The 56751-nt window shown below is 63.8% G+C and carries 53 protein-coding genes and 1 riboswitch (1 of these 54 only partly in view); of the genes, 23 read left to right on the top strand and 30 right to left on the bottom strand.

Annotation, left to right across the window (positions count from 1 at the left end; all coding sequences use genetic code 11):
• Positions 1 to 1738, bottom strand: the 5' portion of a protein-coding gene (locus ACFVSI_RS17375; RefSeq protein WP_387826306.1) for an ATP-dependent DNA helicase UvrD2. 395 nt of this gene lie to the left of the window's left edge; 1738 of the gene's 2133 nt are visible here — the first part of the coding sequence; the start codon lies at positions 1736 to 1738; its stop codon lies beyond the left edge, outside the window.
• Positions 1735 to 2721 (bottom strand): NAD(+) diphosphatase, encoded by a 987-nt coding sequence (gene nudC, locus ACFVSI_RS17370; protein ID WP_387826303.1) that lies wholly within the window; start codon positions 2719 to 2721, stop codon positions 1735 to 1737. Before nudC ends, ACFVSI_RS17375 begins: the two co-directional genes overlap by 4 nt.
• Positions 2722 to 2903: 182 nt before the next feature.
• Between nudC and ACFVSI_RS17365 the strand changes: the two genes are divergently transcribed.
• Positions 2904 to 4115: a macrolide 2'-phosphotransferase gene (locus ACFVSI_RS17365; protein ID WP_387826300.1), complete on the top strand. Its 1212-nt coding sequence runs from the start codon at positions 2904 to 2906 to the stop codon at positions 4113 to 4115.
• Positions 4116 to 4137: 22 nt separating this feature from the next.
• Here ACFVSI_RS17365 and ACFVSI_RS17360 read toward each other — a convergent pair whose 3' ends face one another.
• The 3 genes from ACFVSI_RS17360 to ACFVSI_RS17350 are packed head-to-tail and all read right to left on the bottom strand — an operon-like array spanning position 4138 to position 11395.
• Entirely contained in the window at positions 4138 to 7656 is a 3519-nt protein-coding gene (locus tag ACFVSI_RS17360) for an ATP-dependent helicase (protein WP_387826297.1), read from the bottom strand.
• A complete protein-coding gene (locus tag ACFVSI_RS17355) occupies positions 7653 to 10982 on the bottom strand; it encodes an ATP-dependent helicase (protein ID WP_387826294.1) in 3330 nt (1109 codons plus the stop codon). Before ACFVSI_RS17355 ends, ACFVSI_RS17360 begins: the two co-directional genes overlap by 4 nt.
• Positions 10979 to 11395 (bottom strand): MGMT family protein, encoded by a 417-nt coding sequence (locus ACFVSI_RS17350; protein WP_387826291.1) that lies wholly within the window; start codon positions 11393 to 11395, stop codon positions 10979 to 10981. Before ACFVSI_RS17350 ends, ACFVSI_RS17355 begins: the two co-directional genes overlap by 4 nt.
• A gap of 66 nt (positions 11396 to 11461) precedes the next feature.
• Between ACFVSI_RS17350 and ACFVSI_RS17345 the strand changes: the two genes are divergently transcribed.
• The 4 genes from ACFVSI_RS17345 to ACFVSI_RS17330 all read left to right on the top strand — a co-directional run bounded on the left by ACFVSI_RS17345 (position 11462) and on the right by ACFVSI_RS17330 (position 14948).
• Entirely contained in the window at positions 11462 to 12172 is a 711-nt protein-coding gene (locus ACFVSI_RS17345; RefSeq protein ID WP_144659742.1) for a 3'-5' exonuclease, read from the top strand.
• A gap of 314 nt (positions 12173 to 12486) precedes the next feature.
• A complete protein-coding gene (locus ACFVSI_RS17340; protein ID WP_387826288.1) occupies positions 12487 to 13437 on the top strand; it encodes a transporter substrate-binding domain-containing protein in 951 nt (316 codons plus the stop codon).
• A gap of 12 nt (positions 13438 to 13449) precedes the next feature.
• On the top strand, positions 13450 to 14214 hold the full coding sequence (locus ACFVSI_RS17335; RefSeq protein WP_262275475.1) for an amino acid ABC transporter permease: 765 nt from the start codon (positions 13450 to 13452) through the stop codon (positions 14212 to 14214).
• On the top strand, positions 14211 to 14948 hold the full coding sequence (locus ACFVSI_RS17330; protein WP_262275476.1) for an amino acid ABC transporter ATP-binding protein: 738 nt from the start codon (positions 14211 to 14213) through the stop codon (positions 14946 to 14948). Before ACFVSI_RS17335 ends, ACFVSI_RS17330 begins: the two co-directional genes overlap by 4 nt.
• 105 nt (positions 14949 to 15053) lie before the next feature.
• On the opposite strand, the gene ACFVSI_RS17325 is transcribed toward ACFVSI_RS17330, so the two are convergent.
• The 10 genes from ACFVSI_RS17325 to hemE form a co-directional block, all read right to left on the bottom strand.
• Entirely contained in the window at positions 15054 to 16334 is a 1281-nt protein-coding gene (locus ACFVSI_RS17325) for a glycoside hydrolase family 3 N-terminal domain-containing protein (protein WP_262275477.1), read from the bottom strand.
• A 120-nt stretch (positions 16335 to 16454) separates the two neighbouring features.
• The gene (gene hemL, locus ACFVSI_RS17320) at positions 16455 to 17768 is read right to left on the bottom strand and encodes a glutamate-1-semialdehyde 2,1-aminomutase (RefSeq protein ID WP_144659739.1); all 1314 of its coding nucleotides are present in this window, start codon (positions 17766 to 17768) and stop codon (positions 16455 to 16457) included.
• 58 nt (positions 17769 to 17826) lie between these two features.
• A complete protein-coding gene (locus tag ACFVSI_RS17315; RefSeq protein WP_387826282.1) occupies positions 17827 to 18903 on the bottom strand; it encodes an LLM class flavin-dependent oxidoreductase in 1077 nt (358 codons plus the stop codon).
• A complete protein-coding gene (gene hemB / locus ACFVSI_RS17310; protein WP_387826279.1) occupies positions 18903 to 19883 on the bottom strand; it encodes a porphobilinogen synthase in 981 nt (326 codons plus the stop codon). Before hemB ends, ACFVSI_RS17315 begins: the two co-directional genes overlap by 1 nt.
• The gene (locus ACFVSI_RS17305; RefSeq protein ID WP_387826276.1) at positions 19880 to 20785 is read right to left on the bottom strand and encodes a uroporphyrinogen-III synthase; all 906 of its coding nucleotides are present in this window, start codon (positions 20783 to 20785) and stop codon (positions 19880 to 19882) included. Before ACFVSI_RS17305 ends, hemB begins: the two co-directional genes overlap by 4 nt.
• 4 nt (positions 20786 to 20789) lie before the next feature.
• Positions 20790 to 21773 (bottom strand): hydroxymethylbilane synthase, encoded by a 984-nt coding sequence (hemC, locus tag ACFVSI_RS17300; protein WP_387826274.1) that lies wholly within the window; start codon positions 21771 to 21773, stop codon positions 20790 to 20792.
• Positions 21770 to 22993: a ferrochelatase gene (locus ACFVSI_RS17295; protein WP_387826271.1), complete on the bottom strand. Its 1224-nt coding sequence runs from the start codon at positions 22991 to 22993 to the stop codon at positions 21770 to 21772. The genes hemC and ACFVSI_RS17295 overlap by 4 nt, the downstream gene beginning before the upstream one ends.
• Positions 22990 to 23691 (bottom strand): hydrogen peroxide-dependent heme synthase, encoded by a 702-nt coding sequence (gene hemQ / locus ACFVSI_RS17290; RefSeq protein WP_144659734.1) that lies wholly within the window; start codon positions 23689 to 23691, stop codon positions 22990 to 22992. Before hemQ ends, ACFVSI_RS17295 begins: the two co-directional genes overlap by 4 nt.
• 72 nt (positions 23692 to 23763) lie before the next feature.
• A complete protein-coding gene (gene hemG, locus ACFVSI_RS17285) occupies positions 23764 to 25212 on the bottom strand; it encodes a protoporphyrinogen oxidase (protein ID WP_387826268.1) in 1449 nt (482 codons plus the stop codon).
• A gap of 6 nt (positions 25213 to 25218) precedes the next feature.
• Positions 25219 to 26334 (bottom strand): uroporphyrinogen decarboxylase, encoded by a 1116-nt coding sequence (gene hemE / locus ACFVSI_RS17280; RefSeq protein WP_387826265.1) that lies wholly within the window; start codon positions 26332 to 26334, stop codon positions 25219 to 25221.
• A gap of 158 nt (positions 26335 to 26492) precedes the next feature.
• Between hemE and ACFVSI_RS17275 the strand changes: the two genes are divergently transcribed.
• Positions 26493 to 27815 carry a glutamyl-tRNA reductase gene (locus tag ACFVSI_RS17275; protein ID WP_387826262.1) on the top strand — a complete coding sequence of 441 codons (1323 nt, stop codon included), beginning with the start codon at positions 26493 to 26495 and terminating at the stop codon, positions 27813 to 27815.
• Between the two features lie 12 nt (positions 27816 to 27827).
• Here the strand turns inward: ACFVSI_RS17275 and ACFVSI_RS17270 are convergent, their stop codons facing one another.
• Together ACFVSI_RS17270 and moeB are read right to left on the bottom strand one after the other, a co-directional pair.
• Positions 27828 to 28817 (bottom strand): SDR family NAD(P)-dependent oxidoreductase, encoded by a 990-nt coding sequence (locus tag ACFVSI_RS17270; protein WP_387826259.1) that lies wholly within the window; start codon positions 28815 to 28817, stop codon positions 27828 to 27830.
• A 39-nt stretch (positions 28818 to 28856) separates the two neighbouring features.
• Positions 28857 to 30059 (bottom strand): molybdopterin-synthase adenylyltransferase MoeB, encoded by a 1203-nt coding sequence (gene moeB / locus ACFVSI_RS17265; RefSeq protein WP_387826256.1) that lies wholly within the window; start codon positions 30057 to 30059, stop codon positions 28857 to 28859.
• A gap of 6 nt (positions 30060 to 30065) precedes the next feature.
• On the opposite strand from moeB, the gene ACFVSI_RS17260 reads away from it, so the two are divergent.
• From ACFVSI_RS17260 to ACFVSI_RS17250, 3 genes are read left to right on the top strand one after another with little or no spacing between them, the layout of a single operon-like run.
• On the top strand, positions 30066 to 30800 hold the full coding sequence (locus tag ACFVSI_RS17260; RefSeq protein ID WP_144659728.1) for a TetR/AcrR family transcriptional regulator: 735 nt from the start codon (positions 30066 to 30068) through the stop codon (positions 30798 to 30800).
• A 50-nt stretch (positions 30801 to 30850) separates the two neighbouring features.
• On the top strand, positions 30851 to 31075 hold the full coding sequence (locus tag ACFVSI_RS17255) for a DUF3107 domain-containing protein (RefSeq protein WP_144659727.1): 225 nt from the start codon (positions 30851 to 30853) through the stop codon (positions 31073 to 31075).
• Positions 31076 to 31109: 34 nt separating this feature from the next.
• On the top strand, positions 31110 to 31412 hold the full coding sequence (locus tag ACFVSI_RS17250; RefSeq protein WP_387826253.1) for a hypothetical protein: 303 nt from the start codon (positions 31110 to 31112) through the stop codon (positions 31410 to 31412).
• A 58-nt stretch (positions 31413 to 31470) separates the two neighbouring features.
• Here ACFVSI_RS17250 and ACFVSI_RS17245 read toward each other — a convergent pair whose 3' ends face one another.
• From ACFVSI_RS17245 to thiO, 3 genes are all read right to left on the bottom strand, one after another.
• Positions 31471 to 32268: a thiazole synthase gene (locus tag ACFVSI_RS17245; RefSeq protein WP_387826250.1), complete on the bottom strand. Its 798-nt coding sequence runs from the start codon at positions 32266 to 32268 to the stop codon at positions 31471 to 31473.
• Positions 32269 to 32271: 3 nt separating this feature from the next.
• Complete coding sequence (thiS, locus tag ACFVSI_RS17240) at positions 32272 to 32508, bottom strand: sulfur carrier protein ThiS (protein ID WP_387826247.1); 237 nt, start codon at positions 32506 to 32508, stop codon at positions 32272 to 32274.
• Between the two features lie 34 nt (positions 32509 to 32542).
• Positions 32543 to 33787, bottom strand: coding sequence for a glycine oxidase ThiO (gene thiO, locus ACFVSI_RS17235; RefSeq protein ID WP_387826244.1), 1245 nt, complete (start codon positions 33785 to 33787; stop codon positions 32543 to 32545).
• Positions 33778 to 33899, bottom strand: a riboswitch (TPP riboswitch). (Overlaps the previous gene by 10 nt.)
• A 27-nt stretch (positions 33900 to 33926) precedes the next feature.
• Here thiO and thiE point away from each other — a divergent pair.
• From thiE to ACFVSI_RS17210, 5 genes are all read left to right on the top strand, one after another.
• Positions 33927 to 34610: a thiamine phosphate synthase gene (gene thiE, locus ACFVSI_RS17230; protein ID WP_387826241.1), complete on the top strand. Its 684-nt coding sequence runs from the start codon at positions 33927 to 33929 to the stop codon at positions 34608 to 34610.
• Positions 34611 to 34700: 90 nt separating this feature from the next.
• Positions 34701 to 35651 carry a TM2 domain-containing protein gene (locus ACFVSI_RS17225; protein WP_387826238.1) on the top strand — a complete coding sequence of 317 codons (951 nt, stop codon included), beginning with the start codon at positions 34701 to 34703 and terminating at the stop codon, positions 35649 to 35651.
• Positions 35652 to 35768: 117 nt separating this feature from the next.
• Complete coding sequence (locus tag ACFVSI_RS17220; RefSeq protein ID WP_387826235.1) at positions 35769 to 37244, top strand: RNB domain-containing ribonuclease; 1476 nt, start codon at positions 35769 to 35771, stop codon at positions 37242 to 37244.
• Between the two features lie 275 nt (positions 37245 to 37519).
• Positions 37520 to 39211 carry a DEAD/DEAH box helicase gene (locus ACFVSI_RS17215; protein WP_387826232.1) on the top strand — a complete coding sequence of 564 codons (1692 nt, stop codon included), beginning with the start codon at positions 37520 to 37522 and terminating at the stop codon, positions 39209 to 39211.
• Between the two features lie 8 nt (positions 39212 to 39219).
• Positions 39220 to 40104 carry a DNA-methyltransferase gene (locus ACFVSI_RS17210; RefSeq protein ID WP_387826228.1) on the top strand — a complete coding sequence of 295 codons (885 nt, stop codon included), beginning with the start codon at positions 39220 to 39222 and terminating at the stop codon, positions 40102 to 40104.
• A gap of 49 nt (positions 40105 to 40153) precedes the next feature.
• Here the strand turns inward: ACFVSI_RS17210 and ACFVSI_RS17205 are convergent, their stop codons facing one another.
• Together ACFVSI_RS17205 and ACFVSI_RS17200 are read right to left on the bottom strand one after the other, a co-directional pair.
• A complete protein-coding gene (locus ACFVSI_RS17205; RefSeq protein WP_387826225.1) occupies positions 40154 to 40762 on the bottom strand; it encodes a MarC family protein in 609 nt (202 codons plus the stop codon).
• Between the two features lie 31 nt (positions 40763 to 40793).
• Entirely contained in the window at positions 40794 to 41639 is an 846-nt protein-coding gene (locus tag ACFVSI_RS17200; RefSeq protein WP_387826223.1) for a PHP domain-containing protein, read from the bottom strand.
• Between the two features lie 80 nt (positions 41640 to 41719).
• Between ACFVSI_RS17200 and ACFVSI_RS17195 the strand changes: the two genes are divergently transcribed.
• Positions 41720 to 43303, top strand: a complete 1584-nt coding sequence (locus ACFVSI_RS17195) for an aminopeptidase P family protein (RefSeq protein WP_387826339.1) — start codon at positions 41720 to 41722, stop codon at positions 43301 to 43303.
• A gap of 80 nt (positions 43304 to 43383) precedes the next feature.
• On the opposite strand, the gene ACFVSI_RS17190 is transcribed toward ACFVSI_RS17195, so the two are convergent.
• Positions 43384 to 44187 (bottom strand): general stress protein, encoded by an 804-nt coding sequence (locus tag ACFVSI_RS17190; protein WP_387826220.1) that lies wholly within the window; start codon positions 44185 to 44187, stop codon positions 43384 to 43386.
• 76 nt (positions 44188 to 44263) lie between these two features.
• Here ACFVSI_RS17190 and ACFVSI_RS17185 point away from each other — a divergent pair, with 76 nt between their 5' ends.
• The 3 genes from ACFVSI_RS17185 to ACFVSI_RS17175 are packed head-to-tail and all read left to right on the top strand — an operon-like array spanning position 44264 to position 47392.
• Entirely contained in the window at positions 44264 to 45547 is a 1284-nt protein-coding gene (locus tag ACFVSI_RS17185) for a magnesium transporter MgtE N-terminal domain-containing protein (protein ID WP_144659714.1), read from the top strand.
• Positions 45528 to 46259, top strand: a complete 732-nt coding sequence (locus tag ACFVSI_RS17180; protein WP_387826216.1) for a DUF1003 domain-containing protein — start codon at positions 45528 to 45530, stop codon at positions 46257 to 46259. Before ACFVSI_RS17185 ends, ACFVSI_RS17180 begins: the two co-directional genes overlap by 20 nt.
• A gap of 5 nt (positions 46260 to 46264) precedes the next feature.
• Positions 46265 to 47392: an Mrp/NBP35 family ATP-binding protein gene (locus ACFVSI_RS17175; protein WP_387826213.1), complete on the top strand. Its 1128-nt coding sequence runs from the start codon at positions 46265 to 46267 to the stop codon at positions 47390 to 47392.
• Positions 47393 to 47436: 44 nt separating this feature from the next.
• Here ACFVSI_RS17175 and ACFVSI_RS17170 read toward each other — a convergent pair whose 3' ends face one another.
• The 3 genes from ACFVSI_RS17170 to sigE are packed head-to-tail and all read right to left on the bottom strand — an operon-like array spanning position 47437 to position 49412.
• The gene (locus tag ACFVSI_RS17170) at positions 47437 to 47835 is read right to left on the bottom strand and encodes a Sec-independent protein translocase TatB (protein ID WP_387826210.1); all 399 of its coding nucleotides are present in this window, start codon (positions 47833 to 47835) and stop codon (positions 47437 to 47439) included.
• A gap of 31 nt (positions 47836 to 47866) precedes the next feature.
• Positions 47867 to 48781, bottom strand: a complete 915-nt coding sequence (locus ACFVSI_RS17165; protein ID WP_387826207.1) for a hypothetical protein — start codon at positions 48779 to 48781, stop codon at positions 47867 to 47869.
• A 7-nt stretch (positions 48782 to 48788) separates the two neighbouring features.
• Positions 48789 to 49412 carry an RNA polymerase sigma factor SigE gene (gene sigE / locus ACFVSI_RS17160; RefSeq protein ID WP_387826205.1) on the bottom strand — a complete coding sequence of 208 codons (624 nt, stop codon included), beginning with the start codon at positions 49410 to 49412 and terminating at the stop codon, positions 48789 to 48791.
• A 236-nt stretch (positions 49413 to 49648) separates the two neighbouring features.
• On the opposite strand from sigE, the gene ACFVSI_RS17155 reads away from it, so the two are divergent.
• Positions 49649 to 50281, top strand: coding sequence for an O-methyltransferase (locus ACFVSI_RS17155; RefSeq protein WP_262275502.1), 633 nt, complete (start codon positions 49649 to 49651; stop codon positions 50279 to 50281).
• A 70-nt stretch (positions 50282 to 50351) separates the two neighbouring features.
• Here ACFVSI_RS17155 and ACFVSI_RS17150 read toward each other — a convergent pair whose 3' ends face one another.
• The 4 genes from ACFVSI_RS17150 to ACFVSI_RS17135 form a co-directional block, all read right to left on the bottom strand.
• Positions 50352 to 50519 (bottom strand): DUF3117 domain-containing protein, encoded by a 168-nt coding sequence (locus tag ACFVSI_RS17150; protein ID WP_064721643.1) that lies wholly within the window; start codon positions 50517 to 50519, stop codon positions 50352 to 50354.
• Positions 50520 to 50746: 227 nt separating this feature from the next.
• Entirely contained in the window at positions 50747 to 51922 is a 1176-nt protein-coding gene (locus tag ACFVSI_RS17145; RefSeq protein WP_387826203.1) for a hypothetical protein, read from the bottom strand.
• Between the two features lie 77 nt (positions 51923 to 51999).
• The gene (locus ACFVSI_RS17140; RefSeq protein ID WP_387826200.1) at positions 52000 to 52341 is read right to left on the bottom strand and encodes a DivIVA domain-containing protein; all 342 of its coding nucleotides are present in this window, start codon (positions 52339 to 52341) and stop codon (positions 52000 to 52002) included.
• Positions 52342 to 52360: 19 nt separating this feature from the next.
• Entirely contained in the window at positions 52361 to 53197 is an 837-nt protein-coding gene (locus ACFVSI_RS17135; protein ID WP_387826197.1) for a TIGR00730 family Rossman fold protein, read from the bottom strand.
• A gap of 163 nt (positions 53198 to 53360) precedes the next feature.
• Here ACFVSI_RS17135 and ACFVSI_RS17130 point away from each other — a divergent pair, with 163 nt between their 5' ends.
• The 4 genes from ACFVSI_RS17130 to ACFVSI_RS17115 all read left to right on the top strand — a co-directional run bounded on the left by ACFVSI_RS17130 (position 53361) and on the right by ACFVSI_RS17115 (position 56706).
• Positions 53361 to 54116: an amino acid ABC transporter ATP-binding protein gene (locus ACFVSI_RS17130; protein WP_144659707.1), complete on the top strand. Its 756-nt coding sequence runs from the start codon at positions 53361 to 53363 to the stop codon at positions 54114 to 54116.
• 54 nt (positions 54117 to 54170) lie between these two features.
• Positions 54171 to 55049 carry a glutamate ABC transporter substrate-binding protein gene (locus ACFVSI_RS17125; RefSeq protein ID WP_387826193.1) on the top strand — a complete coding sequence of 293 codons (879 nt, stop codon included), beginning with the start codon at positions 54171 to 54173 and terminating at the stop codon, positions 55047 to 55049.
• A 92-nt stretch (positions 55050 to 55141) separates the two neighbouring features.
• Positions 55142 to 55792 carry an amino acid ABC transporter permease gene (locus ACFVSI_RS17120; RefSeq protein WP_262275505.1) on the top strand — a complete coding sequence of 217 codons (651 nt, stop codon included), beginning with the start codon at positions 55142 to 55144 and terminating at the stop codon, positions 55790 to 55792.
• Complete coding sequence (locus tag ACFVSI_RS17115) at positions 55789 to 56706, top strand: amino acid ABC transporter permease (protein WP_262275506.1); 918 nt, start codon at positions 55789 to 55791, stop codon at positions 56704 to 56706. Before ACFVSI_RS17120 ends, ACFVSI_RS17115 begins: the two co-directional genes overlap by 4 nt.
• The last annotated feature ends 45 nt before the right edge of the window (positions 56707 to 56751 follow it).

Raw genomic sequence — 56751 nt, 5'->3', positions numbered from 1 at the left:
ACCGGGAAGGCTTTCGGTTGGCCCTCCCGCCAGGCGTGCGCGCTGTGGACCAGGACAAGCTCAGATGTTCACGCGCCCGGGTAATACCTACGTAGAGGAGCCTGCGTTCCTCGTCCACGTCTTCAGGTGAGTCCGCAAAAGAAATTGGCATCAGGCCTTCGCTGAGGCCTACCAGGAACACGGCATCCCATTCCAGGCCTTTTGCCGAGTGCAGGGAAGCGAGCGTGACACCCTGAACAGTGGGGGCATGTTGCGCCACCGACCGCTCCTGGAGTTCGTTGACGAATTCTGCCAACGTGAAGGACTCACCTCGACTGACGGAGAGTTCGTCGGCCAAAGCTACCAGTGCTGCCAACGATTCCCACCGCTCGCGCAGAGCTCCCCCGTTGTGCGGGGCGGCATCGGTGTATCCCAGGGAGGCGACGATGTCCCGGACGATCTGCCCCAGCGGCTCTTGGGGCCCCTCGGCGACGGCGCGGGTGGCCGCGCGAAGCTGCAGGATGGCGTCACGGACTTCCTTACGGGCGAAGAACCGCTCACCGCCACGGAGCTGATAACCGATGCCGGCCGAAGCCAGCGCCTGCTCATAGGCCTCGGACTGACCGTTGGTACGGAACAAAATTGCGATCTCACTGGCCTGGACGCCGGAGTCGAGCAGCTCCTGGATCCGGCCCGCCACCACAGCGGCCTCGGCTTCGTCGTCAGGGCATTCCATGAACCGCGGCTCAGGACCGGAGGGGCGTTGGGCCACGAGCTTGAGGGGTGGTGCCCATGCAGCATCGGCAACGGGGCCACCGCTTCGCCGGGACCCCAGGAGCTCGTTGGCCAGCTTCACCACCTGTGGCGTGGACCGGTAGTCGCGGATGAGTTTGACCACGTTCGCTTCGGGGAATTGGGCCTTGAAACCCAGCAAATGCTTGGGAGAAGCGCCAGTGAAAGAGTAAATGGTCTGGCTCGCGTCCCCCACCACGCACAATTCGTCGCGGCCGCCGAGCCACAAATCCAGGAGCCGTTGCTGAAGCGGCGAAACGTCCTGGTATTCATCCACCACGAAATGCCGGTACTGTTCACGAACGGTCGCCGCCACTTTCGGGTCTTCCTGGAGAATTCCCACGGTGATGAGCAGAACGTCCTCGAAGTCGATGACGTTGCGGTCGGTCTTGATGTCCTCATAGGCCTGAAACACCCGGGAAACAGCGGTAAGGTCGAAACCCCCGGGCGTGCCACGCCCCTGGGCATTTTCCAGGTAATTGGCAGGCGTCAACATCGACACCTTGGCCCACTCGATCTCTGCCGCCAGGTCCCTGATGGAGGCCCGGTCCGTGCTGAGCCGAAGACGGCGCGACGCCTCAGCGATCATATTGGCTTTGTGGTCCAGGAGATTCGGCAGGGTACCGCCGATGGCTTGAGGCCAGAAAAACTGCAATTGACGCAGGGCGGCCGCATGGAAGGTGCGGGCCTGCACGTTGGGCACGCCAAGGTCGCGGAGCCTGCTGCGCATCTCGGCAGCAGCGCGCGCGGTGAAGGTCACTGCCAGCAGCCGCTGGGGGCTGTAGACCCCGGAGTGGACCCCGTACGCAATGCGATGGGTGATGGCACGCGTCTTTCCCGTACCCGCACCGGCAAGCACGCACATGGGGCCGGTCAGGGTGCTCGCCACCTCGCGTTGCTCGTCATCCAAGCCGCCGAGGATGCGGTCCTCAAGCGAGCTCTCCTCGTTGAAGAACCTCTCTGTCACGGCTGGAGGTCTTCGATGACGCCGCCGTACCAGTGCTCGATCAAAGAGCGTGCAATCGAAAGCCGCGTGGAAATGGTGATCTCTCCATTGAGCACGGCTTCCTGCAGCTCGTCGCGGCTAAACCATCGCGCGCGGGTGACTTCCACGCCGTCGGGCCTGGCAACGGTGTCCTCCGTAGTGGCGGTGAACCCCAGCATGAGTGAGGCAGGAAACGGCCACGACTGGGAGCCAAGGTACTGGCAGGCCGTGACACGCACACCCACTTCTTCCCCGATTTCACGAACCACAGCTTGTTCCAGTGATTCACCGGGCTCAACAAATCCGGCCAGAGTTGAGTAGTTCTTGGCGTCAACCGGACCCCCACCGCCCAAAAGAACGCGACCATCCGGGCCTACTACGGTGACGATAATGGCGGGATCGGTCCGGGGGTAGTGTTCCGAGTTGTCCCTGGGGCAGCGGCGGACCCAACCGCCCGCCTCGACGTCCGTGGGACTGCCACACTGCGGGCAATGCGTGTGGGTGCCATGCCAATTGGAAATAGCACTGGCTTCGATGAACAACGCGGTGTCCATGGCGTCCAGGCTGGCAGCGACCTCCCGGAAGCCGGCCCACTGGGCGTCCGAAGGAATCGTAGCTGTACCTGCAGCAGGGGGCTCAGAGGTAGTGAACAGCAGGACCTGGGTGCCTTCAGGCAACGAGGACGATGCCAGGGTGGTCCCCAAGTAAATGGCGGCAGCACCGGCGTCGGACTCTTTAAGGGCCGTCCAAAGGGCGGTAGCATCGCCGAACCAGAGACCGTCGGCAGTCACCAACGCCTTGCGCTGGGAAATCACCATGGCCTTGGCCGTCCCGGAGTTAATGGCATCTTCCACCATGCCCGGCTCCATACGGACAACCGAACCGCGATCCACCATGGCAGGGCGGACGGGAAGAACAGTGTCCATCAGGTGGTTGGCAAGCGCCGGCGACTCGGTATGACTCATGTATCTACCGTACTGACTCGCACCGACAAAAAACATTTGAAAGGGTCCCCGCTTGTGGACGGAGGGGCTCCGGGAGAGAGCACGCGCCCGTTTTGCTCACTTCCGCTGCGTATTTACTGCAGATCTGGAGACTCGCCGCACTGCATCATGGCCACAGGCCGCACTCAATCTACCGTGGAGAGGTGAGAAGAACACCGCTCGAACTGGCCGCTATAGCAACTGCGGCGGTGCCTGGTTTGGCGCCGACGGCTACAGCCTATTCCCCCGACGACGACGCCGACTTCGACTCAGCGTCGCTGCTGGACGGCGAGGGTAAACGCTGGCGCGTCCGTTCGCCGCGCCATCCTGAGGCGAGCACGCGGTTGGAGACCGAGTTCATGGTGCTCCGGGCTTTCGCTCCAGCCATCCGCGCTGAGCTGCCCTTTCACGTGCCCACCATTGCCGGCACCGTCCGACAAAGTGCTCTCACGACTTTCGTCTATGCCCACCTTCAGGGATCCGTGCTGTCCATCGAAGAGCTTTCCGCCAGCAGCCCGGCGTTGGCCAAGGAAATCGGCGCAGCATTGGCCGCGATCCATGATCTGCCCCTGACCCTCGTCACCAATGCCGACCTTCCCAGCTACTCGGCCAACGAGTTCCGGCAGCGCAAGCTCAACGAACTGGATCAGGCTGCGACTACGGGCAAAATTCCTGCCACGCTGCTGCGCCGATGGGAACACGCCTTGGAGGACGTTGCCCTGTGGCGGTTCAATACCTCGGTGGTCCACGGCGATCTCCATGAGGACAACCTGATGGTCCAGGACGACTCCGTGACCGCTGTAACCGGCTGGACCGATCTGCGGATCGGTGATCCGGCCGACGATTTCGCCTGGCTCGTCGCTTCCAACGAAACGTCCTTCGTGGAATCGGTACTTACGCATTACACCGACGCCCGCCGTGAAACCCCGGACGCCCATTTGCTCAGGCGAGCGGCACTGCTGGCAGAATTCGCGCTGGCCCAGTACCTGGTCAAGGCCATGGCAGCGGGACATCAGAGCATGACAGCCGAAGCCGAATCCATGCTTCAAGCCCTGGCCAACGATATCGAGGAGCAGGTGCGCCGCGATGAAGAAGCCGAGGCCGCGATGAAGGAGCTCGCAGAGCATCAGGCCGCAACCGCGGCCGAGCACCGGCCTGCGGTGAGCGTCGTGCCAATTCCCGACGCCGGTCCAGCCGTTTCCGTGGCAGCGATACCCGCCGCTGAACCAGCTACCCCGGACGCCGAGAATCCGGAGAAGCCGGAGGATTCCGCCTCGAGGAACCGCGATGATTCGGCTAGCGTGCACGACGACACCTCAACGGCGGCCATCAGTGTGGTCGCCGTGACGCCTCTCCACGCAGGGGAACGCTCGTAGGTGCCCGTTGCCGTTCAGGGCATCAGCTCTCCTTCAGCGCATTGGCGACAATCTTCTCCAGGTCCTCGGCGCTGCCGAGATCATGCGGGCGAACCACGGCATCCTCTGCCACGTAGTAGAAGGCTGCACTGACGTCTTCGAGGGGCACGTCCTTGAGCCGTGACCACGCCAGCCGGTAAACGGCAAGCTGCACGGCACGCGTGGCCAGTTGCCTACCGGCCGGACGTCGCCCTGTCTTCCAGTCGATGAGCTGCCAGCGGCCATCGGCGTCGCGGAACACCGCATCGATCCGGCCACGGACCACAACATCGCCAATGCGGGTCTCCACCGGCACTTCAACGAAAGCCGGGGCGCGCTGAGCCCACTCGGATTGCTTGAACGCGGCCACCATGTCGTCGAGGCCGTAGGCCGCGTCAATGTGGGAGTCCGAGCCGGGTGCTTCGTCGAGGTCCAACATCCCGGTGGTGCCGAAGTACTCCTCCACCCATGCGTGGAACGCCGTCCCCTTCCTCGCGGAGATCCCCGGTTCCCTGGGAACGGGCCTGCGGAGCTGGGACAGGACAGCGGCTGGGTCGTCTCCAAGATCAACGAAAAGCGAGGCGGAGATATGGCTTGGCAAATGGACGTCGTGGAGGGTCTTCCGCACCCTTTGCCGTTCCAGCAGCAAGTCAGCCTCTTGTGACCATCGCCCAGCCATACCGTTCAGGGGGGCCGGTACATGGGAGGACTCAAGGGTTTGCAATCCGGCAGCTCCCATATACGTCCTGACCATTGCTGCTGCCTGATCCATGGCCCCGCGACGACCAGGCGTCAGCCTAAGCCGGGCTCCGGTCCGCGGGTCCGAAGGCCCTTCAAGGGGATCGTAGGGGAATTGGGCTACCTCGAGGACACTCGTCAGAGGGTTGGTATCAGGTAAGGATTCCTCAGCCACCGACTCTGGGTGCACCACGGCGCTGGCGAGCCCGCCGCTGTGTCCTTCGAGGTGCTGACCCGCGTCCGCAAGAGGCGCCAGCTCCGACAGGAACAGCGACATATCGGCCATACCAGAGCGGGAGCCATTCCACGCCGCGCTGGAGGCCCACAAAACGAACTTTGCCCTTGTGTAGGCCACGTAGGCGAGCCGGCGTTCCTCCGCTTCACCGTGGTGCTGGACCTCTGACTTGAAGTCCTTCTCTGCGTCCAGCCAGCCCTTTTGGTCGGGGTGGTCCAGATCCCACTGAGGAAGGTCGGCGCGATCGCCGCGCAGAGGCCATGGCAAGGCCGCGGCCCCGGTGCTCCAGCGGGAATCCCTGTTGCTGGGGAAGGAACCGGCGTTGAGACCGGGGACAAAGACAACGTCCCATTCCAAGCCTTTGGAAGCGTGCACGGTCAGCAATTGCACGGCCTCACGGTTGGTCTCCGCCGGAGCGATGTCCAGTCCGCCTTCCTCGGAAGCTGCTGCTTCAAGCCAGGACAGGAACGCGAGAAGGTCAATCCGCTGGGAGGTTTGAAGGAATCCCGCAGCAGCATCCTGGAATGCATCCAGATTGCGACGCGCCTGGTGGATGCTGATCCCGGGCTTGGCAGCAACTTCAATGTCAAGCAGCATGGCACGCTCCACCTCGCCCAGCAGCGTAGTGAGGTCGTCACCGATGAAGCTCCGCAGGGAACGCAGTTCTGCGGCCAAACTGTTCAGCCTCTCCAGGGCGGTGTGGCTGATGCTCCGGCCATGCCCGGACGTCCAGCCCGGCTTGGGCAGGTAATCCAGGGCCTCCACCAAACTCGCGGCATCGGTGATGTCGCTTTCGACCACCACCGCCGCGGGCTCCTCGTTGGCTTCGAAGGAATCGCCCTGGGAGTCCGGAGCCGTCCGTCGGCGCGCCAGGAACCTCGACCAATCGCTGAAGGCCATCAGGTCCGCCGGCCCGATCCGCCAGCGCGCGCCGGAGAGCAACCTCATCAGGGCATCGGAGCGTCCCGGATCGGCCAGCACCCGCAGGGTAGCCACGAGGTCCACCACCTCGGGGGTGTCCAGCAAACCACCGAGCCCGACAATCTCGTAAGCGATTCCCTGCAGTTCGAATTCCCGCCGGAGACACTCCATCTGAGCCCTTCGGCGGCATAGAACGGCCATGGTTGGCTTCACGGGAGCGCCGTCTTGTTCTTCCTCGAACACTGTCCGCTGGTATCGCCGGACATCCCGGACGATCGCTGCGGCTTCGTCCTCGTCCGTTCCGAAACGGCCAATCACCACACTGCCGTCCACAGCGGCCGGGCTGGGTACCAGCGGCGGGACGGAGACGTTCCCCGGTTCCCCCTTCTCCCCCGGCGCCCCGTCGGTCGCAGCTGCTTTGTTCAAGGGCGCGGCAATCGTGTTGGCGGCCTGAAGGATGTTACGTCCGTTCCGCCACGCCGTGGTCAGGTACGAGGTAGGGGCCACCGAGTACGAGGCCGGACCGGGGTCGCCGTCTGCGCGGACAACCGGGAACTCCTGCACGAAATGGAAGAGCTGCCCGGCGGAGGCACCGCGGAATCCATAAATGGATTGGTTCGGGTCTCCGACGGCGGTGACGGCATGGCCTTGCCCGTAAAGCCTCGAAAACAGAACCAGCTGGGCATGGGAGGTGTCCTGGAACTCGTCCAGAAGCACAACCTTGTAGCGCGCGCGTTCAGTGGCAGCAGCCAGGGGAATGTCCTGCGCAATCCGGGCAGCCAGGGCCACAAGGTCACCGAAGTCCAGGACGCCGCGCTGGCGCTTGGCTTCCTGGTACCGGACCACCATGTCCGCCACACTGGCGCGGGTCCGCAGCATGGCGGACAGATCTCCCGCCGCCTGGGTGGGATTCTTCTTGGCCCCCGCCGTATAGGGAAGCTGTTCAAAGCCCTGGACCCGTTCAAGTACCCATTCACGCACCAGCGCTGGATCCTGGAGATGTTCGGCGCACTCCCCCGCAAGCTGGATAACACCATTGACCAAAGTGGACTTCGCCGCGGTGAAGTGCTCGTAGTCGCCGTCGTAGGCCTCCACCACCTCGCTGGCCAACTGCCAGGACTGCGCGCCACCCAGCAATACGACGTCGCGCTCGATCCCCAACCGCAGGCCGTGGTCGGACACGATTCCGCTGGCATAGGAATGGTAGGTGGACACCCTGGGCTCCAGGTCATCGGCACCAAGCAGTCCCTCCGGGAATCCGTTCCTGCCGTCATCCTCCGCGGCCACGCGCTGCAGCGTTGCAAGCTTGCTCCGGATGCGGCTGGCCAGCTCTCCTGCGGCCTTGCGCGTGAACGTTACGCCCAGCACTTCTTCCGGGCGAACCCAGCCGTTGGCCACAAGCCACACCACTCGGTCGGCCATCGTGGCAGTCTTGCCCGAACCGGCTCCCGCAATGACCAGACGCGGCGTCAAAGGAGATGCAATGATGTCGGACTGTTCTGCGGTGGGACGGTTTTTCTCGCCAAGGATGCCTGCCAGTTCCGAGGGGCTGAAGCGGGGCTCCGGGAGATCCACAGCAACGACCGAAGAAGAAACGCCTCCAAGTCCGTCAAGAACTTCGGTACTCATTCGGTGACCTGCTTTCCTCGGGCGCACAACGGGCAAATGTCCGGTAGCCGGCAACCATGCCCGCCGTGGCTTCCCTTGCCGGGGTCGTGCCTTGCTTCGAACGTTGCCCCGGCCATCAACGCGGCAGCCTCATTGACGAGACCTTCTGCCCAGTTGTCGTCCGGGTCCAAGGGATCCTGCTGCTGAACTGCGGGACTCTTGGTCTTGGTTCCTAGCTGGGCCAACACGGCACCGCCAGGGACAAGGGCTGTGCCGGGCTGAGCGCCTGCATCTTGCCCCGCGGGCAAGGCTTCCCTGAACGCCCCCTTCAAGACCGCGGACTGATAAGCCCCCAGTTGGGGATGGTTGGCGACCTCCGCCTTGCCAGGCTGCCTCTTGCCGGTTTTGAGGTCGACAATGACCAGTCTTCCCTGGGCGTCGATCTCCAAGCGGTCCACCTGTCCGCGCAGGACGGCATGGCGACGAGGAGTTTCGGAATCAGCGTCTCCGGTGCCTGTTTCCAGATGCACGTCGGGAAGTTCGACGTCAAAGTCATGCTCGACCGCCAACAGGCTCCTTCCCTCGCTGCGCATGATGAGGACATACTGGGCCAGCTTTCGGACCATCAGCTCAGCGCGCTGGTAGTCCAACTTGCCCTCCCAGTTGTCCTTCATGCCCAACGTGGGCCAGCGGCGAACCAGCTCGGCCAGGTACTCTGCACCGGAGGCTTCAGGCAGGTCCTGTGCGATGCTGTGGACGAGCGTGCCCAGGCTTCGCGCGAAGTCGGTGGCGGCCTCGCCTCCGGCGGCCTGGACAAACCAGTCCAATGGGGATTTGTGGACAGCTTCGACTTTGGACGGTGAAACCGACACTGTGCCTCCCGGGGGCACCACTGGCTCGGTGGAACTCAGAGGGGCCAGCCCCCACCACGAATCCGGGCTTGCACCCGGTACCGGAGGCTCCGTGCTGGCAAGCCTGGCCAGGATCCTGGCAGCCTCATGGGTGGTTTGGAGATCCTGGCCGGAAGACTCATCCAATTGGACATGCTGACGCAGTTCCGCCACAAGGGCGCGCAGAGTCATGGGGCGGTCCACAGGGGTATAGCCTCGCTTGTATTCCCCCTGCTCCAGGGGAGCGACGTAGTCCAGGAACGCTGATGGTTGCTCATCCTCGGAGGAGACAGCCGTGCAGACCAGGACCTCGCGGGCGCGGGATACCGCGGTGGAGAAACTCCGGAGTTCGTCGTAGCGGATGTCCCGGAGCCGGCTGAGCGGGCCGCGGCCCAGGGCGTACTCCACGCCGTGTTCGACGGCGTCCGCATACACTGTGCTGCCCAGCAGTTCACCGCGAAGGCGGGTATTCGGCCAGACGCCTTCCTGAAGGCCAGCGACAATCACCACCGGCCATTCGCGTCCGGCAGCGCTGGCCGGAGTCATGATTTCCACGCAGTCCTCAAGCTGCGCGCGGGCTGCCAAGGTGTCCATGGGCAGCTCCTGGTTCAACAGATACTCCAGGAACTGCTCGGGGCCGGAGCCTGGGAGCTGGTCCACGTACCGTTCCGCAGTGTGGAACAGCGCCATCATGGCATCAAGGTCCCGATCGGCGCGGGCCCCGGCGGCACCGCCCTCCAGAGCTGCTTCAGCCCATCGCGAAGACAAACCCGTTGCCTGCCACAATGCCCAGAGGACGGACTCGGCATTGGCCCCGGGCTCCGCCGCGGCTGCAGCGCCCGCCGCAATCATGCGGGCAAGCCTGCGGGCCGCACTCCCCTCTATTCCCAGCGAGGCCAATGCCCCGGGCTCCAGCAGCGCCTCGACCAGCAGTGAGTCGCTGGACCGGCCGCCACCACCGAGGAGCTCCTCACGCCGCAGCGACTGCCGGAGTCGTCGCAGCTCGATGGCGCTGGCCCCGCCGATACGTGAGGTCAGGAGGGAGACTGCCGTCTCGGGAGTCAGCTTGGCCCGATCCAGAACAACGGCAAACGCTTCAAGGAGGGGACGGACGGCGACTTCGTCGCGAACCGCGGAGTCTGCCACGGGAACGCGTACTGGTATGCCCTGTCCACCGAGATAGCGTTGCAGCTGCGAGATTTGCCCGCCGTTGCGGACGATCACCGCGATGTCGCTGAACTCGCGGCCTTCCCGCAGCTGGGCTTCGAGAATCCGCTGGGCCACATAGCGCAGTTCATGGACGGCAGAAGGCAGTACGTGCCCTTCCACCCGCCCTGGGGCCGCCGGCGTCGGGCGGGCATCGGCGGAGTGCACAGGCTGTTCCATTTGCCGGGCAAGCTGACCTCCGGAACGCTGGGAGATGCGCGCCGCTACCCGTGTCCAGGCTTCTGCGATTGCAGGAGCGTGGCGGTGCGTGATGGACAAGGGACGTTCCAGGACCACGCGCTCCGGACCGCCCAGCAGGGACGGCAACTCCGCAACGAGATCGGGCCGTGCGCCACGGAAGCCCTGCACGACGGTATCCGGCGAGTAGGTCACCACGGCGTCCTTGCCCTCAGCGACGTCAGCCAAGAGTTCGAACACCGCTGGATTGGATTCCTGGGCATCATCCACCAGGAAAAGCTGGATTCGCTTCCGTTCTTCCGCCAGGAAAGCCGGGGACTCCTGGAAGATCTGCCGCGCGGTTGTGATGATTCCGGCGGGGTCGAAGGCCTCCGGCATACGCAGGTCAAGGACGTCCCTGTATTCGCTGTAAAGCTCGGCGGCAGCCATCCAGTCCGGCCTGCCGCACTCATAGGCCAGGCCAACCAGATCATCGGCTGTGCGTCCGGATTCGATGATGCGGTCGAACAGCTGGCGGATCTCATGGCGGAAACCGCGGGTGGAAAGGGCTGCGGCAAGATCGTCCGGCCACGGCAACTGGAAGCCCGGACGGGCGTGGCCCTCCAGCAGCTCCTTGATGATGAGGTCCTGCTCCGGACCGGACAGCAGCTTCGGCGGCCGCGCGAGCGGCAGGACACCTTCGGCTTTGGCGCGCCGGATGATATCGAAAGCGTACGACGCCCAGGTGCGGGCCGGCGTCGTACTGAGACTGCGGTCCAAGCGCCCTGTAAAGGTGTCCCGCAAGGCCGCGGCGGCATGGCGCCCCGGGGCCAGGATGAGTATCTGTTCAGGGTTCAGGCCGTCGCGGACACGGCGGACAGCAGACTCCACGAGGACGGTGGATTTGCCGGTTCCCGGGCCTCCGGGGACGAGGATCGGTCCACTCCCCTGTGGCAGCGAGACCACGGCGTGCTGATCGGACGACAGGGCGGGTGCCGCGTAGTGGGTTTCCCGCGGCGGCAGCAGCCGAAGGGCTGCGGATGCTTGGCGTATTTTGGCAGGAGTCGCGGTCACACAGTCATTTCATCATTGGGCACCGACAATATATGGAGTTGACGCTCCAACTGGTCGGAGATCACATCAAGTCGGTCAAAATCATCGTCCGTGGGGGCCCACCGGGCCAGGGCAAGATCCACGCGCCAGCGGCCTTCTCCGGTCAGTATGAAGGCCTGGTACGCGCCATGCAGCGGAGTGGATTCTTCCAGGTAGTGCCGCAGCGCATCGGCCTCGTGGCCTGGAGGCGCTTCACCGCTGGCCCGCAGGACCCGCCACCACGCCACGGCGCTCCCATAGTGGCTCATGACGGCGCCAACCTGCCTGGGCCCGCCCGCGCCGAGGAGCTCTGCAACGTCACCGTAGGACACTGCCGAGGCAGGCGGAACGAGATCCACGACGGCCAGGACCGCCGTTACGTACTCCATCCGCATGTGTTCAGCCTAACGTCAGGAGTGTCGTACCCAATAGTGTCGGAGCCAGCCGGTAGCGTGAAAAGCATGAGCTCCTGGAACACCCTCTCCCGCGCCGCATTCGATCTCGAGACCACCGGGAAGAACTCCCGCTCCGCTCGGATTGTCACCGCTTCCATCACCGTGGTGGATGCCCAAGGGGAACTCATCGCAGAGCACGAATGGTTGGCCGATCCAGGCGTCGAGATCCCCGCGGAAGCCAGCGAGGTCCACGGAATCACCACGGAAAAGGCGAGGGCTGAAGGGCGGCCGGCCGCGGAGGTAACGCGCGAGGTCGCGGGGGTACTGCAGGAATTGTTCGACGCCGGAACTCCGGTTATCGCTTTCAACGCCAGTTACGATTTCACGGTGTTGGCGGCAGAGTCCGCCCGCCACGGCGTCCCCCAGCTGAGCCGCTTCCCCGTTCTGGATCCCTACGTCATGAACAAGCAGGTCGACCGGTACCGCAAGGGCAAGCGGACACTGACCGCCCTGTGCGAGGAGTACGGCGTCGATCTGACCAACGCGCACACCTCTGCCGCGGATGCCCTTGCGACCCTCCGGGTCCTGGACGCCATGGCAGGCAAGTTCCCCAAGCTCCAGATGCCCGCCTCCACGCTCCACCAGCTCCAAGTAGACTGGGCAGCGTCGCAGGCCGCCGACTTCCAGCAGTATCTGCGCCGAAGCAAGCCTACGGCCGTCATCGAAGGTGAATGGCCGGTCCTTCCTCCCGTGGACGCAAGCCGCGGCGGCTTCTAGGTACCATCCGGGAAGAACCCCTGCGACGCAAGTCACAAGATTTTCGGGAACTCCGATTGTCCGCGCCTTCAGGCGGGGATTCCATCACAGACGCGACCACCGGAACCCTGCACCCAATGAATGCCTTTCAGGGGAAGATACTTCGGAAAAATCGAGTGTGAGCAACCATTTATTCGATTCACCGGGAGCCAGTGGGCTGGTGACATAATTAAGTTTGGCGGGTTGAAGTCTGCTAGGACAGCCAACCGTTGTAGTGCTGCCGTTTCCCCGCCCACCGCGAAACGTCTCCGTGACCCGATGAAAGTGATTTCTTCATGAAATTCAAAGCCCCTAAGTGGCTGTCTGTTGCCCCTGTGGCCGCAGCCTTGGTGATTTCCCTGGCAGCCTGCGGCGGAGGAAGCTCCCAGCCCAGCGGAACACCCACTGACGCACTCGCCGGAAGCGACCAGAAGTCGCTGGACAGCTTCACCACCGCTGACGTCACTCCCCTGGACAAGATCGACAAGTCCAAGCTGGGCCTCATCACCGACGGCACAATCCGCGTCGGCACCCTGTCCGATGCCCCGCCGAACATCTTCATCGATCCTTCCGGCAAGTTCACCGGCTACGACAACGAGCTCCTGCGCGCCATCGGTGACAAGCTGGGCCTCAAGGTCGAGTTCGCTTCCACTGACTTCTCCGCGTTGCTGTCCCAGGTGGGCAACAAGCAGTTCGACGTCGGATCCTCCTCGATCTCCACCACCGACGCCCGTCGCAAGACGGTTGGCTTCACCAACGGCTACGACTTCGGCTACATGGCCGTAGTGACCAAGAGCGATTCCAAGATCACTGGCTTCGGCGACATCAAGGAAGGCCTCCGCATCGGCGTCGTCCAGGGTACGGTCCAGGATGACTACATGACGAACACCCTCAAGATTGAGCCCGTACGTTTCCCCGATTACAACACCGTCTACGGCAACGTAAAGAACGGCCAGATCGACGCTTGGGTTGCCCCGTCCCAGCAGGCCGAAGGCCAGGTCAAGGAAGGCGACAACACCAAGATCGCCGAGAAGGTTGTCAACACCCAGAACTTCACCGCCTACGCCGTGAACAAGGACAACAAGCCGCTGATCGACGCCCTGAACTCCGGTCTGGACGCTGTCATCGCTGACGGCACGTGGGCCAAGCTCACCGCCGAGTGGTACAAGGACCGTCCGACGGCTGCCGAGCAGACTCCCCAGGGGTGGAAGCCGGGCAGCAAGGCCGTCCAGCTCCCGGCCAAGTAACCAAGGCGTTCCATGGATATCCTCAATCAATTAGCCGATACCTTCTTTGACTGGGAGGCGATGGGCCAAGTCATCCCCAAGATGTTCGCGGTCGGCCTGCCCAACACGATCGTCCTGGCTGTGGTCTCCGGCATCATTGGGACCGCCCTCGGCATGCTGCTTGCCCTGATGGGGATTTCCCGGAACGCGGCAGCACGGTGGGTAGCCCGAATCTACACGGACATTCTCCGCGGGCTCCCTCCCGTGCTGACCATCCTGGTGATCGGTTTCGGTTTCGGCCCGATCATTCGTGAACTCACGGGCTCCACGAGTCCGTACCCCATGGCCATCGCAGCGCTGTCCTTGATGTCCGGTGCATACATTGGCGAGATCTTCCGGTCCGGTATCCAGAGCGTGGACAAGGGCCAGCTCGAGGCCACCCGCGCGCTGGGGTTCAGCTATGCCTCGTCCATGCGGCTCGTAGTGGTGCCCCAGGGCATCCGCCGTGTGCTGCCGGCCTTGGTCAACCAGTTCATTGCATTGATCAAGGAATCATCCCTGGTCTTCATGCTCGGCCTGCTGGCGACTGAGCGCGAAATCTTCCAGATCGGCAAGGACGCAGCGGCCAACAGCGGCAACCTGTCACCGTACGTCGCAGCAGCCATCTTCTACCTGGCAATGACGATCCCGCTCACGCACTTCGTGAACTTCATTGACGCCCGCATGCGCGCCGGCCGCCCTGAGAAGAAGGAACCGGATGAAGCAGCAGCAGTGGTAGGAAAAGGAGCCCAAGCATGAGTGAATTCGCTTCAGGTTCGCTGACCGCCAAGAACATCCACTTGTCGTTCGGCAGCAACCATGTGTTGCGCGGCATCGACCTGCACGTCGAAAAGGGCACCACGGCATCGGTCATCGGTCCCTCGGGCTCGGGCAAGTCGACCCTTCTGCGCGTGATGAACCGGCTCATCGAACCGGACCAGGGCGACATCCTGCTCGACGGCAAGTCCGTACTGAAGGACAACCCTGACGAACTCCGCCGCCGCATCGGCATGGTGTTCCAGCAGTTCAACCTGTTCCCACACAAGACCGTGGCCGACAACATTTCTTTGGCGTTGCGCAAGCTCCGCGGCATGTCCAAGGATCAAGCCCGCGAAGAGGCCTTGGCGCAGCTCGACCTGGTGGGCCTGAAGCACAAGGCCGATTCGCGTCCGGCAAACCTCTCCGGAGGGCAGCAGCAACGTGTCGCCATCGCCCGGGCGCTGGCCATGAAGCCCGAGGTCATGTTCTTCGATGAAGCAACCTCGGCCCTGGACCCTGAACTGGTCAAGGGCGTTCTCGCCCTCATGACCGATCTTGCCCAGGGCGGCATGACCATGGTGGTGGTAACCCACGAAATGGGCTTCTCCCGCAACGTCTCAGACGTCGTAACCTTCATGGACGCAGGCGTGGTGGTTGAATCCGGTCCCCCGGAGCAGCTGTTCACCAACCCGCAGACGGAACGCCTTCAGGGCTTCCTCTCGGACGTTCTCTAGGCAGTACCGGGCCTCATTCGGACGCGGTCCAAGGCTGCAAAGAAGCCCCGCCCTTCCAGGACGGCCATGTGAATGGCCACCGTGGGAGGCGGGGCTTTCTCGCGTCTACTGTCCGTTCTTGACCCGCAGCACCGTGAGGGCCGCGGCATCGACCTTGGCACGGAAGACCGGATCTGCCAAGGCCTTCTTCACCACTGCCTGGTGCATCGCGGGAATACTGGTGGCATCAGCGCAGACCAGCATGGTTCCCCCGGCAGTGAAGAAGTTCACTGCACGGTCGGCATCGGACCACGCCTCCAATTGCGCGGCGCTGCAGACGTCATCGGAGAGGATAATGCCGGTGAATCCGGCATCTCCCCGCAGCATGGTGTCCATGATCGCGGGGGAAAAGGGGGCAATGTTGGCCGGATCGATTTTGTCGTAGTAGGCATTGGAGACCATGACCCACTGTGCCCCCGACGTGATGGCCGCTTTGAAGGGCTCCAGTGCGGGATCCGTCCGGGTGGTGGCGGTATCGCGCACGTGACTGGTGACATCGGTGTTGGGCACCACGCGCCCCAACCCCGGGAAGTGCTTGACCACCGGGGCCACGCCGGCATCCTTCATCCCTGCGGCGAAGGCATTCCCAAGTTCCGAGACCGTATCGGGTGCAAAGCCGTACTCACGTTGGAAGTGGCCGATGGGGCCGTTGGAAGGCGCAAACTGCGGACTGGTCACAGTATCAAGCACCGGCGCAAGGTTGACGTTTACGCCGACGCTGCGGAGTTCCTTGCCCCAAACGGCGGCGTCCGAACGGAGTTTGGCAGCTCCGGATGATGCCTGGACCAGCGCGGCGGGGATCGTGGAGAACCCAGGTCCGGACAGAACCTGGACAAGTCCTCCTTCTTGGTCTGTGGCGACGAACAGCGGCACACCACCGGTTGTGGCAGGCGAAACCGTCCCGGTCAACGACGAAACAACCGTCGCAGTAGTAGTCGTTCCCGCCTTGCTTCGGCCGCTGAGATACACATTTCCGATGTGGTACTTCTTCAGCGCCTCCATGGTGGCCGGCTCGGCGCCGGTCGCTTTTGCCGCCACCATGAACAGCTGCCCAACGCGCTGCTCAAGACTCAGGGCGGCGAGCTGTTGCCCGGCCGCGGACGCATTGGAGGAGGCGGGTGCAGGTGCAGGTACCGAAGGTGTCGAAGGCGCGGTAGCGGAAGGAGGGGTGCTCGCAGGCGCGGCGGACGCAGTGGGCTGCGACGGCGACGCTGCCGGCGATGTTCCTTCCGCAGAGGACGGGCCGCCGGATGCCGTCCCGGCAGAACACCCTGACGCCATGGCGATCAAGGCTCCAGCGGCGGCGATGCTCACGCTGAGGGATGCAATGGTGTTGGACTTGCGCATGGTAAACCGTGTGTTCGTTGGGGGTTGGGTTTCCATCTACGAGCCTACCCTGATCAAAGACAACAATGCCCAGGACAGCGACACCGGGCAGTGTCGCCGTCCTGGGCAGAAGACAATACGCTAGGCCGAAGCCGCGGCCTTGGCAGCAGCCGGGAGGGCTTCGATGATGCGGTTCATCGCAGCGTCGTCGTGGGCCGCCGAAAGGAACCAGGCCTCGAAGACAGACGGGGGCAGGTAGACACCGGAATCCAGCATGGAGTGGAAGAACGGCGCGTAGCGGAAGCTTTCCTGCCCCTGGGCGTCGTCGTAGTTGTGCACCCCGTTGGCCGACGTCCCGAAAGCAACCGAGAACAGGTTCCCTGCCCGCTGGATGGAGTGGTCCACTCCTTCGGCATCCAGGGCGGAGGAGAGTGCGGCCGAGAGCTCCAGCGAACGGGCATCCACGTAGGCGTAAACGTCGGGCGTTGCGTTGCTCAGCGTGGCGACGCCCGCGGCCATGGCCACCGGGTTTCCGGACAGGGTACCTGCCTGGTAAACCGGACCAACGGGAGCGAGGTAGTCCATGACGTCGGCGCGGCCGCCGAGTGCCGCCGTCGGCATTCCGCCGCCGATGACCTTGCCGAAGGTGAGCAGGTCCGGAGCCCAGCCTTCCTGGCGGCCCGTCAGGCCCCAGTAGCCCGCGTAGCCCGTACGGAAGCCGGTGAGGACCTCGTCGAGGATCAGGAGGGCGCCGTGTTCTTTGGTGATGCGGGACAGTCCGGCGTTGAAGCCCTCCCCCGGGGTGACGACGCCCATGTTGGCAGGGGCTGCTTCGGTGATGACGGCAGCGATGTTCTTGCCGTGGGCAGCGAAGGCGGCCTCAACGGCGTCGAGGTCGTTGTAGGGCAGCACCAAGGTCTCGGCCGCGGTAGCTTCCGTGACCCCGGCAGAACCCGGCAACGCCAGGGTGGCGACGCCGGAGCCTGCAGCGGCAAGCAACCCGTCCAGGTGGCCGTGATAGCAGCCCGCGAATTTGATGATCAGGTTGCGGCCGGTGTACCCACGGGCCAGGCGCACAGCTGTCATGGTTGCCTCAGTGCCCGTGGACACCATGCGCAAGCGTTCGACGGCGGAGACACGTTCCTTGACGATCTCCGCCAGGTTTGCCTCGTCCGGTGTGGAGGCGCCGAAGGACAGGCCGCGGTCCACGGCTGCGTGCACGGCCTCGAGCACGGCCGGGTGGGCGTGGCCGAGGAGCGCCGGACCCCAGGAACACACGAGGTCCACGTATTCCTGACCGTCAGCGTCCGTAAGGTAGGCGCCCTTGGCCGAAACCATGAATTTCGGGTTTCCTCCCACGGAACCGAAGGCACGCACCGGCGAGTTCACGCCGCCGGGCATCAGGGACCGTGCGCGGTCGAAAAGCTGATCGGACACAGGGGTGTTTGACGTCATGGTACCTATTCTTTCAGTGTTTCCCGGGCGGGCCTGCCGCCTGGCAGTATGGGGGCAGTCAGGCCGCAGCCAGCAGCTCGGCAACCCGCGGAGCCACCTCGGTGCCGTAAAGCTCGATGCAACGCATCATGGATTGGTGGGGCAAGGTGCCGTTGCTGTACTTGAGGTCGAAGCGGTCCACTCCAAGGTTCCGTTTGAGCAGCGCGATCTTCTGTGCGACAGTCTCCGGCGAGCCAACGTAGAGGGCACCTTCAGGACCGCACATGGCATCGAATTCACCTCGGTTTCCCGGACCCCAGCCACGTTCGGCGCCGATCCTGTTCCGTTGTTCAAGCCAGTGCGGGAAGAGTTCCTCGCGGGCGGCCTCGTCGGTCTCGGCGATGAAGCCCGGCGAGTGCGTTGCTATCTGGCGCATCGGGTGACCGTACTTGGCCATCGCGTCGCGGTAGAGGTTGACCAAGGGAGCGAAGCGGCGGGGTTCTCCCCCGATGATCGCGAAGATGATGGGGTAACCGTATTCAGCGCAGCGCAGCACTGATTCCGGCGTACCACCCACTCCGATCCACGCAGGAAGCAGGTGGTGCTGCAGCTTCGGATACACCTGCAGGCCGCTGACGTTCGGCCGCGTCCGTCCTTCCCAATGCACCGGCTTTTGCGCCCGCACCTTGTCGAAAAGCTCCAGCTTCTCTTCGAAGAGAACCTCGTAATCCGCCAGGTCCAGGCCGAACAGTGGGAAGGACTCGATGAACGATCCCCGCCCTAGCATCACTTCGGCCCGGCCATTGGAGATCGCGTCGACAGTGGCGAACCGCTGGAACACACGGATGGGGTCATCGGAACTCAGGACAGTCACGGCCGAGCCAAGACGGATCCGGGAGGTCACAGCGGCCGCGGCCGCCAGGAAGACCTCCGGCGCGGACACCGCAAAGTCGCGGCGGTGGTGCTCTCCCACGCCGAAAGCATGGATTCCGACGGCGTCAGCCAGCTTCGCTTCCTCCAGCAGCTCACGCAGGACTTGCGCATGCTCCTTGGGATTCCCTTCGGCGTCGAGCCCGGCGTCGCCGAAGGTGTTCAGCCCGAGGAGGATCTGGTCGGCGGGAACGGGCGCCGTGGGATCGGAGGGAACGGATGTCATCAGGACTCCTTCAGCCAGCCTGCCAGTTCGGAGGCCCAGTAGGTCAAGACGGTATCGGCTCCGGCACGCTTGATACCGAGCACCGATTCGGTGATGGCACCGCGCCTGTCGATCCAACCGTTGGCGGCAGCCGCTTCGATCATGGCGTACTCACCCGAGATTTGGTAGGCGGACACCGGTACAGGGCTCATTGCAGCAACGTCGGCCAGGATGTCGAGGTAGCTCATGGCCGGTTTGACCATCACCATGTCCGCACCCTCCTCGAGGTCCAATTCAACCTCAAGGATGGCCTCACGGCGGTTGGCGGCATCCATCTGGTAGGTCCGCCGGTCGCCCTTGAGCTGCGAATCGACGGCCTCGCGGAATGGGCCGTAGAACGCTGAAGCGTACTTGGCGGCGTACGCCAGGACCGCGGTGTTCTTGTGGCCGGATTCCTCCAAGGCCTGGCGGATAACGGCAATCTGCCCGTCCATCATGCCCGAGGGCCCCAGCACGTGGGCACCCGCATCAGCTTGTGCCACGGCCATTTGCGCGTAAATCTCCAAGGTTGCGTCGTTGTCGACGTAGCCCTCGGCGTCAAGCACTCCGCAGTGGCCGTGATCGGTGAACTCGTCGAGGCAAACGTCGCCCATGATGACAAGCTCGTCGCCAACTTCGGCCTTGACGTCCCGGATGGCCTTGTTGAGGACGCCGTCCGGGTCAAGGGACGCGGTGCCGCGGGCATCGCGCACCGCCGGGACGCCGAAGAGCATGATGCCACCCACACCCAGCTCGACAGCTTCGGCGGCTGCCCGTTTCAAGGAGTCGGTGGTGTGCTGGACGACACCGGGCATCGAGCTGATGGGGCTCGGTTCCGTGAGGCCCTCACGGATGAACGCCGGGAGGATCAGGTCAGCGGGGGCCAGCCTGTTTTCAGCGGTGAGCCTGCGCATGGCGGGAGTGGTGCGCAAGCGGCGGGGACGGTGGTTTGGAAAGCTCATTGCGGGTTCCCTTCGTTGGCGAAAACAGTTTCCAGGGCGGCCACAATGCCGTCCGGTGTTGGTTCCTGGGCCGTGGCTGCCACGGTGATGCCGAGGCGGGAGGCTTCCGCTGCCGTCGGTCCTCCAATGGCGATGAAGCGGCTCCTGCCCAGGGTCGGGAAGATGGCCGCCAGCCGCCGCGCGGCACTGGGTGAGGCGGCCACGACGGCGTCGACTGTTCCGGCGTCGAACGCCTTTTTGACGTCGGCAGGGTCGAGGACGATTGGAGTATCGTCACCGGAGTTCACGACGGCGGCCGGCACCTCCGCGCCGAGTCGCATTTCCTCAGGGGCCGGGAAATCGACGGTGTGGTAGGCAACGACTGCGGTCACGTCCGCGCCCTTTGCGGACAAACCGTCCCTCAGGCCGGGCGCTGCGATATCGGCCTGCGGCAGGAACACCCGCGCAGGTGCTTGCTCCCAGACCTCCACCAAGCCTTCGGCGGACTGGGCACCGGACGGTACCAAGTCAACGGCGAGGCCAAGGGTTTCGAGGACGCGGCGGGACGACGTTCCAATGGTGGCCACCTTGGTTCCGACGGACAGCAAGTCCGGCAGGGAGACACCACGTTCGGCGGCTTTCTCCACAAGGACCCTTACCGTGGTGACGCTGCTGATGACCAGCCAGTCAAAGCCGCCGGCTGAGAGCCGGTCCAGTCCGGCATCGATGGCGGCTTGGTCCTGGGCCTTTTCAAAATCGATCAAAGGCAGGACCAGAGGCTCCGCCCCCAAGCCGCTGAGGAGGGCGGCCAACGGTCGGGCGCGGTCGGCGCTCCTGGTGATCAGGATCCGCCGACCGGCCAAGCTAGTGGGCTTGGCCTGCCCGGCACTGGCCTGCCGGGCAATCGCCTGCCCGAGATTCACTTGCTCAGGATGCTGCAAGGTCCGCGATCTCCGCGGCGCCGGCAGCCAACAGAAGTTCGGCAACTTCAATGCCCAGCAGCGTAGCTCCCACTTCGGTCAAGCCGTCGGTGGCTTTCTTTTCTCGGACGGTTTTGGTGCCATCGACTGCGCACACCGCGGCCTCCAGGTGCAGCATGCTGCCCTTCCGGAAGGCGTAGGCCCCAACAGGGGCCGCGCACCCGGCTTCGAGCCGGGCCAGGACCGCACGTTCAGCCGTGACGGCAAGGCGCGTGTCGTCGTCGTTCAGTGCTGCAAGCGCCTGTGCCAGCACGCCGTTCGAACCCTGCGCAGGTGCGTCCTCTGTACGGCACTCAATGGCCAAGGCGCCCTGTCCCGGCGCCGGCAGCATTACATCCGTGCCGAAGTATTCGCTGACTGTGTCCCGTCGATCGATTCTTTCCAGGCCGGCGGCGGCGAGCACCACGGCATCGAGGTCGCACGACTTGCCGGGGACAACCTCATCCGTCGCATTTCCAGGAAGCCCGGGGACGCGGCCGAGGCGGGTATCGACGTTGCCGCGGATGTCCAGAACCTCGATGTCCGGGCGGGCCGCCCGCAGTTGTGCTGCACGCCGGGGTGAACCGGTGCCGACTTTGGCGCCCGCAGGCAGCTCGGCCAGCGTCATGCCGTCACGGGCGCACAGAACGTCCCGAACGTCCACCCGGGTGGGAGTGGCGGCGATGGACAGGCCAAGCGCTGCTCCGGTGGGCAGGTCCTTGAGGGAGTGCACGGCAACATCGCAGGTATCGGCCAGCAACGCATCTCGCAGCGCTGCAACAAACACACCGGTGCCGCCCATTTGCGAAAGGGATCCGGTTTTGACGTCGCCCTCGGTCTTGATGTGCACCAGCTCCACGGGGAAGCCACCCACCGCGGCCAGCTTGTCTGCTGTTTGCTGGGTCTGCGTCAGGGCAAGCTTGCTCGCCCGGGTTCCGATGCGGACAGTCACTTGGCTGCCTCCGAAGCAGGGTAGGCATCGTGGCGGGTTCCGATTGTGGTGCCAACTTCCGCGATGACCGGCTTGGCGCCCCGGAAGTTCTCACAGCAGTTCGGGCGGCAGACGTCGTACCACGGGCCGAGGTCCGTGACGTGGGGGCGGTCCGCGATGTTGTTATCGACCGTCCGCTCACAGATAAGGTCCACGAGTCCGGCAACGAAAGCCGCGTGCGTCCCCGGCGTCGGGACGCGGGTTGCTGCGATGTCGAGGTTCTTGCAGGTTTCCAGTGCCTCGGTGTCGAGGTCCCAGGCAACTTCCATGTGGTCGCTGACGAATCCGAGGGGAACAATGACCACGCCGCGAACGCCCTGCGGAGCGATCTCTTCAAGGTGGTCGTTGATGTCCGGTTCCAGCCACGGAATGTGGGGCGCACCCGACCGCGACTGGTACACCAGGTCCCACGCGACGTTCGGCGCTACGACGTCCATGATGGCCTGGGCGTTGGCAAGGTGCTGGGCAGCGTAGGCGGAGCCTTCGGCGAATTCGCGGGGCTCGTCTTCCGAACGGCCTGCGGCTTCAGCGTCCCGTGTCGGGATGGAGTGCGTGGCGAACAGGACCCGGATCTTGGAGTCCGGGTCAGCTTCACCTGCGGCGGCAAGCTTGCCCCGGATTTCCTCCAGGCCGGCGGCAGTGCCCTCGAGGAACGGCTGGACCACGCCCGGGTGGTCGAAGTACTGGCGGATCTTGTCCACCTGCAACTTGCCGTCCAAACCGGTTTCGGTCAGCGCGATGCCGATGTCCTCGCGGTACTGGCGGCAGCTGGAGTAGCAGGAGTAGATGCTGGTGGTGAGCATCAGGATGCGGCGGTGGCCGGCGTCGTAAGCGTCCTGCAGGACCGGGGCGATGTAAGGGTCCCAGTTGCGGTTGCCCCACAGCACCGGCAGGTCGATGCCGCGCGTGGCAAGTTCGGCCTCGATGGCGGCTTTCAGTTCGCGGTTCTGCTGGTTGATGGGGCTGATGCCGCCAAAAGCGCGGTAGTGGTGCGAGACCTCTTCGAGGCGCTCGTCCGGGATTCCACGACCACGGGTGACGTTGCGCAGGAAGGGGATCACGTCTTCCTGGCCTTCAGGACCACCGAAGGACGCCAGCAGCACGGCATCGTAGTTTTGGGGCTCCTGGCGGCCGCGCTCGGTCACTTCATTCAGTTCGGTGGAGACAATCGGTGCGCTCACGCGAGGACCTCGGCAATCTCGGCCGCGGTGACACGGCGGCCGGTGTAGAACGGAATTTCTTCACGGACGTGGTTGCGGGCGTCGGTGGCGCGAAGGTGGCGCATGAGATCCACGAGGTCCACCAGCTCCGGAGCTTCCAGTCCGAGGATCCATTCCCAGTCGCCCAATGCGAAGGAGGAGACGGTGTTGGAGATGACCTGCGGGAACTCGCGGCCCAGCATGCCGTGCTCGCGGAGCATGGCGCCACGCTCTTCGGCGGGCAGGATGTACCACTCGTAGGAGCGGACGAAGGGGTAGACGCAGAGCCAGGTGCTGGGTTCGACGCCGCGGGCGTACGCCGGAACGTGACTCTTGGCGAACTCCGCTTCGCGGTGCACACCCATGGCTGACCAAACGATTTCAGTTCCGGCGAAGAGCTTGCTCCGGCGGATGGAGCGGACCGCTGCCTGCAGGTCCTCAGGCTTGGCTCCATGGAGCCACACCATGATGTCGGCGTCGGAGCGCATTGCCGAGACATCGTAGCTGCCGCGCAGGACCACTCCGTCAGCGGCAAGCTTTTCTACCAGGGCTTCGAATTCCTGGGCAGCATCGCCGCTGCGCAGGACGTCGGCCGAGCGCTTGAAAACAGTCCAGAGCGTAAAGAACTGCTCTTCGGTTTCAGCAGTTTTAGTGACAGATTCGACAGAAGTGTGGCTCATGGTTCAAGTTTGCCCCGTGCCGGCCCCTAAGTCGAAACGGATCAGTTCTACATGGCGTAGAAGTGACGTAAATCACGGAATCGTTGCTTCGTCGCCGCTTCCCTGGGCGAGTTGACGCCGGGTGTCCGCGACGACGGCAGCCAAGCCGTTTCCGGCCAACCAGCCTCCCACCACCACCAAGCCCTCGGCAGCGGCGCACACCTTCCTGACCTCGGCTACGCGCTGTTTGTGACCGACCGCCGCGAACGGCAAGGCTCCCGCCCACCGCACCACATCCCAATCGACAACGTCACTGCCGGACACCGGCACCGTCAGCAGCTTTGACGCATCCTCCAACGCCGCGGCCAGGAGTGCGTCGTCGTCCAGGACCACATCCGCTCCGCCGCCGGCTTCTTCGCGACGGCCATAGGAAAGGCGCACCACATGCGTGCCCGGGCCGGCCTCCTCGGCCAGCCAGTCCCATTTGGCCGTTGCGTGGGTCAATGCCTTGGCTGTGATTCCGGGCGTTTGCGGCGCCACCAGGATTCCGGTTCCGCGTGGCCGGCTGTCCAACTCAGGCAGGTCCACAACGAGGGTCACCAGGCTCACCAAGGGACCCGGCGCGGGGCGCAAGGCAGCCAGCGCGGGCAAGGACTTCTCCAGCAGCCCGACGGCAGCCGGACCGTCCAGCGCGACCACCAGCCGGTCGGCGTCGTACGTGGAATTACCGGCGGTGACCCGCCAGCCGTCGCGGGTCTTCACCACGTCATCGGCGCGTTTTTCCGTCAACAGCTTTACGCCACGGTCACGGAGATCCGCTACCAGCGCGGTGACCAGTGTGTTCATGCCACCGTTCAGACCGGCGACGGCGGAACCCGCCTTCGCCGGTCCGGCGCCGGCTTTCCGCTGGGCTGCCACGGCACCGGCAAGCGATCCGTGCTTGCGGATGCCGGTCCGCAGTCCGGGGGCCACCATGTCCACATCCAGCAGGCCGGGATCAGCGGAATGGACGCCACCGACCACCGGCGAAACAAGCCGGTCCAGCACGTTCTTCCCCATCCGCGCACGGACCAACGACGAGACACTCGTGACCTCGGAGGAGGTTCCTACGGATGCCGGCAGCCACCGGTCAAGGGAGGCCCGCAATGCCCCCGTGAAACCGAGTGAACGCCTCACTTCGGGATCCCACGGGTTGGCGGGGATGCCCAGGACACCGGTTTTGGGCAGTTCCTGCGGCCCGTCGGGCAGCTGGACCCATGCACCGCCGGGGTGGGGAGCGACGATCTGCTCCCCCAAGCCGAGTTCAACTGCGAGGTCGGCTACGGCCGGTGACCGCGTGGCAAAAGACTCCGCGCCGCTGTCCAGGCGCAAACCGGCAACCACATGGCTCCCAACGCACCCTCCCCACGATCCTGTTGCTTCCAGCACGGTGACTCCAGCCCCCGCCATGGCCAATTCCCGCGCGGCCAGAAGACCAGAGATGCCACCGCCCACCACCACTGCGGTGGTTGTTGGCTTGTGCGTTGCATGTCCGCCGCGCATGCGCCCCTACTTGGCGGGGATCGAGTGGATGAGTTCCACAACGCGCGTGAGCACTGTGGGATCGGTTTCCGGAGGTACTCCGTGGCCGAGGTTCAGTACGTGGCCGGGGGCGGCAGTGCCGGCGGCGATGACTTCGCGGACATGCGCCTCCAGCACTTCCCACGGGGCCGAAAGCAGCGCGGGGTCGATATTGCCCTGCAACGGCACCGTGCCGCCCAGGCGCCGGTTGGCTTCATCCAGCGGCAAGCGGTAGTCGACGCCGACGACGTCCACCCCGACGTCGCGCATGGCAACCAGGAGCTCGGACGTTCCGGTGCCGAAGTGGACCAGCGGAGCGCCAAGTCCACGGACGTGGTCCAGGGCGCGGGTTGAGGCAGGTGCCACGTACTTGGTGTAGTCGGCCAGGCCGAGGGAACCTGCCCACGAATCAAAGAGCTGGCCGGCGGATGCGCCGGCTTCGAGCTGGGCCTGCAGGAACAACCCCGAGGCGTCGGCAGCCCAGTTGGCCAAGGCGGTCCAGGTTTCGGGATCGGCGTGCATCATGGTCCGCGGGCCGAGGTGGTCGCGGGAAGGCTTGCCCTCCACCATGTAGGCGGCCAGCGTGAACGGCGCACCGGCGAATCCGATCAACGGGGTGCTGCCAAGCTCGGCAACCGTGAGCCGGACTGCCTCGCGGATGGGTTCGAGGGCCTCCCACGTCAGCGTCGGGAGTGCCGCCACGTCCTCGGCAGTGCGCACCGGCTTGTCCAACACAGGACCGACACCCGGAACGATGTCTACGCCGACACCTGCCAGCTTGAGGGGAATAACAATGTCCGAGAAGAAGATGGCGGCATCGACGTCGTGGCGGCGTACGGGCTGAAGCGTGATTTCAGAGGCCAGCTCTGGGCGCAAGCACGAGTCCAGCATCGCAACGCCCTCGCGGACTTTCAGGTACTCGGGAAGCGAGCGGCCAGCCTGGCGCATGAACCACACGGGCCGGCGGGACGGTGTGCCGCCGCGGTAAGCGGTAATCAGCGGTGAGTCCGAAGTGCGGCCGTCCTTCAGCGGGTGGTTGGCGTCGAGGCTACCCGCCGGGGAGTTGGAGGCCGTACTCTGGGATGCTGCCGAGCTAGAAGTCATGCCTTTGATTGTGCCGAAAATCCGGGACAAAAGATAACGACAAGCTGTCACGTACCGCCCACCCGTGGACCCTGTGGCGCGGATCACCGGACTCCGTGGGGAGACCCACGGTGCCATATTGTTCTACCGGGCTACGAAAAAGCTATGATTGGGGTGCTGTGGTTCTTTTCTCATTGGTGGCTACACACGCCGACATCGACCTCGAAACCGTCGCTCAGTTGAGCAACGGTTCTTCCGGGCTTGCCTCTTCGGCCCTCACCGAATCCCCCGTGGTGTCCGGTGCGGTGGTTCTCGCCACCTGCAACCGCTACGAGGTTTACGGCGAAACGGCCAACGGTGATGACCTTGAAGCAGCCCGTTCGGCCCTTGTTTCACGGATCAGCGAGCTGAGCGGCCTCAACGAACAGCTTGTCTCCCGCTCCTTCGCTACGCACACCGGCCCCGACGTCACCCGCCACCTCTTTGCAGTCAGCTCCGGCCTCGACTCTGCCGTGGTAGGCGAGCGTGAAATCGCCGGACAGGTGCGCCGCGCACTTATTACCGCCCAGCAGGAAGGGACCGCCAGCTCCGGCCTCGTCCGTCTCTTCCAGGCCGCGTCGAAAACGGCGAAGGACGTTGGCGCCCAAACAGCGCTCGGCTCACGCGGGCTGTCCATCGTCTCAGTTGCCCTGGATCTCGCGACGGACCTTGCCGAGAACGAGGACTGGTCCACCAAGAAAGTCGTGGTCTTCGGCACAGGTGCTTATGCCGGTGCCACCATGTCCCTCCTGCGGGAACGTGGTTGCACCGACATCTCCGTCTACTCTTCCTCGGGCCGCGCGGAGGCTTTCGTCGCCACCCGCGGCGGCAACGCGCTCGACGCCGACACCCTCCCCACCGCTGTGGCCGAAGCTGATGTCATGATCGGCTGCAGTGGCTCAGACAACCGGGTGGAAGCCGCGGACCTTGAACGCGTCCGGGCCAACTCGGGCAAGCCGTTGATCGCCATCGACCTCGCCCTGACCCACGACTTCGATCCCGCCGTAGGAGAACTCGACGGCGTGGAACTGCTGACCCTCGAGTCGGTCCGTCTCGCTGCTCCCCAGGAACAGGCCGAGTCCCTGTCCCAGGCCAGCGCGATTGTCACCGGAGCCGCCGCCTCTTTCGAGTCCGAACGTGAAGCCCGTTCCGTAGATACGGCCATCGTGGCCCTGCGCCGCCACACGATGAACGTCCTCGACGCCGAGATGGAGAAGGTCCGCGCCCGTCATGGCTGCACGGCCGCCGCCGAGGAGGTGGAGTTCGCGCTTCGCCGCATGGTCAAGCAACTGCTCCACATCCCCACCGTCCGGGCCCGCGAGCTTGCCGCCAATGGCCAGCAGGACGACTACGTCGCCGCCCTCGAGGCCCTGTATGGGATCCAGCTGGAGCAACCCCAGGCAGCTGCCGCGGCCCCGGAATGCCCCGTGGACCACGACCAGCTCCGCTCCGAAAGCGCCTAGGCTCTTCCTCGCCTAAGCGAAGGCGTTCACTCCTGTCAGCTGTGCCGACAGCGCCCACAGCCTGGCCGCGTCCTCTTTGTCCACCGCATGGGCGTCCACTCCCTGGTAACGCGCCAGCGGTGACTCTTTGTCCGTCGGCTTGGCTATGTCGCAATCCTCGCAGTAGACGCCGCCCTTGCCCTTGACAGCCTCCGAGGTGGCCGCCCACACAGACGTCGCAGCACCCTGCTCCGGAGTCTTGAATCCTTCGCGGACGTTGCCCTCGGAGTCCATCCACCCCGCGGCCACCATTTCCTCCTTGGGCAGATGCCGCTGCAGCTCCGTCATGATCCCGCCCGGATGGACGGCGAAGGCCCGCACGCCCGATTTCCTGCCCAGGTGGTCGAGCTCCACGGCAAAGAGGGCGTTGGCGGTCTTTGCCTGGCCATAGGCCTTCCACTTGTCATACCCGGTGGCGAAGTTGATGTCATCGAAGCGGATGTGCGAAAGCTTGTGTCCTGTCGATGACAACGAAATGACCCGCGCGTTTTTCGCGGCCCGCAACGCTGGCCACAACGTGTTGACCAGCGTGTAATGCCCCAGATGGTTTGTGGCGAACTGGGCTTCCCATCCTGGTCCAACGCGTTGTTCAGGGCTGGCCATGATGGCGGCGTTGTTGATCAGGATGTCCAGTGTGTCGTGATCCTCGAGGTAACGCACCGCGAACTCTTTCACGCTCTCCTGGTCGGCCAGGTCCAACTGTTCCACCCGGACGGATTCGGACAGACCGGCATCCGCAAGGACGGAACGGGCGTGCTCAAGCCTGCGCGCAGGTACCGTCACTTCTGCCCCTGCCGACACCAAGGCCCGCACGGTCTCCAGCCCCAAACCGGAGTAGCCACCAGTGACGATCGCCGTCTTGCCCCGCAGGTTGATGCCGTCAATGACCTCCATGGCTGTGGAGCCGTGCCCGAACCCGGAGCCGATGGGGCGTTGTTCTGTTTCAGTCCATTCTTCGCTCATGCTTGAGCTTCCCAGACAAGCCTGAAAACAGGCAATGAATCAGTAAACGGGCTTACCTGGCTCCACCTGCCGCACCCAGGCGAGGATGCCGCCGTCGAGGTGTTTGACGCGGCTGTAGCCGGCCTTGCGCGCCGCTTCCAGCACGGCTGCCGAACGCGTTCCGGCCTTGCAGTGGAATACGATGTCCTTGTCCTGCGGCAGCTCGACCCAGGCTTCGCCGGACAGGATGCGGCCCTGCGGAATCAGGACGGAACCGTCGATGCTCACGATGCTGTGCTCTCCGGATTCGCGGACATCCACCAACTCGAAGTCCCGCTCCCCCGATTCCCGCTCTGCAAGCATGGCAGCGAGCTCAGTCGCGGTCACCGTGTGGTCCTGGTCCGTTGCAGCGGCCGGCGTCACTCCACAGAAGGCTTCATAATCGGTCAGTTCCGTGATGGGCTCCGCTTCCGGGTCCTTGGAAACCTTGATTTCCCGCCAGCTACCACCCAGGGCATCGAACAGCGCCACACGCCCCAGCAGGGAACGCCCGACGCCGGTAATCAGCTTCACGGCCTCGGTCACCATGAGTGAACCCACCGCTGCGCACAGCATGCCAAAGACGCCGCCCTCACCGCATGAAGGCACCGAACCTGCCGGAGGGGCTTCGGGGTAGAGATCCCGGTAGCTCGGGCCGTGCTTGGCCCAGAACACGCTGACCTGGCCGTCGAAGCGGAAGATGGAACCCCACACATATGGCTTGCCGAGGATGGCCGCGGCATCGTTGACCAAATAGCGGGTGGCGAAGTTGTCAGCACCGTCCAGGATGAGGTCGTATTGCGCGAAGAGCTCCAGGGCGTTGGAAGCATCCAGTCGGAGGTTGTGGAGGACCACATTCACCAAGGGGTTCAGTTCCGCGATGGCATCACGGGCGGACTCGATCTTGGGCCTGCCAACATCCTTGACGCCGTGGATGACCTGGCGCTGCAGGTTGCTGAGGTCGACGTCGTCGTCGTCCACGATTCCCAGCGTTCCCACACCGGCTGCCGCCAGGTACAGCAACGCGGGCGAGCCCAGGCCGCCGGCGCCGATGACAAGAACCTTCGCATTCTTGAGCCTGCGTTGGCCCACGGCTCCGATTTCGGGAATGATGAGATGCCGTGAGTACCGCTCCACCTCGGCCGGCGAGAGCCCGGCGGCCGGTTCGACGAGGGGTGGCAGGACTGTGGGCGCGGCGGAATGGGCAGCAACAATTGAGGCCATACCCCAATGTATGCCTGCCGATGCCGCCGGGTCATATTACCCACCGGTAGAGTGGTCATAACTGCAAAGGAAAGGCGGCAGACTGTGGCTGACGGCACACGGGCAAACGATGAGGCACCCGCAAAGCAGGAACGGGCCGTTGCACCCCGTTCACCAAGGCTGCCCAGGGACGAGCGCCGTGCACAGCTGCTGAACGCCGCCTTGGAAGTGTTCGTTTCCAATGGATTCCACGGCGCAGCGATGGATGAAATCGCCGAAACCGCGCACGTCAGCAAACCCGTGCTGTACCAACACTTCCCGTCCAAGCGGGAGCTCTACATGGCCCTCCTGGACAGCCATCTGGCAACTCTGACGGACTTGATGCTGGGCGCGCTGAACTCCACGACGGACAACAAGGAGCGCGTCAAGGCGGTCATGCGCGCCTATTACAGGTTCATCGCCGACGACGATCAGGCGCACCGTTTGGTGTTTGAGTCCGACCTCATCAATGATCCCGACGTCAGCTCCCGCCTGGAGACGTTCAACAAGACCTTCGCCGACGCCGTCGCGCATGTAATCGCAGAGGACACGAAACTTCCGCCCCTTGAGGCCCAGCTCCTGGGCCGTGGCCTGGCAGGAATGGCCCAGGTAAGCGCCCGGTATTGGCTCGAAACGGATGGAAACCTTGACCTCGATGTAGCCAGTGATCTGATCTATCGTTTAGCTTGGCGCGGAATCAGTCGATTCCCCAAAGAGTCCTAAGCTACAAATAGAGAACTGACTTAATACTTGATTGGCTTGGAGGCCTTGCTGTGGAAGTAAAGATCGGCATTCAAAACGTTGGCCGTGAAATTGTGCTCGAATCCGCCCTGGATGCTGACGCCGTCGCCAAGATCGTGGCCGAAGCCGTGTCCAAGGGCTCGGAACTGCGGCTGACGGACGAAAAGGGCCGCCAGATCATCGTTCCCGGAAACGTGCTGGGCTATGTGGAGATCGGCGCCGAGGAAGTCCGCAGGGTCGGCTTCGGCGCCCTCTGACACGTAACCGCCCAACTGCCGCTAAGGAGCTCCCATGCTTTCCCTCGTCATCGTGGTCCTGGTCACCGTTGCCACCGGCTTCATTGTGTGGGCCAACGACAAGCGGCACAGCAGGTATGGAATCGCGCTGCCGGCTGGCGTCTCGGCCGCTGTCGGTGCCCTGAGCTGGATCGCTTTCATCAGCGCAGGGCTTGGATACCAGCCGGGCGCAACATGGATCCCATGGGTCTTGCCGATGGTGCTCGGAACCGCTGCAGCAGCGGGCGTGGTGGTCTACCTTGGACGCACACGCACCAAGCACGACACTGAAGCCCTGACCAAAGCGCTGCGGCTCTAGGCCTTAAACGATGATGACCATCACCTGGAGGTGATGGTCATCATCGTTTAAGGCCCGGTTAGAGAAACTCTGCCCGGCCTTCCATCGCGGAAGAAGCCAGGGCGTGCTCACGTTTCGGAATCCGACCCGCCTGCTTGGCGAACCTGCCGGCGATGACGGCGTGCTTGAAAGCCTGCCCCATCTGCACGGGGTTCTGGGCGCGGGTCACGGCAGTGGCCAGCAGGACAGCGTCGCAGCCCAGCTCCATGGCAAGGGCGGCATCGGAGGCAGTGCCTATGCCCGCGTCCAGCACCACCGGCACGGAGGCGCGGGACACGATGAGTTCGATGTTGTGCGGATTGAGGATCCCCAGCCCGGTTCCAATGGGTGAGCCGAGCGGCATGACGGCCGTGGCACCCAGGTTCTCCAGACGCAGCGCCAGGACGGGATCGTCATTGGTGTAGGCGAAGACCTTGAAGCCCCTGTTCACCAGTTGCTCCGTTGCCTCGACCAGCTCCACCGCATCGGGCAGGAGCGTGTGTTCGTCCGCAATGACTTCCAGCTTTACCCAGTCGGTCTCCAACGCCTCGCGGGCCAGTTCAGCCGTCATCACAGCGTCCTTTGCCGTGAAGCAGCCCGCCGTGTTCGGCAGGACGCGGATGTTGTTGTCCACCAGGAGTTGGAAGAGCGAACCGGTTTCAGCGGTCGAGTAGCGCCTCATGGCCACTGTTGTGAGCTCGGTTCCAGAGGCCAGGAGCGCCGCTCCCAGACCGTCAAGGCTGGGCGCACCTCCAGTGCCCATGATCAGCCTGGAGCCCAGTTCGACGCCGTCAATCACCAATGCGTCGGTGCGGATTTCTGTGTTTGCCTGGATCATCGTTCAGCCTCCCTGTACTGCGGTCACAAGTTCGAGTTCGTCGCCGTCGGCCAGCGCAGTGGCCGCCCATTGGCTCCGCGGTACCACTTCGGAGTTGCGGGCGACGGCGACACCCAGCTTTCCGCCGTCGGCAGCCTGTCCGCGGTGGTCCAAGGCGCGGCCGGTGACGGCGGTGACCACACTGCTGACGGAAGCGCCATCGATCACTTCGTGCACGGTGCCGTTGAGCTTGATGTTCATACTGTTTCCTTGCTGTGGAGAAAGCAACGCGGGGTCACTTATGGCCCCCTGAAGGGGTTTCCATGGGCCATAAGTGACCCCGCGTTGCATTGAAGCGGTCAGGGCGGAAGATGGACCAGCGGGGGTCCGTGGAACCACTAAGCAGCTCCCCCACGATCGCGGCGGCGACGGGAGTGAGGAGGACACCGTGCCGGAAGAATCCCGTGGCGATCACGAGGCCTTCAACCTCGCCGGTGGAATTGTCCACACGACCCAGCAACGGGGCATTGTCCGGAGTTCCTGGTCGTGCGCGGGCCGTTGCCTCCAGGAGTTCGAGTTCAGCCACGGCAGGCACCAGAACCTGCACGTCGCGCAGGAGCTGGTAGACGCCACCGGCCGAGACGGCGTTGGAGGTCGCAGACAGACTGTCCTCGCGTTGCGTAGCGCCGATCACCACGGTTCCGTCTTCCCGCGGAACGATGTAGACAGGCACTCCACGGACCATTCCCCGGACTGTGGCGGTTACAAGCGGACGGAGGTGCGCCGGGACGCGCAGGCGGAGGATGTCTCCGTAGACCGGCCTGACCGGAAGGCTGAGCCCCTCGGGAAGGCCCCGCAAGTGAGGGGCTCCCAGCCCGTTGGCCACGACCGTTTCGGCGGCATGGACGGTGCCGCCGTTTTCAAGCTCGACGCCGGCAACCCGGTCCCCGTCCCACAACAACCCTCGGGCAGAGGCCTCAACGGCGAACCCATCTTCGGCCCCCTTCACCCAGCTGCCATCGTCCGGCGAATGCGCGGCAAGGGCCGCCAAAAGGTGGGCCGCCAATTTCCGCGGATCAACCTTGTGATCCGCACGAATGTCGAAGGCACAGGAAATTTGCGGGCTCAGCAGTGGTTCGCGGTTCCGTGCCTCACGCAGGGACAGCGGCTCGACCTCCAGGCCCGCCGCAAGCTGAGCCGCGCGAAGGTCTGCGAGCGCCCTGCGGTCCGCGGCGTCGGCACCCACGGCGAGGGTCGGCGTCGTGCTGTATCCGGTGGCTTCCGTGGGCTGAGGCAGGCCGCCCACGAATGATGGCCACAATCGGGATGACTCGAGCATGAGGTCCAGGAGGTCTTCTTCCTGGTAGTGGAGTTCGCTCACCGGTGCCAGCATTCCGGCAGCCGCAAAGGTAGCGCCACTGGCAGGCGCCGGGTCGATGAGGGCCACGGAGCGGCCCAGCTTCCGTGCTTGATGGGCTATGCCCAGGCCAATGATCCCACCGCCGATGATGGCGACATCTGCGTGAATGGCTTCTGCCATCTGTTTCCTTCCCTACGCCGGTACTAGCCGGATCAGGTCAAGCGGTCGGCTCCCAAGCCCTCTCAGCCGGACGGTCACAATGATGGTCGTCGCGGCTCCCGCGGTACGTGCCCAGTTTAGAGGAACTAGTGTGGTTTCCATGACCCAGCATGAATCCCTCGCCTCGGCCCGCCTCTACCTGTGCACTGACGCGCGCAAACGCCAAGGCGATTTTGAAGACTTTGTCGATGCAGCCTTCCGGGGCGGAGTGGACATCATCCAACTCCGCGACAAGACGATCGAAGCTGCTGAGGAATTGGAATTGCTGACCGTCCTGCGCAGCGTTGCCGAACGCCATGGACGGCTCTGGGCAGTCAACGACCGGGCCGATATTGCCAGTGTTTCCGGGGCTCCTGTGTTCCATGTGGGGCAAAAGGATCTGCCCCTGGAGGTCGCCCGTACCTTCCTGCCCCACCCTGCCGTCATTGGCCTGTCCACCCACACTCCCGAGCAAGTGAACGCGGCCATCACCTCCTCGCCCAGCGACCCGGGTCTGGACTACTTCTGTGTTGGCCCGGTATGGGCAACGCCCACCAAGCCCGGCCGCGACGCCGTGGGAACCGGCTTGGTCACATATGCCGCAGAAGCGATCAAGCGCGCTGAAGAGACCACAGGCGGGGCCGTTGATTTGCCCTGGTTCGCGATCGGTGGAATCGACCTTGGCAACGTAGAAGAGGTACTCGCAGCCGGCGCCGGCCGCATCGTCGTCGTCCGCGCCATTACCGAGGCGGAAGACCCGACGGCGGCAGCGAAGTCGCTGCTCGAAGCCCTCGACGCCGCTTAGCGGCAACCCCGCGGGCCACGCTGCCCGACGGCCGGTCCCCGCCGGTCCGCCATCCAAAACCTCGCACCCGCACCACTGAAGGAAGTCCACGTGAGTTACCCGAATTACCCGCCCGCGCCCGATAACGGACAAGGAGCGGGTGTTCCTCCGGTCCCCAACGCACCTGCCCCTTATGGCAGCCCCTATCAAGGTGGGCCCTACTCCGGCTATCAACCCACGCCGGGTTCGGGTTCTTACGGCCCTCCGGGCGGCGATGGAACGGCAAAGTCGTTCGTGGTCACCTGGATCCTCTCCTTGCTCCTGGGCGGACTGGGTGTCGACCGGTTCTACCTGGGCAAGATCGGCACCGGCATAGCCAAGCTCCTGACCGCCGGCGGGTTCGGCATCTGGTCGATCGTGGACCTCATCATCACGTTGACAGGTAATGCCCGTGACAAGCAGGGCCGGCCTTTGGTTGGCTACCCGGAGAACAAGAAGAAGGCATGGATCATCACCATCGTGGTGTGGCTCGCCGGCATGATCATCGGCATCATTTCCACGGTGCTGTCCTTGGCGCTGGTCTCTGCAGGGATCCAAGGGCAGAAGGCAGCTGAACCGGCCCGCCCATCGGCGTCCCAGGAAGGTCCCCTCCCCTCGCCCGGCACCGCCAGCGATGCGAATTCCTTCACGGTGACGGTGTCCAGTGGCGACACTGTGAAGGTGGGCATTGTGGACACCCTTTACACCCCGGAAATTTCGGCCATGCCCTACCTGGAGCCAGCCAATGGAGGGTTCCTGCTGATGGAGGTTTCCTGGCAGACTGCCACGGGAACCAGCTACGCATCAGCCACAAACTTCGAGGCCTACGATGCTGACGGCAAAGAGGGCGAGCTGCTCTTCCTGGAGGAAAAAATGGGGACCTTCCCCTGGGGGGACGTACCGACCGGGAAGACTGTGCAGGGAGTCATAGGCTTTGACATCAAGAAGGGCCCGACCACCATCGTGGTAAACGACCTCGACGGTCAAAAGGCAGCGAGCTTTACGCTGACCCCGGCAGGCTAGCCTTCCACAGCACAGCACGCTGGATCCGGTAATAAGCCCGCAGTCGCTTGGCGGCTGCGGGCTTTTGCCTGGTGGGCGTCCAAGACTATCGGCCTGTTTCGGGCTACGCTGATTTTCGTGTCACATCACCGGATAGCGCCCAACGTCGACGATTCATCGGACCAGCTCGCAGCAGCCCTCGCGGCCCTGAGGACGGAGCTTGAACTGCCCGGCGAGTACCCCGTTGAGGCCGTGCAGGAGGCGCGTGACGCCGTCGAATCCCTCCGCCTGCCCGAGCGGGACCTCAGGCAGGTCACCTTCGTGACCATTGACCCCGCCACGTCCACGGACCTTGACCAAGCGCTGTACATCGAGCGTGCCGGCGAAGGGTACAAAGTCCTTTACGCGATCGCCGATGTTCCGTCCTTCGTGGCACCCGGCGGGGCCCTGGATTCGGAAACGCGGCACCGGGGTCAAACACTCTACGCGCCAGACGGGCGCATTCCTTTGCACCCGGAGATCATCAGCGAAAACGCCGGGAGCTTGCTGGCGGACCAGGACTGCGGGGCTTTCGTCTGGGACTTCGACTTGGACGCGAAGGCGGAGGTAGTGAACGTTTCCGTTGCGCGGGCAACCGTTCGAAGCCGCGCCAAACTGAGCTACGCCGGCGCGCAGCAACAGATCGACGACGGAACTGCACTGCCCGTACTTCAGCTCCTCAAGGAAGTTGGACTTAAGAGGGTCGAGCTGGAGCGGCTTCGTGGCGGGGCCAGCCTCAACATGCCCGAGCAGGAAATCGTCCAGGTGACCGATGGCGGGTACAGGATCGTCGCGGCGCCGTCCTTGCCGGTGGAGGACTGGAATGCACAAATCTCCCTCATGACGGGGATGGCAGCGGCACAACTGATGCTGGACGGGAAGATCGGCATCCTGCGGACCATGCCTGCCCCTGACGAGAGGTCGCTGCAGCACTTCAAGCGGCAGACGGCAGCGCTGGGCAAGCCGTGGGACGGCAAGGTCACCTACGGCGAGTATCTACGGACGCTGGACGCCTCCGATCCGAAGCAACTGGCCATTTTGCACTCGGCCGGAACATTGTTCCGTGGCGCTGGCTATACCCCTTTTGACGGCGAAGTGCCGGAAACCGTGACCCAGGCAGCCATCGGCGCCCCCTATGCCCACACCACAGCTCCGCTGCGGCGGCTCATTGACCGCTTTGTCCTGGTGATTTGCGAAGCGCTGTGCAACAACAAGGAGATCCCCCGTTGGGCACGCGAGGCCCTGCCCTCCCTGCCCGAGATCATGGGTTCCTCGGATCAGTTGGCCGGGCGATTGGAACGTGCGGCCTTGGACACGGTGGAGGCAGCGCTGGCAGCAGGCCATGTGGGCCAGGAGTTCGATGCCGTTGTCATCTCCGGTTCCAAGCCATCCAACGGAAACGGCAATAACGGCAACGGCAATGGCAACGGCGGCCCCTACGGCGTGGTCCAGATCGCCGAACCCGCGGTCACGGCACGGTGTGACGGCGAACTGGAGTCAGGTACCAAGGTCAGAGTACGCCTCGTAAAGGCGGAAATTGCCACCCGGGAGATCCGGTTCGAGCTTCTCGGCTGACGCGCTTCAGCCACCGATCCGGGCTTTATGGCTCCCAGAGGATAGACTGGGCCTGTAGTAATGGATGCCCGGTCGTTGATTCAGTTAATTTTTGAACTCAACAAGCCCGCCCCTACGCGATCTTGAGATGTACCAACTGGTCACCAGTGCCAGTACTTAGATAGCCCGCGATCGGCTTCCACTGGAATTGCTTGCGCGCCCGTTCTGCTCCGGTACGGCTATGCCATCCCGTTGAGCATGCAGCGCCAATGCCTAAATGAATAAGGAAACTCCCTGTGAGTGAATTGCACACCCATGAAGTCCTGACGGACTCCACCGGAACCGAGACCATCGAACCCGAGGAAACGATCACCTCGGACGAGACGCCCCACGAGATCGAAGAAAAGTCGTTCGCCGACTACAACGTCCGCGCGGACATCGTTGAGTCCCTGGCCGACGCCGGAATCACGCACCCCTTCCCGATCCAGGCCATGACTCTGCCCGTTGCCCTGAGCGGCCACGACATCATCGGCCAAGCCAAGACGGGCACCGGCAAGACGCTGGGCTTCGGCATTCCTGCCCTGCAGCGCGTTATCGGCAGGGAGGACGCCGGCTACGAGAAGCTGGCCGTCCCCGGGGCCCCGCAGGCCCTGGTGATCGTCCCCACCCGCGAACTTGCCGTGCAGGTTGCAAACGACCTCCAGGCTGCGTCCCGGAAGCGCAACGCCCGCATTGCCACCATCTACGGCGGCCGCGCCTACGAGCCCCAGATCGAAGCGCTGCAGAAGGGTGTTGAGATCGTGGTCGGCACCCCTGGCCGTTTGATCGACCTCTACAAGCAGAAGCACCTGAGCCTGAAGAACGTCAAGATGGTGGTCCTGGACGAAGCCGACGAGATGCTGGATCTCGGCTTCCTTCCCGACGTCGAAACCCTGATTGCCGGTACTCCCGCGGTACGCCAGACCCTCCTGTTCTCGGCCACCATGCCTGGACCGGTCATCGCCATGGCACGCCGCTACATGACGCAGCCTACCCACATCCGGGCCGCCGACCCGAACGATGAGGGCCTTACCAAGCGCGACATCCGCCAGCTCATCTACCGTGCGCACAGCATGGACAAGACTGAAGTTGTGGCCCGCATCCTCCAGGCAAAGGGCCGCGGACGCACTGTCATCTTCACCAAGACCAAGCGCACTGCAGCCAAGGTCGCCGAAGAATTGGTGGACCGTGGCTTCGCCGCCGCCGCCATCCACGGCGATCTGGGCCAGGGCGCCCGCGAGCAGGCCCTGCGGGCTTTCCGCAACAACAAGGTGGACGTTCTGGTGGCAACCGATGTCGCCGCCCGCGGTATCGACGTCGAGGACGTCACCCACGTCATCAACTACCAGTGTGTCGAGGACGAGAAGATCTACCTGCACCGTGTTGGCCGTACCGGTCGTGCAGGCAATAAGGGCACCGCCGTGACTTTCGTTGACTGGGACGATGTCCCTCGCTGGGCCCTGATCAACAAGGCTCTTGGCCTCAACGTTCCGGAACCTGTGGAGACCTACTCCTCCTCGCCGCACCTCTTCACCGACCTCGACATCCCCGAGGGCACCAAGGGCCGTCTGCCCCGCAATAAGCGCGTCCTCGCCGGCGTCGACGCCGAGGTGCTGGAGGACCTGGGCGAGACCGGGAAGAAGAACGCACGTTCGGGCGGTTCCGGCCGTGACGGCAAGCGCGACGGCGGCCGTGGCCGCAGGTCCGGCGACTCCAAGTCAGGCGACTCGCGCGAAAGCAAGGGCGACGGCGGCCGCAACCGCACCCGTCGTCGTCGTACGTCTGAGGGTGAAGCAGCTCCGGCTGCAGGTGCGTCCGAAGCCCGCACGGCAACCGCCGACAACGCTGAGAAGCCCGCACGGACGCGTCGCACCCGTACGCGTCGCCGCAATGGCGAAGTTGTTTCCGGTGAGTCGGCTGCTGCCCAGCCAGGCAACACCGAGGCCTAATACCTTCAATGGCTGAAACTGTTTGGGCGCCGGACGGCGGCAACATGGTGGTGCACGCGGATAACGCGGAATTCCTTCCAACGCTGCCGGACGGCGCCTTCACACTCATCTACGTGGACCCTCCCTTCAACACGGGCCGCGTGCAGCGGCGCCAAGAGACCCGCATGGTCCGCAACGCCGACGGCGACGGCGACCGCGTCGGCTTCAAAGGCCGCTCCTACGACACCATCAAGGGCGCCCTGCACAGTTACGACGACGCCTTCAGCGACTACTGGTCCTTCCTAGAGCCCAAGCTCGTGGAAGCCTGGCGGCTGTTGGCAGACGACGGCACACTTTACCTGCACCTGGACTACCGTGAGGTCCACTATGCCAAGGTGATGCTGGACGCGATCTTCGGCAGGGAGTGCTTCCTCAACGAGATCATCTGGGCCTATGACTACGGCGCCCGGGCCAAGAACCGGTGGCCGACCAAGCACGACAACATCCTTGTCTACGTCAAGAACCCGACCAAGTACCACTTCGACAACGAGGAAGTGGACCGGGAACCGTACATGGCCCCGGGCCTGGTGACACCGGCCAAACGCGAGCGCGGAAAGCTGCCGACGGACGTCTGGTGGCACACCATCGTCTCCCCCACTGGACGGGAAAAGACAGGCTACCCCACCCAAAAACCTGAAGGACTGGTGCGAAGGATCGTCTCCGCGTCAAGCCGCAAGGACGACTGGTGCCTGGACTTCTTCGCCGGCTCCGGGACCCTGGGCGCCGTGGCCGCGAAGCTGGGCCGCCGATTTGTGTGTGTCGACCAGAATGAGCAGGCCATCGAGGTCATGCGGAAACGCCTGGGCGCCAAGGCAGTGTTCCACGAGCTGCTGCCCGCCGGCCCGCAGGTCTGACACAGCAGCCCTGCGCCTGCTGTCTGCCGCTGTGCAGGCAACTGCCTGCCTAGGCAGCGCCCTTCACGAACGCCGTCACCGAGTCTGCAATCATCTGCACCGCAATGGCCGACAACAGCAACCCTGCGATCCTGGTGACCAGTTCCACGCCGTTCTCACCGAGGACGCGTTGGACCACGCCTGCGAAGCGCATCGCCAGGTAGAGCGAGGCAAGGACCACCGCGATGCCGGTCCCTACGGCGAGGTAGTCGGACAGTTCGGTGGACTGCTGCACGAACACCATCACCGCCACAATCGCACCGGGGCCCGCCATGAGCGGCGTCCCCAGGGGCACAAAGGCGACGTTCTTGTACTTGGCAGCGTTTTCTTCGCCGCTGGTGTTGCCTGTCAGCAACTGCAAGGCGATGAGTACCAGTAGCAACCCGCCCGCTCCTTGCAAGGCAGCCAACGAGATGTGCATGTAGTTCAGGATCGATTGGCCGAAGATGGCAAACAACACAATCACGCCGGTGGCAACCAGGAGCGCCTGGAAGGCTGAACGGTTCCTGTCCTTCGCCGACAACTGAGCCGTCAGGGACATGAAAATCGGCACCGTTCCCGGCGGATCCATGATGACGAACAGGGTAACGACCACCGATGCCAGCAGCTGCAGGTCCATCAGTGGGCCCCTTTCACCGGGCAGGCCCCTGTCATCGGACCACCGTGCTGCCCGTTGCCAACTCTTCGATCCGCGCCAAGACCTCCGGCGAAGTCAGGTTCTCACCCAACTGGTTCGGTTTGCCGGTCCCGTGGTAGTCGGAGGATCCTGTCGTCAACAGACCGTGTTCGGCGGCCAGCGCCCGCAGGAACCTCCGCCCCTCTTCAGGGTTGTCCCGGTGTTCGACCTCCACGCCCAACAGGCCGGCATCAATCATGTCCTGATAGGTGGCCTCCCCTACGGTGCGACCCCTGGACGACGCCACCGGATGGGCGAAGACAGGAACGCCTCCCGCCGCCCGGACCAGCTCGACGGCGAGGGCGGGGTCGGGTGCGTAGTGCTGCACGAAGTACCGCGAGTGCGAAGTCAGGATGGTGGTGAAAGCCTCCGTGCGGTCAGCCACGACACCCGCTGCCACCAAGGCATCCGCGATGTGGGGCCGTCCGACGGTGGCGCCTGGGGCTACGTGGTGGATGACGTCATCCCACGTCAGCGGATAATCCTCGGACAACAACGTCACCATGTGCTCCGCCCGTGTCAGGCGGGCATCCTTGGACTTCGTGATTTCTTCAAGCAGTCCCGCATGGCTGGGATCGTGGAGGTAGCTAAGGAGATGGACGCTGATCCCCTTGTCCGTCCGACAGGAGATCTCCATGCCGGGGACAAACGCAATGCCATGTTCCCTGGCCGCGGCGGCCGCCGGTTCCCAACCATCCGTTGAGTCGTGGTCGGTCAAGGCAACGGCGTCCAGCCCCGCGGCCACGGCGGAAACAATCACGCCGGCCGGTGTCTCAGTCCCGTCGGAAACATTCGAGTGCGCATGCAGGTCTATCCTCACTTTCCCAGCCTATGGGATGCATGCCCGCTTGGCCGGTTGCGCCGTTGGCCTCCTCAGGGAAGTGGTGGGACGATGTAACGGTGAACGATGCCGAAAACACCCAAAACCTGGACTCCTCCAATTCCCAGCCGCTGCAGGAGCGCGTCAACAACCGCTCACAGAGGCCCACGTCTGATGCCTTCAAGGCATTCATGGCCAGCAACTGGGCTCCCGCCCCGCAGGTGACCCCTGCCCGGGACGCCGTTGCAGACCACGCCGCACGCCGCCGTCGTACCATCTCCGAACTGTTCAAGGGCGAACGGCTTGTTATCCCGGCCGGGCCGCTGAAGGTCCGCTCGAACGACTGTGACTACCGTTTCCGCCCCCACTCCGGTTTCGCCCACCTGACCGGCCTGGGCGTGGACCACGAGCCCGACGCTGTCCTGATCCTTGAGCCGGTAGCTGAAGGAAAGGGCGACGACGGCGGCCACCACACTGCCACGCTCTACTTCCGTCCTCTGGCCGGCCGCGATACGGAACAGTTCTACGCCGATTCCCGGGCCGGCGAGTTCTGGATTGGCGCCCGTCCGACGCTGGCTGAATTCGAAGCCCGTTTGGGACTGCCCACCGCGCACATCGCCGAGCTGGAAATGGCCATCACCAAGAACGTTGGTGCCCCGGAAATCGGTGGTATCTCCATCCGCCTGGTCCGCAAGGTCGATGAAAACATCGACGCACTGGTCGATACTGCCCGCTACAACACGGCCAAGGATCCCGAAAACCTGGACCTCGGCGAACTCGATGCCTTGGACGAGAAGCTCAGCGAAGCCCTCTCCGAGCTGCGCCTGATCAAGGACGAATGGGAAATCGAGCAGATGAAGATCGCGGTGGCTGCCACCGTTGAAGGCTTCGCCGACGTTGTCCGCGCCCTTCCCCGCGCTCTGACGCACCCCCGCGGCGAGCGTGTTGTCGAAGGTGCCTTCTTCGCAAGGGCCCGTGAAGAAGGCAACGAGCTCGGCTACGACACCATCGCAGCCGCCGGCAACAACGCAACTGTCCTGCACTGGACCCGCAACTCTGGAACTGTCAACGCCGGGGAGCTTCTCCTCCTCGACGCCGGCGTGGAGGCCGACTCCCTTTACACTGCCGACGTCACCCGGACGCTGCCGGCAACAGGTGCCTTCACCGACGTCCAACGCAAGGTCTACGAGGCAGTACTCGACGCCGCCGACGCCGGTTTCGCCGCCGCCCAGCCCGGCGTTAAGTTCCGCGACATCCACACTGCGGCAACAACGGTCCTTGCCGAGCGCCTGGCCGAGTGGGGCCTGCTGCCCGTCTCCGTCGAGGAAGCCATCAGCCCCGAAGGCCAGCAGCACCGGCGCTGGATGCCGCACGGCACCAGCCACCACCTGGGCCTGGACGTCCACGACTGTGCCCAGGCCAAGCGTGAGCTCTACCTCGACGGAGTCCTCACCGAGGGCATGGTCTTCACTATCGAACCCGGCCTGTACTTCAAGGACGAGGACGTGGCGATCCCGGAGGAATACCGCGGCATCGGTGTCCGGATCGAGGACGACATCCTGATGACCGCCGACGGTCCCGTCAACCTCAGCGCCGCCCTGCCGCGAAAGGCGGACGACGTCGAGTCCTGGATGGCGGGGATCTACCAGGACGCCCAGGGCTAAGCTGCCCTCTCAGGCAGGGCCATCACGACAGCAAAAAGGGAAGGCCACCGGTGATCCGGTGGCCTTCCCTTTTTACGGCGCTACTGCTTGGGCGAGCCGTCAGAACCGGCTTGTTGGGTATCGTCCTGCGGAGCGTCGGCTTGTCCCTCCGTCACCCGCACACCGTACTGCGGACGGCCATCGGGCAGGTCCGGGTAACGGACGGCTGCCGGAGTCGGGTTCTGCACGGGGTGCTGGGCAGCGGGAGTGTCCTGGCTGTTGGCCGTGTCCTGGCCGGATTGGGGACCGCGTTGACCGTAGGGGTCATTCCACGTGGTGGGGCGCTCGGGGGCTTGGCCCGGTTGCTGGAAAGGCTGGTTCTGCGGGGCGTAGCTGCTCTGGTGTGCCTGCGACGGGTTCATCGGCAGCTGCTGGAGCAGCCGCCGTGCCTCATGCGACGCTTCCCGGGCCACAATGACGTCATAGTTCGTGGCCACCACCTGGCTGGTGGAGGTGAAGTCGCGCTTGCCGCGCTGGGTGGCGTAGGTAACGATGCCGAAGAGCATGAAGAATGCCGCACCCATCAGCACCGAGGTGATGATGGAGAACGGGCCGCCCGCAGGGGTGAAGAAGGAGAGCATGACGCCGACAAAGAGGCCGAACCACATGCCGCTCAGAGCTCCCGACAAGGCCACCCTCGGGTAGCTCAAGCGGCCTGTGACCCGCTCCACCATTTTGAGGTCGTTGCCAACGATGGACACCAGCTGAACCGGGAACTGCTGGTCAGCGAGATAGTCCACCGCCTTCTGGGCATCCAAATAAGAGGTGTATGAGCCCACGGTGTCGCCTTGGGGCACGCTGCGGGATTCCTCGATAGCTTTGGGACCACCAAAAATGTTAGACATAGCCCCATTGTGGCCCATGGACATGTGAAGCGGCTGGAATTCAGCTAAAAGAGAGCAGACTCGGTAGCCTGTAAACATGAGCACACATCCTTCTCGCGTCTTTGTGGCGCGCCTTCTGGGCTTGGACGTCTTCGACCCCTTGGGCGATCGTCTTGGCCGGTTGCGGGACGTCGTGGTGCTCTCCCGCGGGACCCGTGGCGCACCGCATGTCGTCGGCATCGTCGTCGAAGTCCCTGGCAAGAAACGCGTCTTCGTTCCCATGACCCGGATCACCTCCATCGACCAGACGCAGATCATCTGCACGGGCCTGGTCAACCTGCGCCGCTTCGAACAGCGCGGCGCGGAGACGTTGGTGGTGGCGGAGATGTTCGACCGTCGCGTCACGCTGGCCGATGGCAGTGGAGACGCCACCATTGAAGACATCGCGATGGACCAGCACCGCTCCAAGGACTGGTTCGTCAGCAAGCTGTTTGTGCGACGCGGACATTCCTTGTCCCCCTTGAGCAGGCTCCGGCGCAACGAGACCCTGATCATCGACTGGGCCGACGCCCAAACCGGAGGCCACAACGAGCCCCAGGCGGCCACCCAGTTCGTTGCCACCCACGAGGACCTCAAGCCTGCAGACTTCGCTGAAGCCCTGCAGGAAATGAGCGACAAGCGCCGCTTTGAGGTAGCCAGCGAGCTTCAGGACGAGCGGCTGGCCGACGTCCTCCAGGAGCTTCCGGAGGATGACCAGGTCACCATCCTTTCCGCACTGGATGTCGAACGCGCCGCCGACGTCCTTGAGGAGATGGACCCGGACGACGCCGCCGACCTCCTCGCTGAGCTCCCTTCCGCGCAGGCAGAGGAACTCCTGCAGTTGATGGAGCCCCAGGAAGCCGAAGACGTACGCCGCCTCCTCGAATATGACGAGGACACTGCCGGTGGTTTGATGACCCCGGTCCCGGTCATCCTGCCGCCCGAGGCCACGGTTGCCGAAGCGCTGGCCCACGTCCGCCGCGAGGAACTCTCGCCGGCCCTGGCGTCATCTATTTTCATTGCCCGCCCTCCCCTGGAAACGCCCACCGGGCGCTTCCTGGGCGTCGTGCACATACAACAGCTGCTTCGGTTCCCTCCACCGGAACCCTTGGGCAACCTCGTGGACAAAAACCTGGAACCTGTCTCGGATCAGGCCCACATCAGCGAGGTGGCCCGCACCCTGGCTACGTACAACCTGAACTCGCTTCCAGTCGTGGACGACGACGGCCGCCTCGTGGGGGCGGTGACTGTTGATGACGTGCTGGATCACCTGTTGCCGGATGACTGGCGCGCCCACGAGGACGACGCCCCAATAAGGAAGCTTGGAGGCCGCATTGGCTGAGAACAACGCCACCCGACCCACCAGGAACGCGTCACGCCAGGGCAGCAGTCTCGATACGCCACTGAGTGGGCGTCAACGGATCCTCCCCAAGTTCTCACCCAACCCGGACGCTTTCGGCAACGCAACCGAGGGTTTCGCCCGCTTCATGGGAACGCCGCAGTTCCTTGTCTACATGACCGTTTTCTGTGTGTTCTGGCTTGCATGGAATACGTTCGCGCCCACGGAGTGGCAGTTCGACCGCATGGAGCTGGGCTTCACGCTCTTGACGTTGATGCTGTCCCTGCAGGCTTCCTACGCGGCTCCCCTGCTGCTGCTCGCCCAGAACCGCCAGGACGACCGCGACCGCGTCTCGCTGCAGCAGGACCGCCAGCGTGCTGAACGGAACCTTTCCGACACCGAGTACCTGACCCGGGAACTGGCTTCGCTTCGCATTGCCCTCCGCGAAGTCGCCACCCGTGACTATGTCCGTGCTGAACTGCGCAGCCTGCTGGAAGACATCATCGATGCCCAGGAAGAACTCCGCGACACCGAAAGCTCCTCGGATGCAGCGGAATCGCCCGGCGAGAAGGTCAAAGAGAAACTGAAGGAGAAGCGGGACAAATCCCGGGGTCCGCGCACGCAGCAAATCCCCAAAGTGCGTCCGCCCCGTTCCTCAGGTCCGCAACACTCCACCGCCAAGCCTTCCCCTGACACCCCTGAAAGCCGGTCCTGAACCTTATGAGCACCGCTACTGTCGAGGCACTGCAAGCTGCCCTGGCAACGGTAATTGATCCCGAACTCCGCCGCCCCATCACGGAACTGGGCATGGTGGAATCGGTGTCCGTCGATGACAACGGCAAGGCCCATCTTGCCGTTCTGCTGACCATAGCGGGTTGTCCGCTGCGTGAGACCATCACCCAGGATGCCACGGAAGCCCTGATGAGGGTGAACGGCGTCACAAGCGTCGACGTCGAATTGAAGGTCATGACACCCGCCCAGCGGGAGGCCCTGAAGGAACAACTCAGGGGGCCGGGCGGACAAAGGGGCATTCCTTTCACCAAGCCCGGTTCACTGACCAAGGTCTACGCGGTCGCCAGTGGAAAGGGCGGTGTAGGCAAGTCCTCGGTTACAGTCAACCTCGCTACTGCCTTGGCTGCCCAAGGACTCAGGGTGGGCATCGTTGACGCCGATGTGCACGGTTTTTCCGTGCCGGCACTGATGGGCATCACCCAGAAGCCGACCCAGGTGGATGACATGATCCTGCCCCCTGTGGCCTACGGGGTGAAAGTCATCTCCATTGGCATGTTCGTTGCAGGAAACCAGCCGGTTGCCTGGCGTGGCCCCATGCTGCACCGCGCCTTGGAACAGTTCCTCACCGATGTCTACTTCGGCGATCTCGACGCCCTCTTCCTCGACCTGCCTCCAGGCACTGGCGACATCGCGATCTCCGTGGCCCAACTGCTGCCCAATGCCGAGATCCTGGTGGTCACTACGCCGCAGGCGGCAGCCGCCGATGTCGCCGAACGTGCGGGAACGATTGCCACGCAAACCGGCCAGAAGGTGGCTGGCGTGATAGAGAACATGTCGTTCCTGGAAATGCCCGACGGCGATCGCATGGAACTGTTTGGAAGCGGCGGCGGTGCCATCCTGGCTGAACGGTTGAGCGCCGCCGTTGGCAGCGACGTTCCGCTGCTGGGGCAGATCCCCCTGGACATCCGGCTGCGCGAGGGAGGCGATGCGGGAACGCCTGTGGTGCTGGCAGCTCCCGACTCCGCTGGGGCCAAGGCCATGGCAGGGATAGCGGCAACCTTGGCCTCACGGCCGCGGGGACTATCGGGGTTGTCGCTGGGCATCGAGCCCCGCTAAGGCTTGCTGACACCCTTCAGCAGAGAGCCGGGCCGGGCAGCGGCTTAGGTAGCTTCGGTGTCGAAGGGAGCGGCTTCGCCCTCGGCAAGCCGTTCAATGACCCGCGCAGGCGGCTTCGGCTTGGCTTCGGCAGCTGCAACCGCGGCGGTGGCCGCCACGGCCGGAGCCCCTGCGCTGACTGGCTTGGTGTCATCATCCAGGAGGGCGTCCTTGATGATGCGCCGGGGATCGTACTGCCGGGGGTCGTATTTCTTCCAGTCGACTTCATCGATGTCGATGCCGACTTCTTCTTTGATCTGTTCGCGGGCGCCGGAAGCCATACGGCGCACTTCCTTGACCAAATTGGCGAGCTTTTGAGTGTATTCGGGCAAACGGCTGGGACCGATGACGAGTACGCCGATAATCAGAAGGAGTATGAACTCCGGGCCGTTGATTCCAAGCACGCTACGAAGATTACCTTGTCTGTGGTGCCGCTCATAAACCAGCGGGGCGAAGAAGGGTCTGAAGGCCGCGGAGCAGCCTGAGGTACCAGGCATCGGATCCCGGGGCGCCTGCATAGCCCGCCAAGGACTCGCCCGCCCGGACTATTTCCGGAACGGCGTCATCTGCAGTCTCAGCGGGGAGATCGGACGCGTACGTGATCACGGCCGCTGGCGTCGAGTAGACAGCCTTCCATGGGCTTCCCTGGGTTACGGAGAGCCGTGCCGGAGTCGACGCCCCAGAAGAGTTCTCCCCGCCAGTACGGTGTTCCTCCACGATGGTGGCGAAGTGGCCGTTCCTTTCCAGTTGAAGCTCTACAGCCGGATGGTCATCAACCATCCTGGCGTGGGCGGAAACAACCTTGAAACCCGCTCCGGCCAGCTCGGGACAGGCCCACCCTTCTACCCTGAGTGCGTCCAGCTGGGCGGCACTCAAGTTAATGGTGCTGCCGGTCTGGAAAGCAGGTGCAACCGCGGACTCCGATGGCCCGCCCGTCCAGGCACCGGCGAGGAGTCCGGCGTCGTTGGTCTGCACGAAAGCCTGTGGCTCGTCCTCCCCTGCCACGATGTAAGCCGAACCGGCAAGGGCGCCGGCCGACACCACCAAGGTGCTTGCGGCGACGGCAGTGATCCGCAGCCCGCGCCGGATTCCGTTCCGGGACGGCGGGGCTTCCCATGGCTGGGGGGAATGGTTGGCAAGGCGTTCGGTGTGCTGAAGCAACCTTGCGGTGAGGTCCTCGCTGGCTTCAGGCACGGCTGCGCCGCGCAGGCGTTCAATGTACTGCCGCTCCTGGCGCAGCAAAGTACGGCACTTATCGCACACCTGCACATGCTCCGGGTTCCGGGAATGGCGCAGCGAAGCCAACTTACGCCGGGACAAAGATTCCGGGCGATCAGGACGTCGGGGCATTGACGACCTAAAGGATACTGGCGATGCGGGGCATCTTCAGGCGCGGTTTGCGGGCCTCCACCGGACGCGGGTCGCGGTGGGCCAGTTTCTCGCGCAGCATGGTGCGACCACGGTGGATACGGGACCTGACGGTCCCGAGCTTTACGCCCAGTGCCTCCGCGACTTCGTCATAGGACAGTCCCTCGAGATCGCACAGCACGACGGCGGCGCGGAAGTCGGGCGGGAGCTCCTCCAGGGCGCGCTGGACGTCGAGGTCGAGGTTGTTGTGCTCAAAGCTCTGCTCAGGACCGGGCTCACGGCCGGGCAGGCGGGACTCTGCATCCTCGGCCAGCGCGTCAAAGCGAATGCGGCTCTTTCGGCGGGCCTGGTCCAGGAACAAGTTGGTAGTGATGCGGTGCAACCAGCCGTCCAGTGTTCCCGGCTTGAAGTTCTCCAGGGAGCGGAAGACCCGGACGAAGACCTCCTGGGTGAGGTCCTCGGCGTCGAACTTGTTGCCGGTCAGGCGGTAGGCGAGGCGGTATACCTTGGCGGAGTGGTTGGACACCACTTCCTCCCAGCTGGGCATGACCCAGTCGGTGGCGGCCTCAGGGCCTTCTGATGCAAGGACTGGCGCAGCATGGGATGCCGGCATCGTCCACTCCCCTCAAACTGTGGTTCACCGTTAATTCGGTGCCGCCCACCTCGTGGATGACCGGAGCAATATCATCCCAAGTTTGTCTGGGAATTACCTGACTGGACATCGTTTTTCGTGCACGGCTGAAAAGCGGCTCTGACACAGAACGGGAGCCACTCCCCAACAGCCGGTTTACCGGGGCGGACACAGTAGTCTGGTACAAACACCCCTACCCGCGGAAAGCGAATCCCTTCATGAGTGCCGACAAGTCAAGCAGCTGGTCCTACGCAGAAGATCTGCCGGCTGAGGATGACGTGATGTTGCGCGCCCGCGAGCGTTCGTTCGAGCTGGGCGTGACACCCATCAGCCCCGGTGTTGGCGCGGTCTTGACGGTGCTCGCAGCGGCGTCCAAGGCACAGACTGTGGTGGAGGTTGGTTCCGGAGCCGGAGTTTCGGGTGTCTGCCTGCTGCGCGGACTCGGGCCCCAGGCTGTCCTGACGACCATCGATGTTGACGTCGAGCACCTCAAGGCGGCCCGGGAGGCCTTCCTCGAATCGGGCAGCCCAGCCAACCGCACCCGCACCATCTCAGGTCGCGCGGCAGATGTCCTCCCGAGGCTGACCGACGCGGCGTATGACCTCGTCTTCATCGATGCCGACAAGCCGAACTTTCCCAAATACGTGGAGCAGGCCATCCGCCTGCTGAAGTCCGGGGGCACGCTGGTCATCAACGATGCATTGGACAAGGATCGGGTTTCCAACCCGGCAGCGCGCGACTCCACCACCGTGGTGCTGCGCCAGATCGGCAAGGCCATCCGCGACGACGAACGGCTCGCCTCGGCCATGTTGCCCACCGGGGACGGCCTTTTGGTGGCCGTCAAGAAATAGGCGCCCGCCGCCGTCGTGAGTTAAACAAAGAAGCAGGGCGCCGGCTGATGCCGGGCCCTGCTTTGTAACTCTATTCCGTCACACCTACGAGGCATTCCTTGAGGTTTTCCGCTTCGGCGGCATTGAGCTCGACCACAAGCCGGCCTCCACCTTCGAGCGGCACACGCATAATGAGGCTGCGTCCCTCTTTGGTAACTTCCATAGGGCCGTCGCCAGTACGTGGTTTCATAGCCGCCATTAGGAAAATCCCCTCCATTTGTCCCAAGTCACGCCAACCCGGCCGGGCTGGTTCCGCGTCGCAATTGCAGCCGGCGGCACTGCTTGGAGGCCGCCATGGCCGGGCACTGTTAGGTGCTTTGTCCCTGCTCTTGGGTCCATTATCCCGTACTTACCCGCCCGTAGCGAAATCAGCGGCCCGTTTGTGCGGGCTTTGTACAAATTGGCGGCGACGGACAAAGGTGCACGTCAGGGCGGATAGTCGCCGCCTCCTGGCAACTGGGCCCACGCCCACAGCCACACAACCCAGACAATCTGGAGGAGGACAAACATCACTACGACGGTCCCCCGGTACGCCTTGGACTTTGACAAGGCCGCAGCACCGAGCGCCAAGGGGAACAGCGGCAGGAGCATCCGGAAGGTACTGGTCTGCGGGTGCAGGAACACCAGGAGGTAGCCCATGTAGCAGGCGCACCAGAGCCTCAGTTCCGGCCCGAGCCTCTTTACCGGAGCGGACACCATCACCAGCACGAAAAGTGCGGTGAAGACAAACGGAGCCAGGACACCGAGCACCGGGCCGAACAACATCCGGCCGGTATCGAACCACGGCTTGAAAGGCACCAGGTCATGTCCACGCCAAGCGGTCTCGGTCCGCGTATAGGCGGTCGGATCGCCCGTCACTGCCCAAGCGATGGCGGGCCAGGCGAGGGCTCCGATTCCGGTTGCCACCACCAACGCCCCAAGGGATACCAGGCTCCGGGTGGACATGGTTTCAGTTGTTGATGGGCGCCTGAACCTTTCCCAGAGGCGCCAGAGCAGCAGCAAACCGACCATGGCCGCGAAAGGTACCCCGGTGGGCCTGGACAGGCACATCACCAGGACTACGGGAATAGCTGTCAGGTACCGTCGCCTGACCACCAAGAGGAGTGATGCGGCCAGCAGCAGCAAGTTCAGGGACTCGGCGTAGGGGACCTGGAGGATCGGCGACACCGGGAACGTGGAAACGAAAACGACGCCCCAGATGGCTGTGCGCTTGCCTGCGAATTCGCGGAAGAGTTTGTAGATCACCAAGGCCGCGCCCAAGCCTGCCACCATTGCGATGACAGTAAGGGCTTGCAAGGTGCCCAGGCCCGTCATGGCAGCGACACCCCGCCCCAGCAGCGGGAACAGGGCGTAGAAGGCCCAGGCGTTCTCCTTGACCACGCCGTTTGCGTCCACCGGCAGGACTGATGGGTAACCGCTATCGGCAGCTTGCTGGTACCAGCGGCCATCCCAGATGGTGATGAAGTTCCAGTAATCGGGAGCCGGCGGGAACCATGGGTTGGTGCCCTGTTGGAGCGCCGCTGCCATGAAGATGCAAGCACTGACCAGGCGGGCGGCGACAAAGATCAGTGATACTTGCAGCCACCAAGGCCATATGGCCATTCGTGATCCGGCAGCCGCCACGGCCCGGGAAAGCCGGGCCGCAGCTCCTTCGCCGTGTCTGACCGGAGCCTGGACGGTCACTGTGGGGTCCGGCCGGTTTCGTCGCCCCCGGACTTTTGCTCCGCCAACGCCCCCAGCCTCGCGATTTCAAGGTCCTTGGCCCGCAGCTGGTCCCGGAGCTCATCGAGCACTTGGTCCACCTGATCCATCCGGTAGCCGCGGAGCCCCAGCGCAAAACGCACGGAGTCGACGTCGGACGGCCGCGCCTCGGCCGGCAGCAGCACCGGGGGCAGGTTGGGAAGGGGGTCGTCAAGACCCGCTCCCAACGTGCGCCCCCGGACTACACCGGCGCCGAAAAACAGCACCGCGCCAACCAGGACAATTGCGAGAAATACCAGAAAGAAGCTCACAGTGTCCATGGTGCCAGAAACACGCCTGCTACTCCGGGCGTTGCTCACCTGTCGGTGTCGGAAGCGGAGCCCCGTGCAGCACCCGGTGGACGGCGTCTGCCGGGTCATCCACCAGCTGGATCAGATCGAGGTCCTTTTCGGAGACCATGCCCTCCGCCACCAGAGTTTCCCGGATCCACTCGATCATTGGGCCCCAGAAACGGACGCCCAGGAGAACGATGGGGAACGAGGTCACCTTTCGGGTCTGGACCAGGACCATGGCTTCGAAGAGCTCGTCAAGGGTTCCAAGTCCGCCCGGCAGCACCACAAATCCTTGCGCGTACTTGACGAACATGGTTTTGCGGGCGAAGAAGTACCTGAAGTTGATGCCAAGGTCCACCCATTGGTTGAGCCCCTGTTCGAACGGCAGCTCGATTCCCAGCCCCACGGAAACCCCATTGCCTTCGACGGCGCCTTTGTTCGCTGCTTCCATGGAGCCCGGTCCGCCGCCGGTAATGACCGCAACACCGGACTCTGCCAGTTTGCGGCCTACCTCTACGGCCATCTCGTAGTATTCGGTCCCCGGCTTGGTGCGGGCGGAACCGAAGACGCTGACGGCGGGGCCGAGGTCGGCCAGCGCCCCGAACCCTTCCACGAACTCGCTTTGGATCCGGAGGACTCGCCAGGGATCCGTGTGGATGAACTGCCCGGCACCGCTGGTATCCAGCAAATGCTGGTCCGACATTCCCGTATCTGCCTGTTTGCGTCGAAGCTCCAAGGAGCCCTTGTGCTTGGCGGGCGCGATCTCCGAAGGCAGGGGTACGTGGGTGGTCCTGCCGTTGCCGTTGGCATCCGGGTTGGGAATTGAGTGCTGGCTGATGCTCATTGCCCAAGGCTAGCGCCTCCTGGCGCCGGCTCCATCGCAGCGACCCGCTTCTTGCATTGCAGTCTGGTATATGCCTGGGGAGCAGGTTTCTGTTCAGTCACGATCTTCACGAAGTTGCCGTGACCGTGGTCATATTTGCTTCGTTGTTCGCTAGATTCTTCGTATGACTACTCAAGCGTCCGGCGATGCCCTCGTCTCCCTGAATGGCGTCAACAAGCACTACGGTCAACTGCACGTCCTCAAGGACATCAACCTCCAGGTTCGGAAGGGTGAAGTCGTGGTAGTTATCGGACCTTCCGGTTCCGGTAAGTCCACCCTGTGCCGTGCGATCAACCGTTTGGAAACGATCGACGACGGCGACATCGCCATCGACGGGAAGAAGCTTCCCGAAGAAGGCAAGGATCTTGCCCACCTGCGGGCCGACGTCGGAATGGTCTTCCAGTCCTTCAACCTGTTTGCCCACAAGACGATTCTTGAGAACGTCACCCTCGGGCCCATCAAGGTCAAGAAGGTAGCCAAGGGAACCGCGGACAAGGAAGCCATGGCGCTCCTTGAGCGTGTCGGCGTCGGACATCAGGCTCCGAAGCTTCCCGCACAGCTCTCCGGCGGACAGCAGCAGCGCGTGGCGATTGCCCGCGCCCTTGCCATGAAGCCCAAGGTGATGCTGTTCGACGAGCCCACGTCCGCGTTGGACCCGGAAATGATCAACGAAGTCCTGGACGTCATGATCCAGCTGGCCAAAGAAGGCATGACCATGATCGTGGTAACCCACGAGATGGGCTTTGCCCGCAAGGCTGCTGACCGTGTGGTGTTCATGGCCGACGGACAGATCGTGGAGGACGCGAGCCCGGAGGAGTTCTTCACCAACCCGAAGAGCGACCGTGCCAAGGACTTCTTGTCCAAGCTTTTGACCCACTAGCTCCTTACCGCCCGCATCCCGGCCGTAAGGCGGCCATCCAATGAAAGGAACATCATGAAGTCTCTTATTACCCGGAGGAAGTCACTCCTGGTGGCCGCTTCTGCTGCTCTTGCCCTGTCGCTGAGCGCATGTGGTGGCGGCGGAAGCTCCACCACTCCCCCCGTTGCTTCCGCGAGCTTCGAAGCCGGCACCACCATGGCGAAGCTGAGCGAGGCCAAGACGATCAAGATTGGTACCAAGTTCGACCAGCCGCTCTTTGGACAGAAGGGCCTGGACGGCAAGCCGGTCGGTTTCGACGTTGAAATCGGCAAGGCCATCGCCGCCAAGCTGGGCATCGCTGCCGACAAGATTGAATGGGTGGAGACCGTCTCCCAGAACCGCGAGTCCTTCATCGAGCAGGGCCGTGTAGACCTGGTCATCGCCACCTACACCATCAACGACGCCCGCAAGGAAAAGGTCTCCTTCGCAGGCCCGTACTACGAAGCAGGCCAGGCATTGCTGGTGAACAAGGACGATAACTCCATCACCAAGCCCGAAGACGTCAAGGGCAAGAAGGTGTGCTCCGTGACCGGCTCTACCCCGGCCAAGACCATTGCCGAGAAGTACGGCGCCGAGGTCGTTCCGGCCGCCACGTACACCGCCTGCCTGGAGCCGCTGCGCAACAAGCAGGTTGTCGCCGTGACCACCGACAACGTCATCCTCGCCGGCTACGTCGACAAGGAACCGGACGCCTTCAAGCTCGCCTCGGACCAGACATTCACCAAGGAGCCCTACGGCATCGGCCTGAAGAAGGACGACACCGTCTTCCGCAACTGGATCAACGACCAGCTTGAGGGATTCGCCAAGGACGGCACGTACAAGAAGGCATGGGAAGCCACCGCAGGCAAGGTCATCAAGACCGCTCCTGAACTTCCTGCGATCAACCGCTACTAGTCGGGACCCATCAACTGCCGCCGCCCACCCGGACGGCGGCAGTTGATGAATCCAGGACCCTGTTCCCTGATTAGCTGCAGCCAAAGGAAGCCATGGACGCCGTCATAGCAAGCCTCCCCGAATACTGGGACGGATTTCTCCGAACCCTTTATCTCTCCGTAATTTCAGGAATCATTGCCCTCGTTGTCGGCACACTCCTGGCGGCCATGAGGGTCTCCCCCGTGGCAGCACTCCGCGGCTTCAGCATGTTCTATGTTGAAGTAGCCCGTAACACCCCCCTGACTATCATTTTCTTCTTCGCAGCCATCGTTCTCCCCCGGCTGGGCGTCAAATTCGAACAGTTCGAAGTGGCCGCCATCATCGCCCTGAGCAGCTACACCGCCGCCTTCATCGCTGAAGCAGTCCGTTCCGGCGTCAACAGCGTCCCCGTTGGCCAGGCCGAAGCTGCCCGCAGCGTCGGGATGACCTTCACCCAGGTCCTGGGCTTCATCGTCCTGCCCCAGGCCGTCCGGACGGTGGTCCCGCCGTTGATCAACATCCTGATCGCTTTGGTCAAGAACTCCTCGGTAGCCGGCGCGTTCTTCGTCCTGGAGCTCTTCGGCTACGGTCGCCAGCTCTCGAATGACTACGGCAACCAGGTCCTCTGGATCCTTCTTGGGGTGGCATTCTTCTACCTCCTCATCACGGTTCCCCTTGGCCTCCTGGCGCACTTTGTCGAACGAAAGGTGGCGATTGCCCGATGACCTCGGTCCTGTACGACGTCCCCGGGCCCAAGGCCCGCCTTTACTCGCTCATTGGTTCCGCTGCCGGAATCCTGATCATCCTCGGCGTCCTGGCCATTGCCGTGATGACCCTGGCCCAGCAAGGCATCTTCGACGCCGACCGCTGGGAAATCTTCTACGGCCCCATGGCTCCGGATGTCTGGAACCTGATTGGCCAAGGAATCCTCTCCACCCTTGCTGCTGCTGCTGTGGCGGCGATCATCGCCTTCCCGCTGGGAATCGGCCTTTGCCTGCTGCGCATCTCGCTGATTCCGTGGGTCCGCATTCCTACCCAGGTGGTGCTTGAGTTCCTCCGCGGCATGCCCGTGGTCCTCATGATGTTGTTCGTCCTGTTGGTTTTCGCCACGGGGCAGTTCCAGGCAGTCGTGGTTGGCCTGGTGCTCTACAACGCCGCCATCTTCGCGGAGATCCTCCGCGCCGGTATCCAGTCGCTGCCCAAGGGACAGCGCGAAGCCGGGCTGGCCATCGGTCTGCGCAGCTTCCAGTCCCGGATGTCCATCGAATTCCCGCAGGCAGTCCGGCGCATGCTTCCCTCGCTGGTGGCCCAGCTGGTTGTACTCCTGAAGGACACCTCGCTCGGCTACATCGTGGGCTACGAGGAACTGCTGAGGAAGATCCAGATCATGGCCGACTTCCTCGGGCCGAACTTCCTGTTCCCGGCGTTCTTCGTCGGTGCTGCGATCTACATCCTGATCAACCTGACGGTTTCCCGCATCGCGATCCTGATCGAACGCCGCGGCTCCAAGAAGGCTGCCGGAGGCGTGGCATCGGCCACTATCCGCACAGGCCTTGAGGGCACCGGCAATGATCCAGTTGCCCAAAATGTGGTTCTGGGTCCGGACCACCGGGACGCTTCCGGCACCGACAAGAAGTAAGTCGACCCATAGAGAAGGGCCCCCCCCCACAAATTCTGGGGGGCG

This window comes from Paenarthrobacter sp. NPDC057981 (assembly GCF_042886835.1).
Taxonomy (GTDB): domain Bacteria; phylum Actinomycetota; class Actinomycetes; order Actinomycetales; family Micrococcaceae; genus Arthrobacter.
This window is presented reverse-complemented; position numbering and strand designations above follow the sequence as displayed.

Coding starts and splice junctions, on each gene's coding strand:
- nudC (WP_387826303.1), bottom strand. CDS start 2,721: ATGAGTCATACCGAGTCGCCGGCGCTTGCCAACCACCTGATGGACACT.
- ACFVSI_RS17360 (WP_387826297.1), bottom strand. CDS start 7,656: ATGAGTACCGAAGTTCTTGACGGACTTGGAGGCGTTTCTTCTTCGGTC.
- ACFVSI_RS17350 (WP_387826291.1), bottom strand. CDS start 11,395: ATGCGGATGGAGTACGTAACGGCGGTCCTGGCCGTCGTGGATCTCGTT.
- ACFVSI_RS17345 (WP_144659742.1), top strand. CDS start 11,462: ATGAGCTCCTGGAACACCCTCTCCCGCGCCGCATTCGATCTCGAGACC.
- ACFVSI_RS17340 (WP_387826288.1), top strand. CDS start 12,487: ATGAAATTCAAAGCCCCTAAGTGGCTGTCTGTTGCCCCTGTGGCCGCA.
- ACFVSI_RS17335 (WP_262275475.1), top strand. CDS start 13,450: ATGGATATCCTCAATCAATTAGCCGATACCTTCTTTGACTGGGAGGCG.
- ACFVSI_RS17330 (WP_262275476.1), top strand. CDS start 14,211: ATGAGTGAATTCGCTTCAGGTTCGCTGACCGCCAAGAACATCCACTTG.
- ACFVSI_RS17325 (WP_262275477.1), bottom strand. CDS start 16,334: ATGCGCAAGTCCAACACCATTGCATCCCTCAGCGTGAGCATCGCCGCC.
- hemL (WP_144659739.1), bottom strand. CDS start 17,768: ATGACGTCAAACACCCCTGTGTCCGATCAGCTTTTCGACCGCGCACGG.
- ACFVSI_RS17315 (WP_387826282.1), bottom strand. CDS start 18,903: ATGACATCCGTTCCCTCCGATCCCACGGCGCCCGTTCCCGCCGACCAG.
- hemB (WP_387826279.1), bottom strand. CDS start 19,883: ATGAGCTTTCCAAACCACCGTCCCCGCCGCTTGCGCACCACTCCCGCC.
- hemQ (WP_144659734.1), bottom strand. CDS start 23,691: ATGAGCCACACTTCTGTCGAATCTGTCACTAAAACTGCTGAAACCGAA.
- hemG (WP_387826268.1), bottom strand. CDS start 25,212: ATGCGCGGCGGACATGCAACGCACAAGCCAACAACCACCGCAGTGGTG.
- hemE (WP_387826265.1), bottom strand. CDS start 26,334: ATGACTTCTAGCTCGGCAGCATCCCAGAGTACGGCCTCCAACTCCCCG.
- ACFVSI_RS17270 (WP_387826259.1), bottom strand. CDS start 28,817: ATGAGCGAAGAATGGACTGAAACAGAACAACGCCCCATCGGCTCCGGG.
- moeB (WP_387826256.1), bottom strand. CDS start 30,059: ATGGCCTCAATTGTTGCTGCCCATTCCGCCGCGCCCACAGTCCTGCCA.
- ACFVSI_RS17260 (WP_144659728.1), top strand. CDS start 30,066: ATGTATGCCTGCCGATGCCGCCGGGTCATATTACCCACCGGTAGAGTG.
- ACFVSI_RS17250 (WP_387826253.1), top strand. CDS start 31,110: ATGCTTTCCCTCGTCATCGTGGTCCTGGTCACCGTTGCCACCGGCTTC.
- ACFVSI_RS17245 (WP_387826250.1), bottom strand. CDS start 32,268: ATGATCCAGGCAAACACAGAAATCCGCACCGACGCATTGGTGATTGAC.
- thiS (WP_387826247.1), bottom strand. CDS start 32,508: ATGAACATCAAGCTCAACGGCACCGTGCACGAAGTGATCGATGGCGCT.
- thiO (WP_387826244.1), bottom strand. CDS start 33,787: ATGGCAGAAGCCATTCACGCAGATGTCGCCATCATCGGCGGTGGGATC.
- thiE (WP_387826241.1), top strand. CDS start 33,927: ATGACCCAGCATGAATCCCTCGCCTCGGCCCGCCTCTACCTGTGCACT.
- ACFVSI_RS17210 (WP_387826228.1), top strand. CDS start 39,220: ATGGCTGAAACTGTTTGGGCGCCGGACGGCGGCAACATGGTGGTGCAC.
- ACFVSI_RS17205 (WP_387826225.1), bottom strand. CDS start 40,762: ATGGACCTGCAGCTGCTGGCATCGGTGGTCGTTACCCTGTTCGTCATC.
- ACFVSI_RS17190 (WP_387826220.1), bottom strand. CDS start 44,187: ATGTCTAACATTTTTGGTGGTCCCAAAGCTATCGAGGAATCCCGCAGC.
- ACFVSI_RS17185 (WP_144659714.1), top strand. CDS start 44,264: ATGAGCACACATCCTTCTCGCGTCTTTGTGGCGCGCCTTCTGGGCTTG.
- ACFVSI_RS17175 (WP_387826213.1), top strand. CDS start 46,265: ATGAGCACCGCTACTGTCGAGGCACTGCAAGCTGCCCTGGCAACGGTA.
- ACFVSI_RS17165 (WP_387826207.1), bottom strand. CDS start 48,781: ATGCCCCGACGTCCTGATCGCCCGGAATCTTTGTCCCGGCGTAAGTTG.
- sigE (WP_387826205.1), bottom strand. CDS start 49,412: ATGCCGGCATCCCATGCTGCGCCAGTCCTTGCATCAGAAGGCCCTGAG.
- ACFVSI_RS17155 (WP_262275502.1), top strand. CDS start 49,649: ATGAGTGCCGACAAGTCAAGCAGCTGGTCCTACGCAGAAGATCTGCCG.
- ACFVSI_RS17150 (WP_064721643.1), bottom strand. CDS start 50,519: ATGGCGGCTATGAAACCACGTACTGGCGACGGCCCTATGGAAGTTACC.
- ACFVSI_RS17145 (WP_387826203.1), bottom strand. CDS start 51,922: ATGGCCATATGGCCTTGGTGGCTGCAAGTATCACTGATCTTTGTCGCC.
- ACFVSI_RS17140 (WP_387826200.1), bottom strand. CDS start 52,341: ATGGACACTGTGAGCTTCTTTCTGGTATTTCTCGCAATTGTCCTGGTT.
- ACFVSI_RS17135 (WP_387826197.1), bottom strand. CDS start 53,197: ATGAGCATCAGCCAGCACTCAATTCCCAACCCGGATGCCAACGGCAAC.
- ACFVSI_RS17130 (WP_144659707.1), top strand. CDS start 53,361: ATGACTACTCAAGCGTCCGGCGATGCCCTCGTCTCCCTGAATGGCGTC.
- ACFVSI_RS17125 (WP_387826193.1), top strand. CDS start 54,171: ATGAAGTCTCTTATTACCCGGAGGAAGTCACTCCTGGTGGCCGCTTCT.
- ACFVSI_RS17120 (WP_262275505.1), top strand. CDS start 55,142: ATGGACGCCGTCATAGCAAGCCTCCCCGAATACTGGGACGGATTTCTC.
- ACFVSI_RS17115 (WP_262275506.1), top strand. CDS start 55,789: ATGACCTCGGTCCTGTACGACGTCCCCGGGCCCAAGGCCCGCCTTTAC.